This is a genomic window from Methylobacter tundripaludum SV96 (genome assembly GCF_000190755.2).
Taxonomy (GTDB): Bacteria; Pseudomonadota; Gammaproteobacteria; order Methylococcales; family Methylomonadaceae; genus Methylobacter_A; species Methylobacter_A tundripaludum.
This window is the reverse complement of the sequence record NZ_JH109153.1, coordinates 173,015-230,685: the sequence shown is the minus strand read 5'-3', so window position 1 is coordinate 230,685 and position 57,671 is coordinate 173,015. Positions and strand designations below refer to the sequence as shown.

The following is a 57,671-nucleotide window of genomic DNA, read 5'->3' as shown; positions in this document are numbered from 1 at the left end:
ATTGGCATTGTTTTACGGCGGCATGGTGCGCGCCAAGAACATGCTGTCCATGTTGATGCAAGTGTTTGTGATTTTCTCGATGATGGCCATATTGTGGGCGATTTACGGTTACAGTATCGCGTTTACCGAGGGTAACGCTTTCTTCGGCGGACTTAGCAAAATGTTCCTTAAAGGCATAACGCCTGACTCGCTTGCAGCCACTTTCAGTAAGGCTGTTTACGTGCCTGAGTATATTTACGTCGCATTCCAGTTGACTTTCGCGGCAATTACTCCGGCGCTGATTGTTGGAGCGTTCGCCGAGCGGGTTAAGTTTTCTGCGGTACTGTTGTTTATGTTCCTATGGTTCACATTCTCTTATTTGCCGATGGCGCACATGGTTTGGTATTGGACCGGTCCTGATGCTTATACTGATGCATCGGCGGCGGAAGCGGCTACTGCTACGGCTGGGTTTTTGTTCAAGAAAGGCGCGTTGGATTTCGCCGGCGGTACGGTCGTGCATATCAACGCCGGTATCGCGGGCTTAGTGGGCTGTTTGATGATAGGCAAGCGTATCGGTTACAAAAAGGAATCGCTTGCACCGCATAGCGTAACGATGACTATGATTGGCGCTTCCTTGTTATGGGTGGGCTGGTTTGGTTTTAACGTCGGTTCCAACCTGGAAGCCAATGGTCTTGCCGCTTTAGTCTTTGTCAATACGTTACTGGCCAGCGCGGCGGCTACTCTTGCATGGGTTGGTGCCGAATGGCTGTTGCGAGGTAAACCCAGCATGTTGGGCGGAGCTTCCGGCGCTGTTGCAGGTCTTGTTGCTATTACGCCTGCCTGTGGTTGGGCAGGACCTATGGGCGCTATTATGCTAGGTCTAGTCGCCGGTGCAGTTTGTTTCTGGGCGGTTACCATGCTGAAAGGTGCGCTGGGTTATGATGACTCTCTGGATGCTTTCGGTGTCCACGGTATTGGCGGAATTATCGGTGCGTTGGGTACCGGCATCGTTGCGAGTCCGTCGCTGGGCGGAACCGGCGTTTGGGATTATGTTGCCAACGGCGTAGCTGAATACAGCATGATCGGTCAAGTCACGAGTCAGGCATGGGGCGTGGGCGTCTGTATCATCTGGTCCAGTGTCGTATCCTTTATTGCTTACAAGATCGTGGATATGGTGATCGGACTTCGGGTTAGTGAAGAGGTCGAGCGTGAAGGGCTTGATGTTTCCGAGCATGGCGAAACGGCGTATCACAGTTGATTTAATGGTGAACTTTCCTTAAAGGTAAGTCTTTTCGGGAGAACGGGCGCGCAATGCGCCCGTTTTTGCGTTTTAAGAAAAGCAACAATGTAGAAAAAACACGTCAGTCCTTGTTTTTAAAAGGTCTATTAATTGTATGTTGATTAATAATTCACTATGATTGCTGCCGATGTTACCAACACTTTTGCTATCTAATTGAGAGAGAACATGAAATTAATAACAGCGATCATTAAACCATTCAAAATGGATGATGTCAGAGAAGCATTATCCGAAATTGGCGTTGCGGGCGTTACCGCAACAGAAGTAAAAGGCTTCGGCCGTCAGAAAGGTCACACCGAGTTATACAGGGGGGCCGAGTATGTAGTCGATTTTCTACCTAAAGTTAAACTGGAAATCGCTGTCGCTGATGATGTGCTGGACAAGGCCGTTGAAACTATCGTTAATGCGGCCAATACCGGAAAAATCGGCGATGGAAAAATATTTGTATCCAATTTGGAACAGGTTATTCGAATTAGAACGGGTGAGACCGGAGAGGATGCCATTTAGGCGCAAGGAAAAAAGATGTTGTTAAACATAATAAATAGAAGGCTGTTTTTAGGCCTCTTGCTGTTACCCGATCTTGCTTTTGCGGATCAATTAAACCAAGCCAATACGGCTTGGGTCTTAACATCGACGGCCCTGGTTTTGTTTATGACAATACCGGGATTGTCGTTATTTTATGCCGGATTGGTTAGAAGCAAAAACGTGCTGTCGGTATTAATGCAGTGCTTTGCGATTACCTGTCTGGTTTCGATTTTGTGGCTGGCCGGCGTTTACAGTTTTATATTCGCCGACGGCGGAGAGTTGCAAAAACTGATCGGCGGCGCTTCTAAAGTGTTCCTGCCGGGCATCGGCGTGGAGTCATTGAAAGGCGACATTCCCGAAACAGTCTTCTTCATGTTTCAGATGACCTTTGCCATTATTACCCCGGCGTTGATCGTCGGCGGTTTTGCCGAGCGGATGAAGTTTTCGGCGATGCTGTGGTTTAGCGGCTTATGGTTAATCGTGGTTTATCTGCCGATCTGTCACTGGATGTGGGGCGGCGGTTGGCTGGCCGATTTGGGCGCGATGGATTTTGCCGGCGGTATCGTCATCCACGTTAATGCCGGTGTTGCGGCGTTGGTTTCCGCGTTGGTATTGGGCAAAAGAAAAGGGTTTCCCAACACTGCGATGCCGCCGCACAACATGACCATGGTGGTGACCGGCGCAGGCATGTTGTGGGTCGGCTGGTTCGGGTTTAATGCAGGCAGCGCATTGACCGCAGACGGGCACGCAGGCATGGCGATGCTGGTAACCCACATCGGCGCGGCTTCCGGCGCTTTAACCTGGATGTTTATAGAATGGAAGCGCTTTAGCAAACCCAGCGTATTGGGTATCGTTACCGGTATGGTTGCAGGATTGGGCACCATCACTCCGGCTTCCGGCTTTGTCGGACCTTTCGGCGCGCTGGTGATTGGCGTTACCGCCGGTGTCGTCTGTTTTTATGCGACCCAGTATGTAAAACGTATCCTGAAAATAGATGATTCTTTGGACGTGTTTTCCGTTCATGGCGTAGGCGGCGTGACCGGCTCATTGTTGACCGGCGTTTTCGCGGCAAGCAGTTTGGGCGGCCTCGGTTTGGCAGAGGGCGTTTCAATCATGGAGCAAGTCAGCGTTCAGGCCTTGGCGATTGTCGTTACGGCGGCCTGGAGTGGATTATTCAGTTTCCTGATTTTGAAATGTTTGGATAAATGGATAGGCTTGCGGGTCACTTCCGATGAAGAAGTGCAAGGTCTGGATACTGTCCTGCACGAAGAGACTGGATACCTTGATTTATAGGTTTGGTCGATAGCATCCTGAAAGGCGGTTCCTCAGTAACCTGAGAGCCGCCTTTTCTGTTTATAATGGCGGTAAGTTAAAGCTGATTGGGTCGCCGGATTTTATGAAAGTTCCACACATACCATCAAAAATAAAAATAGCTATTTTTATAGCGGGCGGTCTTTTCGGTATCTATACCGCGCTGGGCTTTTACTTGTTGCCGATGTTGGTCAAGTCGAAGTTACCGGCACTCATTCAGCAGCAAACCGGCAGGAAAGCATCTGTTGCAACGGTTCGGTTCGATCCCTTTTCGCTACAGTTAAGCCTACAGGGATTTGCGCTACAAGAACCGGACGACCGGCTGTTTGTCGGCTTTGATGGTTTTTTTATCGACATCAATGCGCGGCAATCCATTAGTCAGGCGGCTCTGGTTATTGATAAAGTGTCGCTGAACAAGCCGGTCGTCCGCATCGCCAAAGGTAAAGACGGGACATTCAATTTTAAAGACCTGCTCAAGGATAGCAACGAAGCCGAACAGGATGACGGTAAGGTTTTTCCGATAAACATCGCCAAACTGTCGATGACCGAAGGGAAACTGGACTGGGAAGATGCGCATTTTAGCAGTCCCGAAAAGGAGACTGCTTATCCGATCAATCTCGTGATTGATAACTTAACGACTCAGGCGGATAAACCATCCAACTTAGGTCTATCCCTGGAATTAAATTCAGGCGGTAAGCTCGATTGGCAAGGCGCTATTAGCCTCAATCCGTTGTCTTCATCCGGGCATATTAAACTGGAAAAAGTACAACTGCCGAGAATCCGGGCGTTGGCCTTGCAGGATTTTGTACAGCTGGATTTACAGGGCTATGAACTGTTCGAGGCCGATTACAAGGCCGCTTATGTTAATAATCAATTTAACGTTAACCTCAATCAAGGCAAGTTCGAACTGCACGATTTTCAGGTTTCCCAAAACTCGCAAGATAAGCCGTTGGTTAAAATGGTCAGGTTTGCTGTGCAAGGCATCGGTTTCAATCTTGAAAAACACGAACTGACGGTCGAGTCGGTTGCTGCAAATGATGCTGATTTTAAGGCATGGCTGAATCCGGACGGTGTTTTCAGTTATCAGCCTCTATTGCCGATTGCAAAAGCTGAAGAGGCTCCCGGTGAGCCGGTGGAAAAAACGTCGTGGAGCATCAAGGTCAATAATATAGCGCTCAATAATTGCGGACTTACCTTTGAAGATCAGACGCTAAAAAAACCTATCACCATCACCGCCAAGCCGATCAATTTTCAGCTGACAAATTTCAATAACGAAGCGGGTGCGAGCCTGCCTTTTCAGCTCAGTGTCGGATTAAATGAAACCGGTTTGATAAAGCTTGACGGCAACACTGTTATCGAACCCTTATCCGCGCAGATAGCCGTTGATGTTAAAGATGTTGATCTGGAAAAATTTCAGGCGTACGTCGATAAATTCGCCAGACTGGATGTTATCAATGGGTCGTTGGCTATTGACGGCAAGCTCTTGGTCGCCAAATCCGCACAGGATAAACTGGATATTAAGTTCACCGGCAATACCAAAATCGCCGATTTAATCACCCGCGATCAGTTGAAGAACAAGGATTTTGTGAAATGGGAGAATTTAGCGCTGAACGGCATGGATGTTGATTTACCGGCAAATCAATACAGCGCTGAAACACTGATCATCAATAAACCTTATGCCAGAGTTATCATCAAACAGGACAAGACCGTTAATTTTGGCGACATTATGATAGCCGATAAAAACGTTGAGAAAGGTAAACAGGACGCTACCGTTAAAGCCGCTAAAAACACTCAGACAGACGCACAGAAACCTAAATTTAAATTGGGCAAGATTCAGGTTATTGACGGTTCTTCCGATTTTTCCGATCTTTCGCTGATTTTGCCGTTCGCTGCGCAAATCAAAAGCCTGGACGGCGGTGCAAGCAATATTTCCTCAGAGCAAAAATCTACCATCAAAGTCGATTTAAAGGGGACTGCTTATGACCTTGCGCCGGTCGACGTCAAGGGCGAAATCAGTCCTTATCTGGGCGATTACGATGTGACTGTGAATTTTACCGGTATGCCGATGCCGTTGATTTCATCGTATATGGTGCAATTTGCCGGGTATAAAGTTGAAAAAGGCAAAATGTCGCTGGAGCTGAATTACAAGGTTGCCAACAGGGAACTGACTGCATCCAACAATATATTGATCGACCAGTTCGAACTGGGCGAAAAGGTTGAAAATCCCAATGCTGTGTCATTGCCGCTGGAACTGGCGGTGGCTTTGATGAAGGATTCCGAAGGCAAAATTAAAATTCATGTGCCTATTTCCGGGAGTTTGGAAGATCCAAAATTCAGCGTGAGTCACATTCTTGTTGATGCGTTGGTTAATAGCATAAGTAAAGTGATCACTTCGCCTTTTCGTGCGTTAGCCTCGTTGATCGGTAGTGAAGAAGATTTAAGCACCATCGACTTTGCTGCGGGCGATGCCGTATTAACTAAGTCGCAAATCAGCAAGCTGGGCGATTTGGCCAAGGCGTTAAAATCACGTCCGGTTTTAAAGCTGGAAATTAAAGGCGCGGCTTATCAGGAGCAGGATTGGCCGGCGGTCAGCGACGATGCTTTATACGATCAGCTTAAAAGAATAAAAGCCGCCGAAGTTAATAAGCAGGGCGGCAGAAAAATACGCGCGGAACATGTTGTAATTTCCGATCAGGACTACCGGCGTTTGATGGAACAGTTGTTTGCTGAAAAATTTCCGCTGATGGTGGAAAAATCCTTGCTGGGTACGTTGCGTCTGGTCGGTAGTAAGGCGGATACCAGCACAGACGAGTTTTATGCAGTCGCCAAGCAGAAGCTGTCAGCTATTATCAAGCCGGAAGAGCAGAGGTTAAAAAACCTGGCCGCAGAAAGAGCGCAAGCGATTGCCAACTATATCGTGCAAAAAGGCGGCATCGCCAACGAGCGGGTATTTATATTGGATACGGCAATTGATCCTGCAAGGGAAGGCAACGGGATTGTCAGTTTGTTGTCTTTGAAAGCGGATTAACTACGCTGACTAATCAGGCGCTTTTTTAGCTCTAGCGCTCCATTGCTGAAGGCCATAGCTTTGTACAAGATACGGTTCCCAATCAAGTGATTAGGAACCGGAAAATCTTATATTATTTGCCTTTTGTATCGGTTGTGGTGGTAGAGGTCGATTCTTTAGTTGTAGTTGGTGCTTCAGGCGAGGCGGGTGTTGTAACGCTTTTGGTGGAGGTTGAGGTAGAGGAGGATTCCTTTTCTTTGCTACAGCCGGCCAATAATGCCAAAGCAACTAAACCAACAGCTATAATTTCTTTATTTTTCATAGTATTATCCTATTATTAAGTTTTATTAGAGGGTTTCTTTATCCGAAGATACTTCACTTAATGCCGTTTTTTCCACGATCCGTCGGAATTTGCCGACAGTTTCCAACGCCAAAGGGACTTTTACCATCGCCCCATCAAGGCTTTGCCATTCCCACGCAATACCTTCCATCTCATCGTATTCTAAAAGTACACGACCAGCAGATTTTCTAGACCTTGAACCACCTGGAACATCCCTTTGTTATCTGGCGATTGTTGCCCCGCCGGGTTCCCGATAATCAATAGCGCCAAGTCAGGGAACCGGATTTTCCAGGGAAAATGGGGCTGCACCGGTTGATAAAATACCGGAAAAACGCTCGTCTTTCTGTACGTTAACGTACAGACGAACGAGAAATGCAGCTGTAGATTAACTCCTGAGTAGATGTATGAAGCCTGACGGGCAGGGGCTTCAGCTTTGTTGCGCGGCAGTGTCGATGAGTACGATCAGAAAGCAATACGAGCGATGCCAAGTTGAAAACCGATGAATCAGAAGGCCATACCCTACTTTTTACCGGGTCTAACGATCCGAACCTTTATGTAAAAGTACCATCCGGTAATTATATGGTTATGGCATTCAGGGATGGGCATGTTATCAAAAAGGTCATGGTGAGTTCGGAACATGGAGCCAGTATGGTTGAAGGTGACTAGCCCAGACCTTGTCAGCAGGCCATTCAATGAAATGAGCGATTAAGCTCAATTAAATGTCTAATTTTTTTGGAGAACAGCTATGACTTTGGATCAAATCGCAGGCAAATCGGTAGAACTAAAAGGGAAGTTTGAGATGAAACGGAAGCACGTTCTGAAAAACACTTCCGACCGAACCGCAGGGCAGCGGCGAGTAACCGTCAGAACATTCTTGGCGCCTGGCGTGATGAGCCTCGCATTTGGCCTCAGTGGGTGCATGATCGTCGATTCACCGATTAAGGGGGTTTTGGGTACCGAGGTTATCTGGGGTGATATAGCGACTGGGAAAGCGGGTTCTGCTACCCCTGCATCGAAGGAGGGCAAAGCCTGTGCGGAGTCCATCCTGGGCTTGCTGGCCCGCGGCGATGCAAGTGTTCGCGCGGCTAAGGAAAACGGCGGCATCACCGAAGTCACTTCAGTGGATCACTCGGCGAGGAATTTCTTAAATATCGTCGGCGAGTGGTGCACGATAGTGAAGGGCCACTAGGCATCTTGCTCTCGATTCACAGATGTCAATGAAAAGGAAGGTGCGGCATATGGCCATTAGGTCGTACCTGTCTACGCGACGTGGGACTGGGGGTTCGCCGAGTTCCACTGAGTGTACAAAGACTCACATCGTCCGAGTGGTGATCGCCAAGTTCAAGACGATACCCATAGAGGGACAGGCCTGCCGACTGAAATTCATCCGTCGCGCGAACGATACGGTTCAGTTCACTTGCGAGACCCGCGGAGGACGTCCGCCGGCCTCGAGTCTCTTCGACATCGTAGCTCCATGAAACAGGCTTGGCTAGAATTGCCGGAACGGAGCAACCTGTTCTGGTTGAATACCATCAACTGGATCTCCCTGCGGGTCGGGCGATGGCTGTCCTGCCTCCTGCTTTACCCGATTACAGCTTATTTCGTGGTCTTCTCGTATCGCACCCGCACCGCCTCTCGCGACTTTCTGCGGCGGGTTTTAGGCCGTGATTGCGGTTGGGCCGAGGTGTTCAAGCATTACCACACCTTCGCCTGCACACTACTGGACCGGCTATACATCTTTGCCGGGCAGGACCAGCGACTGGATATTCGTATACAAGGCCTGGAGGTGCTGGATAGTTACGCCCGGTCTGGACGCGGATGCCTGCTGGTAGGTGCTCATCTCGGCAGCTTCGAGATCGTCCGGGCTGTGGGGCTGTTGCGGAGCGAATACCGTATCAAGGCTCTTGTTTACGGGGAGGCGACGCCCTGCATCACCGGCCTGTACCGGAAGCTGAATCCGTCGTTGTTTAAAGACATTATTTACATGGGCGGTGTCGGGTCTTTGGTTGGGCTCGACGAGCACGCGCACCAGGGCGGCATCATCGCGCTATTGGGGGACCGCAGCGTGCATGCCGGCAAGCGGGTTCGCTGCGAATTCTTCGGCGAACCGGCATGGTTCCCTGAGGCACCGGCCCTGCTGTCTCGAATTCTCGACATGCCTCTGGTTTTGTTCTTCTGCCTGCACCGGGGCGACGGGCGCTACGATGTGTGGTTTGAACACCTGGCCGACCCGCCGCGAGTCAGTCGGCACGAGCGGGAGGCTGCCGTCCATGACACCATGCAGAGTTATGCCAATCGTCTGGAACATTACTGCCGACTGGCACCTTATAACTGGTTCAATTTTTATGATTTCTGGCAGTCGGATGAATAGAATCTTGGCTAACCAAGGGCATGTAATCCTAAAAGCCGCAGTTGGAATGTGGCAGCCGGTCATGCGCTGTGCTCAGGAGAGCCATATCGAAGCATGGGCGGCTTCCACACACATTGGTGAGCAATCCATAGGAAGCCGTGTAGCAAGTGACCTTTTTGGTAACCGGCAGGATGTCGTATAGTGCCGGGCAATTTTTCGGAGTGAATGGGGGAGATAACATGAACGGAAGAGACGAATACATATTGGTAATCCCAGCCTACAACGAATCCGCCACCATCCGCGAGGTGGTGCAGGGTGCCCTACGGCATTTTGACACGGTGGTTGTGGTTGACGATGGTTCCAGTGACGACACTCTGGAAAAACTCTTGGATTTGCCGGTGACGCTACGGCAGCATCCCGAGAATCTGGGGAAGGCGGCGAGCCTGTGGAATGGCATGCAAGTGGCACTGAAGCTCGGCGCGAAAGGGATCGTAACCATGGACGGGGACGGCCAGCACGATCCGGCCGATCTTCCACAGCTCTTGATGGCAGCACAAATCCATCCAGACAGGCTGGTGATTGGCTCGCGCCTATGGAACCGTGACGCGATCCCAAAGGCTCGCTACCACGCCAACCGTTTTGCTAACTTCTGGATCGCCTGGGCCTCGGGACAGGCAATTGAAGATAGTCAGTCGGGTTTTCGGGTGTATCCTGCGCAACTTATCCGGCTCTGCCAGTTTAAGTTGAGCCGTGACCGGAGCTTTGTTTTCGAAAGCGAGATCATTATTGAAGCCGCCCGACACCAATTTCTATGCGCCTTTCAGCCGGTGCAGACGACTTACCCAAAAAATGCCAGACCCAGCCATTTCCGTCCAGTGAAAGACATTGTTCGCATCACCCGCATGGTGTTCTGGCGTCTGTTTATCCGCGGTTTTTTTCTGTCCGGATTGTGGCGAAGCCTGAGTGGGAATCAAAGCCTAAAACCGCGAAAAACTTTAGACGTCTGTTAATTCAATTAGTAGTGCTTCGTAGGGGGTGTGGTTTTTTGTAATCAATTCGTTCCAAAATATGTGTATAAAGCCTATTTTTCTGACGAGAGAATGGGCAATGGCACGTTTACCCGGCATTGTTAGTCAATTCATAAGTTTCCTATGCAAATACTTACCTGTAAAATCTGCTGTTTTATTATCATTGGAGCAACAGCAAAATGGGTAGAGCCTATCAAAACCGTAAAGTGTCTATGGCCAAAACGTCCGATGCCAAGGCAAAGGTTTACAGCAAATATGGCCGGGAAATCTATGTAAGCGCTAAATCGGGAGGCGTTGACCCGGCTGGAAACTTAGCTTTGCGGGGCTTGATTGAGCGCGCCAAGAAAGACCAGGTTCCTACCCATGTTATTGAGAAAGCCATCGACAAAGCGAAAGGCGGCGGCGGCGAGGATTTCGCGCCTGCGCGCTATGAAGGCTACGGCCCCGGCGGTTGCATGGTGATTGTCGACTGTCTGACCGATAACCCTAACCGTACTTTTGGCGATGTGCGTCAGTGTTTTACCAAAACAAAATGTAAAATCGGTACTCAAGGCACGGTCAGTCACATGTTTGACCATGCCGCCATCCTGGCATTTAAAAATACTGACGAGGACGCTGTTCTTGATGGGTTACTTTCGGCCGATGTCGACGTTACCGATATTGAAAGCGATGATGGAAAAGTCACCGTGTTCACGCCTCAGGCCGACTACTTCAAAGCCAAGCAAGCTTTATTGGATGCTTTCGGTGAGATTGATTTTGAGGTCGACGAGATTCAATTTCTGCCCAAAAGCGTTGCTCCGATCAGCGGTGATGATATTGCATTGTTTGAAAAGTTTTTAGATATGTTGAGCGATCTGGATGATGTGCAGAATGTTTATCATGATGCCGAGTTTTGATGGCCAAGCCTGCTTTATCAGCAGTACAGGTTGCTGAGCTTAAGGTTTATGCGGTTGCGCCGTTTCGAACCTAAAAACCGCAATTTTTCCACGAAAAGCACGAAAAAAATCAGTACATTGTGTTGATTTAACCATTCACCGTTCGGGTGACGGTCTACAGAGGGATCGCTTTGAAAATTTTTGTACTTTTCGTGGACGAAATGATGGAAGTAATCAGGAGCTGAATATCGGTAATCCCATTCGACAGAAAGGCAAGCATGACCTCAATTAACAGTATCTGTATCTATTGCGGTTCCAGTCCCGGGCGACTCGATGCCTACGCCTCGGCCGCGTTTGCACTGGCCGAGTCATTGGTCAGCCGAAACATCAGGCTGGTTTACGGAGGCGCGAGTATCGGCATCATGGGCATGGTGGCGGATCGAGTATTGAAGCTCGGCGGCCAAGCCGTCGGCGTCATACCGAAGGCCTTGGCGCATAAAGAAGTCGCGCACCATCATCTGACTGAACTGCATGTTACCCAATCCATGCATGAGCGGAAAATGCTGATGGCCGAGCTTTCGGATGGGTTTATAGCGCTACCCGGCGGCATAGGAACGCTTGAAGAATTATTTGAGATTTGGACTTGGGCGCAATTGGGCTTTCACCATAAGCCTTGCGGCCTGCTCAATGTCGAAGGTTATTACGATGCTTTGATCAATTTTTTAGATCACGTAAGGGCAGAGCAATTTGTTAAAAACCATCACCATGCCATGTTGATGGTGGAGACAAATCCGGACGCGCTATTGGACCGCTATGTCAATTATCAGCCTCCTGCTGTGAAACATTGGCTTGGCAAAGACGAAACCTGATGGGTTAAACAGCTCAACGGCACCCTGAGGGATGTTAATCAGAGGCTATCCTGTAGATCGGTTGACGTATCTACAGGACTTAAAGCCATCTAAGTGACGCAGAATTTATAGAATGCGCTTTCGGCCTCGGCGGATCCTATCGAAGGCTCAATCTTATAGGCCTGGGTTGAACATTGGCACCAAAAACCGACTTTCCCGCTTTGGCTGAGATGCGCTGGTATTTGGCGTAAGCGAGGCCGGCGGAACTGCGCAATTCGGCTTCACTCGCCTGGTTTGCAAAACCGCGAGCAACCGCTTCCAAGACATAGGCTTCCGGCGCCATGAAGCTAAAAGTGGTTACCACCGGCTTTGAACCTGCGGCAAGCAAATGCTCCGAGAAAAACTCATCGCTCAGGCAGGCCAGGACAACTGCCGGTTTATCGTGTCCGGCATGTTTGGGAAAGTGTTTTATGATGGGCTGGTTTTGTTCGTCCATCAAGCCGTCATGGCCGATGAACACCACCATTTCACGTTGTGTCGCATCGGGCGGAGTAGCGGCTTGTTGCATAAAATCAAGCATCGCCTGGTCAATCCGGCTGCCGCGATAAGCATCGGCGGTAACGGTGAGTTGGTCTTTCCAGGCAAACTGGCAGCGTTCCAGGATGGTGTCGTTAATATCTTTTTCGCATCCCAAGTTTTTCCAGCCATCCGCTTTGCTCAAAAAAGTTTTCACGCCATAAGCCGCGCCCCAATAGAGATTGTTGTGCGGATCATCGCCATTACCGATTTTCGCAGGAACAGGCACGATGCCTTGCGATACGTTGTCGACCAGGGACACAATCACAGAAATATGCGTGTTTGGCACGGCTGCGGCATAGGACGGCAGCACCGTAAAAAACAGCAAGCTGAATAAACAAATCGAGCGCTGGGTAATCATGTGTACGAACCCTCCAGAAGGCGAACCAAATTTCATTTAGGGATTATAGGATGTTGACAGGGGCTCTTCTGATAATGCACCCAGGCATTAAAACCGGAAAAAAGAGGAGTCCGGCAGAAATCATAACGCAGTGGGTTCAGGCATCGCAAAAATGTTTTCCATTTTTTACAGCCAGGGGCCGGATCATAACGTCATGCAGGGTATACCTTACGCTATTTCACTATCCGTCAGGTAGCAGCCCGGATCTTCAGCCCAGAAATTTCCGGTGGTTTGCGCGGCCCTGACGCGGGTGTTGCCGTTGCAGATTTCTTGATAATGGCACCTTGCACAGCGTCCTTCGAGCGGTCTCGGATGTTGCTTAAGACCCGCCATCAACGGATCGCTGGTATCCGGCCATATTTCCGAAAAAGGCCGCTCTTTGACATTGCCCAGTTCGTAGTGCCACCAGAACGTGTCGGGATGGACATTGCCCAGGTTATCGATATTGGCGACATTGACGCCGGAGGCATTGCCGCCCCATTGTTCCAGTTTGGCTTTGATGTGGCCGACTTTATCCGGGAAATGCCTGGCTACCCAGTGCAAAAAATAAACCGCATCGGCATCGTTATTGCCGGTCACGAATTCCCGGTCTTTGCCTGCTTTAAGCCACTGATAACTGGTTTCAAACAGCAAATCCATCGCGTCCCGGGTCATTGCAAAATGGGCGTCGTCTTTGCGGTTTTTATTGCCGCGGCCGCCGTAATTCAAATGCGACAAATAGAATTTGTCGATATTGTGGTCATCCATTAGCTGCAGCAAGGCCGGGAAATCATGGGCGTTATCCTGCGTCAACGTAAAACGCAGGCCGACTTTGATGCCTTTTTCCAGGCACAGGTGGATGCCGTGCAGGGCTTGGTCGAACGAGCCTTGTACCCGCCGGAACTGGTCGTGGGTGTCTTTGATGCCGTCCAGGCTGACGCCGATATATTGATAATTTATGCCGGCGATTTCGTCGATATTATCCGCGGAAATTTTGGTGCCGTTGGTGGATAGGGCGACATAAAAGCCCATGTCCTTGGCGCGGCGGGAAATGTTGAAGATGTCGGGATGCAGCAACGGTTCGCCGCCGGACAAGATCAGCACCGGCACTTTAAAGGCTTTCAGGTCATCCATAACGGTGTAAATTTCCGGCGTACTTAATTCGTTGGGGAAATTAATATCGGTGGATGTCGTGTAGCAATGCTTGCAGGTGAGGTTACAGCGGCGGATTAAATTCCAGATAACCACCGGTGCCGGCGGTTTGCGCGCCGGTTTTAACGGTGTCGGGTCTATCAGTTCCCGCATGTAGTGGCTTAGTCTAAACATAATCAGTTTCCTAGTCAGTAACGGGCTGGGTGCCCTTGGATTTTCCGCTGCTCGGCAACTGCTCCATGCTTTGCTCTACCTCCTGCATCCGTGCAGTCGTACGAAAGCCGGTTTTTTTCAGAATTTTTGTGCTGTATAACACATCGCAGCCAAGATTATAGTCGCCGAGCAGATCGGAAATCTGCTGAATCTGTTGATCGACGTCTTGCTGGCTTTTGCCATGCACCATCGCAAACAGGTTGTACATCCACTCGGTCGGATGTCTGGGGCGATGATAACAATGACTGACAAATTCCAGTTGACCGACTTTTTGCCCCAGTTCGTCAATGGTTTCATCGGGGACATTCCAAACGGTCATGCCGTTAAAACGATAGCCCAGTTTATAGTGGTTGGGGACTGCGCCGATGCGGCGAATGATGCCGCTGTTTTGCATGGCTGACATTCGCATCATCACATCATCCGTCGTAAGGCCAAGTTGTTCTGCAATGGCTTGATAAGGCTGAGGCGTTAACGGTAAACCGGCTTGGGTTGCCTGGATAATTTTACGGTCTGTTTCGTCAAGCATGATCAGGCTTCCAGCTTCAGGTTGACAAAATACTCTTTGTTTTTCGGCATGTTGTAGACGGTAAGTCCCGTTTGTTGTTCTATTACGCTGATGGTTTGCTGGATTTGTTCGGGCGTTTCGGTGGCAATCACAAACCACATATTCAACTCATGGCTGCGCGCGTAATTATGGGCGACTTCAGGAAAGCTGTTGATGATTTCTGTAATTTCATCAAAGCACTGTTTCGGCGCTTTAACGGCTGCCAGGGTCAAGGCTCCGCCCATTTGTTCGGCATTGTACAAGGGGCCGAAACGGGTGAGGGTGCCGTTATCCAATAGTGCTTTTAATCGGCCTATCAGTTCCTGTTCGGTCAGTCCCAATTGTGTGGCGACTTGTCGATAAGGTGCGTCGCAGATCGGAAAGCCGTCTTGCAGGGCATTGATAATTTGTTTGTCTATTTCATCCATCAGCTAAAGCGGGGGTGGGGTTTTGATAAATGGCGCCGCGTTGTTTAAAACAGCGGTTGCTGAACAGGATTTCCTTGTCGAAATCGCTTAAACCGCAAGCGTCAATGAGTTGGTCCAGTTGCTTTAATACGGTGGCCTTGTCTTTGCCGTGTATCATGCAATACAGGTTATACGGCCATTCCGGCTGCCGCGGGCGCTGATAACAGAGCGTCACAAACGAAAACCGGCTGATATGTCCGCCCAGTTGTTTAATAAGGTTGTCCGGTACATTCCAGACGATCATTGCATTGGCGCGGTAACCCAGCTGGCGGTGTTTGACGATAACGCCCATGCGTTTGATTAGGCCTTGTTGTTTAAGCCGGGTTAGGCGGTCGATCACTTCGACCTCGGGCATGTCGCAAAGCCGCCCGATTTCCAGGTAGGGCCTGGAACAAACCGGTAGCCCCAGTTGAATATGTTCGAGCAGTTGGCGGTCTTTGATATCAAGCATTATTCAGGTCCAGCTTAAAGCCCAAATCAATGAAAAAATCATCCAGCATCGGCAGCAGCATAGCAGGATAGGACGTTTCCCGTTCTATTGAGTCGATCACTGCGCGTAAGTGCTCGGCATCGGAAGCGATGATCACAAACCAAAGGTTAAGCCGGTGTTCGCGTTCGTAATTATGATTGACTTCGGGATACGCGCTGATTTTATCGGCAACAGCCTGTAGCTGCTGTTCAGGCACGGACATCGCGACCAGTGCGCTGACACCGATATGATTGGGCGGAATGACCGGGCCGATGCGGCTGATAAAATTATTGCCGTTCAGCTCGGTAAATGCCGATAAAACATCGGCCTCGGTCACGCCCAGCGCATCGGCGATGTCCTGATAAGGCCGCGCCGACAGCGGAAAGTCGCGCTGATAGTCGTTTAGCAGCTGTTTGTGTAAGGTCGTCAGCATGGGTTTATAAACCGATTTTATGGGCACGCGAGCTAAAGAATATGCCGTTGGGTTTGTTGGCGGGCAGGCGGGTTATTTCCTGCAAGGTTTCCGTGTCGTAAACCACCAGCTGGTTATCGTCTCTTACCGCAACCCAGACTTGCTCGCCGCGCGGGGTGAATTCCATGTGCAGGACGGCTTTTCCGGGCGACAAGGTTTTGCTAATGGACAGGTCTTTGACATCGATAATCTGTACTTGATTGTTATCAGGGAAAGCAAAGTTAACCCAGACTTGCCGCGCATCGGGCCGGGCCATCACAAAAACCGGTTGTCCGGCGACTGATATGGTGTCATGCAATTCCCAGGTGTTCTTGTCGATGACCAGAACCTTGTGTTGGCCTATTGCGGGAGCAAATACGTAATCACCGGCTACCGCCCAGCCTTCAAGATGCGGCATTTTATAAACGGGCAGTTTTTCATCGTCTTTGCCGTAGTCGGACAATATGTGTTTAACTCCGGCATCAAGATTCCATAAATCCAGCAACGCCAGTCCGGGCTCGCCAAACAAACCGGCGATATAATAGTGCCCGTCCGGCGACATTAACGCGTCGTAAGGCTGTTTGCCGATGTTCGGGAATTTTTTAATGGCTGGCGCTTTAGGGTTTTTAAAGTCGGCCATCCAGATTTCGCCGGCATCGAACAGGCTGAATACGAAGCGCTGTCCTGGGGCGTCAACCAGCCCGACCACTTTGGAGCGCAGCCCCTCGCCGTAATCGGACGGAATATCGGCAACCAGTTCCAGTGTGTCAGATGAAAAAACCTTAATGCCGCCCGGTGTGTAGTTGGATACGGCGATTAATTTACCGTCCTGGGAAATCGCCCCGCCGATGCTGTTGCCTGCCTGAATGATCCGCTTGTCGATTGCATCCTTGAGCATATCGATTTTGGTCAAGCCGCCGTCCCGGCCGAAAACATAGGCGTAACGTTGATCGCGGGAGAAAACCACGGAAGCATGGGACAAATCGCCCAGCTTTTCGATCTTGGCTAAGCGTTTGTGCTCGGTGGTGTTGATGATCAGCGCATTGCCGTCTTCCCGTTCGATGACGATGCCCAGATCGCCGGTGGCGCGCAGTTCTGCGATGGCATTGAAGGAGAATAGCAAGGCTAGAAGGGGGAGTAGTTTGATCATGGTTTTGTAGGTTCGAGCGGCTAGGACTAAAGTCTACTTGAGCGTAGAGACGAAAGAGCAAAAATAATTAGTGCAAAGTGGTGTGTTTAGGCGGTGGTGGGGTGTAACGATTATCCAAATCCTTGTCGATTTTGTCGGCAATACTCTCAACACCTTTAAGCGTTAGTTTTTCATCGCCGCCTTTGGTTTCCGAGATGTAGTTGCCAATTAATTGGCCATCTTTAGCCCTGATTAAGTGCCCCATAATATAGGCGAATAAAAAACTGGGCTTATGGAGTCTTCCAATCAATACATAATCGGCGCCTGCGGTTCTGCCAAGTTCCGCAGCGACATCGTTATGGTCAAACAGATAGCCGAAACCGCTGTTGGCTTTCTGTTGCATGGCTAAATCAATTGAAATAATCCGATAACCGGCGTTTTTCAGTTCTTTTTCCAGTAAGGGTTTTATGCTTGCTGTTCTATTAATTTCAGCGGCCGTCCTGGGCTTCAGAGTTAAGTCATTGAGTTCAAAATCCAAAATGGCAATGCTTGTTTCAGCATTGACTTGGGTTATTGAAAGAGCGATCAAAAATAAAAAACAATAAGTTTTCATTTGACTGCTTCTCCTAAGGTTTTGTTTCGGACTTGCGTAATATTTCAACCAGCCAAGCTGCCTCATTCCTGTTCATAAATGGCTGCCAAGGCGGCATGGCGGTTCCTTCGCGTCCATTAAGAATGGTTGAAATCAAAAAATCATCGGGCTTACCGGCTAATGCTTCGGGTAACAGAGCAGGGCCAAGGCCGCCTTTTAATGTCAGCCCATGACACGCTCCGCAATCATGATTGAGCATGTTGCGGAGCGCGCTTTGCCTTTCAGGTGATGGTTCGCCGGCCAGACTGGTTTTAGCTAAAACAGCTGTAATAACCAACATTAAAAGCGGTAGTTTTTTCATCAATGTTACGGTTTTAGCCTGCCATAGTACATCGCAACATTATTAATATCGTCATCGCTTAAGGAACCGGCGATAGCATTCATAATGTCGGATTTGCGGGTTTTATCCCGGTACTGTTTGAGCGCTGTTTTTAAGTAATCCGCATCGCGTCCTGCCAACGGCGGAAAAGGCGCATCGGCAGACGGCGTTCTAATACCGTGACATTGCGAACAAACCGCCGCCGCTTTTGCCTCGCCCGCATAAATACTGGCTGCATTGACGCTTTGGGCGGATACCAAGCCCAATAGTAGCGATCCTGTAAGAGCTGTTAATCGCATTATTTTGCCCCTTTCATTTCGTCAGGAGAAAGACCGCGAGTCATGTATCTGACGCGACCGTGAGAAAATATACCGGCCGGGCTTTCCATCTGTACGGAAGCCACTTTTTCCAAGGATTTCGAATCATAAACAACGACTTCGTCACCGCTGTAACCGGCGCTGACATACAGGAACTTACCGTCGGCGCTGTATTCAGGGAAGTAAGCGTGTCCGCCAACATCCAGGGTTTTAACCACTTCCAGGGTTTTTTTGTCGATCAGCTGAATGGTGCGGGCGCGACGGTCTTTAGAGATGATGTCCACCGCGACATAAGGCGCATTGGCATGAGCTGCGGGCGATTCTGTGCCGCCGGAAACAGGAACCTGTTTAACCACTTCCATTTTGTCCAGATCCCAGACGCTGACCACCATTTTGTCGCAGTCGCCGAAGTTGGTTCCAAAACCCAGTGTGCGGCCGTCAACTTCAACCACAGAGCCGCCGCCTACATGAGGTACGCAACCGGCTTCCAGTTTCTTGATGATTTTGCGGTCTTTTAGGTCAATTGCAGTAACGATGCTGTCATCATAGGAAGCAACCATGAGTTTGCTGCCGCCATGGGACAGGAAGGCGTCATGCAAATGGCGTCCGACGTTTTCGATTTTGGTGACCGGGAAACCTTCTTTCAAATCAACCACCCAAACTTGACCGGCGTTTTCCAGCGCGATCGCAAAAATGTCGGCAAACGGTGTGCCGATGATCATGCCGGAATCGGAAGAGACCATTTTGCCGTCAGGATCGACGCCTTCCAGTTCAAAGGTTTTCAAGGGTTCCAAGGTGTCGGCATCAAGAATGACGGCGTTGTGCGGTACATAAGACCCCGCCATGATGTATTTACCGTCGCGGGAAACGCCCAAGCCGGGACCGTTGAATCCGGTTTTAACGCTACGCACGGCTTGCATGGAATATAAATCGACTTTAAAAATTTCCGCCGTATCGGTTTTTACATAAGCCCAGCGAGGGTTCGCGGGGTTGTAGTCGATAATATGCGCAGCGGTGCCTGTAGGAATTTCGCCGATTTGTTTATGGGTAACGCTGTTGATGAATACCGCTTTTGAACCTGAACCGCGCCCGTATTTGCCGCGAGCCGCCACACCGATAACATCATCCATACTGTTGATGGCATAAGTAGGCTTTGCAGGCAGCGTGCTTTCATCTTTAACATACACTTTGATCGATGCTTTGATGTCGTCTATGGTCCAAGCCGGATTAGCCTGCTTTGGCGTGGTTTGTAAATACTTGACCAAGCCGCGGATGTCGTCATCGGATAAACGACCGAAGAACGGAGGCATCAAAGTGTCGAAGCTTCCGGTCATGATCAGGCTGCGTAAAGCTGTAGGGCTGCGGCCTTTCAGACTATCGGCATTCAACCCGGGAGCAATAAACCCGCCGTAGTCCGAGCCGTGGCAGCTGGCGCAATTGTCCTCGTATAATTGGTGCGTGTTTTTGGATGTATCGGAGGTTGCCTGTGCTCCAAAGGGCAAGAGGATAGCGGCTAAGCCGATAAGGACTGACTTGGGTAGGTGTTTTTTTATTGTATTCATTCTGTTGGGCTCCAATGTAGTATTGAATCAATATTATCGTGGATGATTGAAAAGCTCAAGTTTGATTTTGGTGTTTGTCTTTTTCCAGGCATTATTGAAACGATAAGAAAATGCGCTGTGAGCTGATTTTGACAGGTAATCATTGTTGTTAACGCGAGAAAAAACTCATTGTTTCTGCAATTTGTTGTTTTGCATCGTGTAATATTTGTAGAGACATTTGCGGCGTTAAAGGCTGTTTTTCCAGTTTTTGAAAGGCCGGCAGAGTGATGATTAATGGGAGTTCGGTTTTTCCGGGGGATGCCAGAATGTTATGGTATTTTGCTAATAATACGATGTCATTCAGGTTAAGGTCTTCAGTGGTGCTTGTGAACCAGTTTGTAGACTGTAAGGGAATTTGTCTTAAACTATTCGGAAACCCCCATTTTTCTAAAATAATGGAACCTATTTGTCCGTGTATTTCGCTTATGCAAAGGTCAATATCGGTTGGTTGATAAGTGCCTTCCGGTAGGCTGTCGGCAAAAGTTAAAATGGGAAGCGCGCCGATATTATGTAGAAGTCCTGCGAGTAGTGCTTCGTCAGGATCTACTTTTTGAGTCAGTTGGGCCAGGGTGTAGCTGATACTGGAAACCTTGATGCTTTGTAGCCAGTTATATTGAGTTAGTTTTTTTGTTGATGGTTTTTTGCTTTGGGTCAGGTTGTTCATGCTGAAAGCGGTCACCAGATTGCGTGTAGTCGTAAGTCCCAGTCGATTGATCGCGTCAAGGCAATTACTGATCGGGTTCACCGGTCTGTAAATGGGGCTGTTGACGACCTGAATCAGTTTGGCGGAAATAACCGGATCCATATTAACAATTTTGACAATGTCAGCAATTTCGCAATCTTGCTGAATAGCTTTACGCAGTTTTAGTGCTATATCAGGGAAAGTGGGGATTTTAAGTTCGCCCTGAGTGAAATGCTGATAAAAAAGATTAAAAAACGGATTGTCTTGAAGGTGCTGCGAAACTTTTAGTTCATTATCCAGAAGGGGGATAGTAGGTTGGCTTGACTGAAGTATAGTCTTGGAAATATTGATCACCGTCACTTCTGATCCGGCAATTGCGGTAAAATAATGCAGTTTGCCTGCGGACAGCGGATACAGTGCTTTAAAGGTGTGGGCGCTTATTTCAAGCCCGGAACCATTATCGGCCTCCATGAAGATATCGCCTTTAACTATATATGTTAAAGAGTCTACTTCAGTTCCTCTGTTAAAAACGATAGCTCCGGGTGTAAAGCTGGCGGCGGTAATATGTAATTGCTGTATTTCTTTTTCGGTTAGCAGTTGAGCAACCGGCATCAGTCTTTTTAAAAAAGAGATTGGAATGTTAAGGTTCTTTATTGAGGTGGATTTCTTATCACGGCTAAGTGGAAAATTCGATTTATCATTGTTTGATGTCTGTTGGGGTGTTTTTTTCTTGAAAATGTTCCAGAACATAATGATGGAAAATTCCTATATTATAAAGTCAGATTGGTTTCGTTCGTAATCAAGCAATATACAATGAATTTACGAGGAAAGAAGCAGATTGGCGGATTTCCGGATTGTTGAAATCCAAGTGATTGTGGTCTATGTAAAGATAATTAAGGTCATGTTGATTAGTAAGAGCGAGTTATCGTTGTATGGCTAATAATTCTCGACATGCCGTGAAAAACGGTAAATGCCTTTTCGCGTTATTCAATATAGCTTAGTGCGCTGCTGATGATTTACAAGTTCATAAAATAACTTCTTGACGCAGGCTGAAAAGGCTGTAGAATGCGCAGTTCTTTCAGGGCAGGCGCCTTGGCAGAGACAGCAACAAGAAATAAAGTTGGCAAGGATGTTGACAAGCGGACTGAGTAGGTTATAATGGTCGGCTTCATCGGGGTTCGGTAAATGGCTTCGGTGGTTCGGGATGAAAAATAAAGTTAACAGGATGTTGACAAACTGAATTGGATCTGTATAATTGTCCAGCTCAACCGGGGTTTAACTCCACGCTCTTTAAAAACCTGATCAAAATAATTTGTGTGGGTGCTTGTGATGAACGATTTATGCTTGTAATAAATAGTCGACACAAGAACTACACGTAAAAAGTAATTTATACGTTTAATTCTGTAGTCGAGCCAAGATTGGCTACTCATCTTATTGAGTGGCAAAATGATATAAACTGAAGAGTTTGATCATGGCTCAGATTGAACGCTGGCGGTATGCTTAACACATGCAAGTCGAACGGTAACAGGCCTTCGGGCGCTGACGAGTGGCGGACGGGTGAGTAACGCGTAGGAATCTGCCTCATAGTGGGGGACAACGTGGGGAAACTCACGCTAATACCGCATACGCCCTACGGGGGAAAGCGGGGGATCTTCGGACCTCGCGCTATGAGATGAGCCTGCGTTAGATTAGCTAGTTGGTAGGGTAAAGGCCTACCAAGGCGACGATCTATAGCTGGTCTGAGAGGACGATCAGCCACACTGGGACTGAGACACGGCCCAGACTCCTACGGGAGGCAGCAGTGGGGAATATTGGACAATGGGCGAAAGCCTGATCCAGCAATACCGCGTGTGTGAAGAAGGCCTTAGGGTTGTAAAGCACTTTCAATTGGGAGGAAAACCTACCGGTCAATACCCGGTAGCTTGACATTACCTTTAGAAGAAGCACCGGCTAACTCCGTGCCAGCAGCCGCGGTAATACGGAGGGTGCGAGCGTTAATCGGAATTACTGGGCGTAAAGCGTGCGTAGGCGGTTCGTTAAGTCAGATGTGAAAGCCCTGGGCTCAACCTGGGAACTGCATTTGAAACTGGCGGACTAGAGTTTAGTAGAGGGGAGTGGAATTTCAGGTGTAGCGGTGAAATGCGTAGATATCTGAAGGAACACCAGTGGCGAAGGCGACTCCCTGGACTAGAACTGACGCTGAGGTACGAAAGCGTGGGTAGCAAACAGGATTAGATACCCTGGTAGTCCACGCCGTAAACGATGTCGACTAGCCGTTGGTCCTATTTACAGGATTAGTGGCGCAGCTAACGCATTAAGTCGACCGCCTGGGGAGTACGGCCGCAAGGTTAAAACTCAAATGAATTGACGGGGGCCCGCACAAGCGGTGGAGCATGTGGTTTAATTCGATGCAACGCGAAGAACCTTACCTACCCTTGACATCCAGAGAATCTGTTAGAGATAGTAGAGTGCCTTCGGGAGCTCTGAGACAGGTGCTGCATGGCTGTCGTCAGCTCGTGTCGTGAGATGTTGGGTTAAGTCCCGTAACGAGCGCAACCCTTATCCTTAGTTGCCAGCGGGTAATGCCGGGAACTCTAGGGAGACTGCCGGTGATAAACCGGAGGAAGGTGGGGACGACGTCAAGTCATCATGGCCCTTATGGGTAGGGCTACACACGTGCTACAATGGCCGGTACAGAGGGCTGCGAACTTGCGAAAGTAAGCAAATCCCAGAAAGCCGGTCCTAGTCCGGATTGGAGTCTGCAACTCGACTCCATGAAGTCGGAATCGCTAGTAATCGCGAATCAGAATGTCGCGGTGAATACGTTCCCGGGCCTTGTACACACCGCCCGTCACACCATGGGAGTGGGTTGCAAAAGAAGTGGGTAGTCTAACCTTCGGGAGGGCGCTCACCACTTTGTGATTCATGACTGGGGTGAAGTCGTAACAAGGTAGCCCTAGGGGAACCTGGGGCTGGATCACCTCCTTACAAATTGCAGCTAAACGCTGTCATGAGTGCCCACAACAAATTATTTTGATCAAACGCAGTATGAGCCTAGGGCCTGTAGCTCAGTTGGTTAGAGCGCACCCCTGATAAGGGTGAGGTCGGTGGTTCGAGTCCACCCAGGCCCACCACCTTGCCGTGATGGTAAACGTGATGTGGCCTAGGGGACTTAAGCAAGAAACACTGGGGCTATAGCTCAGCTGGGAGAGCACCTGCCTTGCACGCAGGGGGTCAGCGGTTCGATCCCGCTTAGCTCCACCAATTCTATAACGTCTCGATTCTGAACGAAGAATCGTCAGAGACCTTATAGAATTGGTGCATTACATGCATTAATAGCTCTTTAACAATTTGGAAATCTGTAACAAAGTAACTTCATGGAATAAAACCATGAGCTTACTAAACGAGTTCAAGTGAACCGACACCGAGAAGGTCAAGCGAAACCGGCGTAAGCGGGTCTAGCCTAACACTCAACGTCAAGGTAAACAAGAATGAGTTCTCAAAAGCAGAAAAAAGCGATTAAGAAAGCTGATCGATATAACACAAAACAGCTCTTTATTAACTATTGTAACCAATAGCGAAAAAGCAGACTTATTGGGGTTATATGGTCAAGTGAATAAGCGCATACGGTGGATGCCTAGGCAGTGAGAGGCGATGAAGGACGTTGTAGCATGCGATAAGTCTCGGGGAGTTTGCAAACTAACTTTGATCCGAGAATTTCCGAATGGGGAAACCCGGCCCGCATCAGCGGGTCACAGTACAGTGAATACATAGCTGTATTGAGCGAACCTGGGGAACTGAAACATCTAAGTACCCAGAGGAAAAGAAATCAACCGAGATTCCCTTAGTAGCGGCGAGCGAACGGGGATTAGCCCTTAAGTTGTACAGTTGTTAGTGGAACAGTCTGGAAAGTCTGGCGATACAGGGTGATAGCCCCGTACACGAAAACGCTGTGCAGTGAAATCGAGTAGGTCGGAGCACGTGAAACTTTGACTGAACATGGGGGGACCATCCTCCAAGGCTAAATACTCCTTACTGACCGATAGTGAACCAGTACCGTGAGGGAAAGGCGAAAAGAACCCCGGAGAGGGGAGTGAAATAGATCCTGAAACCGTATGCGTACAAGCAGTAGGAGCGGACTTGTTCCGTGACTGCGTACCTTTTGTATAATGGGTCAGCGACTTAATCTCAGTGGCAAGCTTAACCGAATAGGGGAGGCGTAGCGAAAGCGAGTCTTAATAGGGCGTTTAGTCGCTGGGATTAGACCCGAAACCGGGCGATCTATCCATGGCCAGGCTGAAGGTGGGGTAATACTTACTGGAGGGCCGAACCCACGTATGTTGAAAAATGCGGGGATGAGCTGTGGATCGGAGTGAAAGGCTAATCAAGCTCGGAGATAGCTGGTTCTCCTCGAAAGCTATTTAGGTAGCGCCTCGTGTATAACTGTTGGGGGTAGAGCACTGTTTCGGCTAGGGGGTCATCTCGACTTACCAACCCGATGCAAACTCCGAATACCAACAAGTTTGAGCACGGGAGACACACGGCGGGTGATAAGGTCCGCCGTGGAAAGGGAAACAGCCCAGACCGTCAGCTAAGGTCCCAAAATCTATGCTCAGTGGGAAACGATGTGGGAAGGCACAGACAGCCAGGAGGTTGGCTTAGAAGCAGCCATCCTTTAAAGAAAGCGTAATAGCTCACTGGTCGAGTCGGCCTGCGCGGAAGATTTACCGGGGCTAAGCATAGTACCGAAGCTACGGGTCACACTTTTAGTGTGGCGGTAGAGGAGCGTTCTGTACGCCTGCGAAGGTGAACTGAGAAGTTTGCTGGAGGTATCAGAAGTGCGAATGCTGACATGAGTAACGATAATGGGGGTGAAAAACCCCCACGCCGAAAATCCAAGGTTTCCTGCGCAACGCTAATCGACGCAGGGCTAGTCGGTACCTAAGGCGAGGCCGAAAGGCGTAGTCGATGGAAAGCAGGCTAATATTCCTGCACCAGTTGTAACTGCGATGGGGTGACGGAGAAGGCTAGGTCAGCTGTCTGTTGGAATAGGCAGTTTAAGCGAGTAGGGAGGGTTCTTAGGCAAATCCGGGAACCTATATTCTGAGGCGTGATGACGAGTTGCTCTTCGGAGCGACGAAGTGATTGATGCCATGCTTCCAAGAAAAACCTCTAAGCTTCAGGTTACAAGTGGCCGTACCCCAAACCGACACAGGTGGATGGGATGAGAATTCTAAGGCGCTTGAGAGAACTCGGCTGAAGGAACTAGGCAAAATGGTACCGTAACTTCGGGAGAAGGTACACCCCGAGTAGGTGAAGGCACTTGCTGCTGGAGTTGAAAGGGGTTGCAATAAATTGGTGGCTGCGACTGTTTAGCAAAAACATAGCACTCTGCAAACTCGAAAGAGGAAGTATAGGGTGTGACGCCTGCCCGGTGCTGGAAGGTTAATTGATGGGGTTATCTTCGGAGAAGCTCTTGATCGAAGCCCCAGTAAACGGCGGCCGTAACTATAACGGTCCTAAGGTAGCGAAATTCCTTGTCGGGTAAGTTCCGACCTGCACGAATGGCGTAACGATGGCCACACTGTCTCCAGCCGAGACTCAGTGAAATTGAAATTGCGGTGAAGATGCCGTATACCCGCGGCTAGACGGAAAGACCCCGTGAACCTTTACTATAGCTTTGCACTGGACTTTGAACCTATTTGTGTAGGATAGGTGGGAGGCTTCGAAGCAGGAACGCCAGTTCTTGTGGAGCCAACCTTGAAATACCACCCTGGTATGTTCGAAGTTCTAACCTAGGTCCGTTATCCGGATTGGGGACAGTGTATGGTGGGTAGTTTGACTGGGGCGGTCTCCTCCTAAAGAGTAACGGAGGAGCACGAAGGTACCCTCAGCCTGGTCGGAAATCAGGCGATGAGTGCAATGGCATAAGGGTGCTTGACTGCGAGACGGACAAGTCGAGCAGGTACGAAAGTAGGTCATAGTGATCCGGTGGTTCTGTATGGAAGGGCCATCGCTCAACGGATAAAAGGTACTCCGGGGATAACAGGCTGATACCGCCCAAGAGTTCATATCGACGGCGGTGTTTGGCACCTCGATGTCGGCTCATCACATCCTGGGGCTGAAGCAGGTCCCAAGGGTATGGCTGTTCGCCATTTAAAGTGGTACGCGAGCTGGGTTCAGAACGTCGTGAGACAGTTCGGTCCCTATCTGCCGTGGGCGTTTGAGATTTGAGGGAAGCTGCTCCTAGTACGAGAGGACCGGAGTGGACGAACCTCTGGTGTTCCGGTTGTCACGCCAGTGGCATTGCCGGGTAGCTATGTTCGGACAGGATAACCGCTGAAAGCATCTAAGCGGGAAGCCCCTCCCAAGATGAGATCTCACTGGGACTATAAGTCCCCTGAAGGGCCGTCGGAGACTACGACGTTGATAGGCACGGTGTGGAAGCGCAGTAATGTGTGAAGCTAACGTGTACTAATTGCCCGTGAGGCTTGACCATATAACACCCAATCAGTTTGAGGATGTGTTATAGCTAAGCGTAAAACTTAGTCACAGCTGAATAATCGCAAATGAACCGTAAAGATTAAAGAGAGACGTTACAGATTTCCAACACTCGGCAGCAAGCTGCCCAGTGAAGACGGTCGATTAAGCAACCCCAGCCAAACGCTGAAGAAGCCAACCGACCACACCAGTTTGCTTGGTGACCATAGCGAACGTGAACCACCCGATCCCATCCCGAACTCGGAAGTGAAACCGTTTAGCGCCGATGATAGTGTGGCAGTTTGCCATGCGAAAGTAGGGAATTGCCAAGCTCTTAAATTAAAAACCCAAGCCTAAACGCTTGGGTTTTTTTTTGCCTGAATTTAGGCCAATGCCGGGTATAACGGCGACATTAGTTTTACAGCGGTGTGGCAATCAGCAGGAATCATGACCCAACTACCCCGTTGATCGATTGGGTTATCGGAAAAGACCGGTTGAATAATGCCACTTTGCTTTCTGAAGATTGGGTGGGATTTGAACAGCATGTTGCCGGAAGAATACACATGATTGGATTATCGGGCTGTGTAGGTGCAGCAGGGCATGCAAAAAACAGTGATATAAGCATTCATGCCCTTGAAAGTTTAAAAAATGGGCGCATTATTAATATTTATGACTATAGAGTTTAAGCATCAGGTATTTTTTATGTGATTGACAAATGTTATTTATTTTTGACCAGTTCGCGTAAAATCAAGCGATAAAATCCCATTAACACTACCGAGAAACACCATGAAAAAGATTCTTTTCTTAACTGTTTTATTGTCGGCAGCAACAGCTTTTGCTGATGACGCTAAAAATGAATGGCATAACACTACTTTGTCTGATGCCACAATTAAGAAAATTCAGGATGCCAAATATCAATATAAAAAGTGTGTCTCGGATGAAATGCAAAAAACCGCTCATCAGGAACAGGAGAGTCGCCAAGCAACAGAAGAGATTATGAAGCAATGTGAGTCAGTTTTATCCCAAATGCGTGAAGTTTATCTTGCTGAAAAAGTGCCTGGTATCATTGCTGACCGACATTTAAAACAGATGCGCATGCAAACTACTCGTAATGTTTTGCAAGGTATGATGTTTGGTGAAGCCGCCCGCAAATCCGGTCAACAATAATAACTAAAAGAGCCTCGTATAATGAATACTTATGCAATCGATTTATCCTTGAAACCCACCACATTCGATTTATGGCATGTTTGCTTGGCGGGCACTGTCGCCCTGTTATCGCTGATTCTAATCGTGTTGTTGCTGTCGGTGGTGATCAGCCGGATTCGTTGCAAAAAAAAATCGACTATTCAACAAACTGCGCCAACGCCTGAACCGGTAGTAAAAATTGTCGAGAAAATCGTTGAGGTTGAAAAGCTTGTCCATGCGCCCGCACCGGAACCCGTTGTATTAAAAGAGGCAACCCCCGATGCTGCTTTGCAATTACTGGGTTTGCTGCAAAAAGAAGCGCGCTTTATCGATTTTATTAAAGAAGATATTGCAGCTTTCAGCGATGCCGATATTGGTGTTGCTGCCCGTGTCGTACATGAAGGATGCAATAAGGCAATTAATGAGCACTTTACTTTAGCCGCCGTCCGCAACGAGCAGGAAGGCAGTAAAATCACTTTGCCGCAGGGGTTTGACGCCGCGGCTGTGCGTTTAACCGGCAATATTGTCGGTGCTGCGCCGTTTACCGGCACACTGGTTCATAAGGGCTGGCAAGTTACCGGTATCAGACTGCCCAAACTGACGGCAGGGCATAATGCGGCTATTGTTGCGCCGGCAGAGGTTGAGTTATGAGTGATTTGTCCGATCAGATACAACCGGAAAAGGTTACAGAAGACGCGGCTGTGATGGAGGCAGAAAATCCAACCGATCAACGAATTACAGCTGAATATCCGCAGAATGGAACACGGTTTTCTGTCGGTATTGATTTGGGGACGACACATTGCGTTTTGTCTTATGCCGATCTTGATAATATCGACGATGAGGCGTTTTCGCCTCAAGTCATGGCTATACCGCAACTGATATCCCCTGGTTCGGTTGAGGAAAAGCAGCAGTTGCCGTCATTTTTATATCTGGCTCACGAAGCAGAGCTTGCAGAAGACTCGACCTCGTTACCTTGGGCTGCAAAACCGGATTATCTGGTCGGCGAAATAGCCCGTAATCTGGGCAGCAAAACTCCGATACGGTTGGTATCAAGCGCTAAAAGCTGGTTGTGTCATGCCGGCGTGGATTGTAAAGCAGCCGTGTTGCCTGCTGAAGCTCCCGACGAGGTTAAACGCGTCTCGCCATTTCTGGCAACTACCGCTTATCTGCAACATCTGCGTGATGCTTGGCAAAGCCTGCATCCACATGCGCCGCTGGATCAACAGGATGTTGTTATTACCGTGCCGGCCTCATTCGATCCGGCTGCACGGGAATTGACGGTTGAAGCAGCGCGCGCCGTGGGTCTCGGTCAGGCAATTCTTCTGGAAGAACCGCAGGCCGCGTTATACAGCTGGATAGAGAAAAGTCACGGCGACTGGCGCAAACATGCCGAGGTGGGCGACATCATTTTGGTGATAGATATTGGCGGCGGCACTACCGACTTATCATTGATAGCGGTCACTGAAAAAGACGGCAATCTCGAACTGACCCGGGTGGCGGTTGGTGATCATATTCTGTTGGGTGGCGATAATATGGATTTGGCTTTGGCCTATACGGTTAAAGCCAAGCTTGAGAAAGACGGAAAACGCTTGGAGCCTTGGCAGGTTCAGGCTTTGACTCACAGTTGCCGTGATGCCAAGGAAAAAATCTTCAATAATTTCGAAATTGATAATATTCCGCTAGTGGTTGCAAGCCGAGGTTCTTCCCTGATCGCCGGCACACTGCGCACCGAATTAACCCGTGAAGAAGTCAATCGTGTATTGGTCGAAGGTTTTCTGCCTCAAGTGGCAGTTGGTGACAGACCGGTAAGTCGTCCCCGCACCGGTTTAAGAACCGCAGGTTTGCCTTATGCTCAGGATGCGGCCATTACTCGCCATCTGGCGGCGTTCCTGGCCAAACAACAAGGTGCTACGGATGAGCTTAAAGACATTAATCTGCCGGAACACGCAAGTTTCCTGCATCCCACTGCAGTGTTATTTAACGGCGGCGTGTTAAAAGCCGGTGTCTTGGCTGAGCGTTTAATGGATGTTTTAAATTCATGGTTGAGAGCGGAGCAAGCCCCCGGAGCTCGATTATTGACTGGCGCCGATCTTGACCTGGCAGTTGCCCGTGGCGCTGCTTACTATGGCTATGTTCGCAAAGGCAAGGGTGTACGTATCAAAGGCGGCACGGCAGCCTCTTATTATGTCGGCATAGAAAGCGCTATGCCCGCAGTGCCCGGTATGACGCCGGAAATTCAGGCTTTGTGCATTGCCCCGTTTGGCATGGAAGAGGGTACCCAACAAGAATTGCCGGATGATGAGTTCGGTTTGGTGATCGGGGAGCCGGTACGGTTTCGCTTTTTCGCCTCCCATACCCGGCGCGAAGATAAAGTCGGAGCCCGTCTGGATTACTGGACTGACGAAGAGCTTGACGAACTGGATGAGATTGAGATTACCTTGTCGGAGGAAGGCCGCAGGCCCGGTGAAGTCGTGCCGGTGCATCTGTGCGCCGCCGTAACTGAAGTGGGTACGCTGGAACTGCAAGCTGTTTCACAAAAAGACCATGGTCGCTGGAAAATCGAGTTTGATGTCAGGGCTGGGAATTAGCGCTGCTCAGTTAGAGGATAGAACGCAGATGACGCGGATGATTATGATTAAGTAACTGCCCACCTCTAGCCCTGCGGTTCACAAAACATGCAGTATATTGATTGCACTTTAAAATTCGTTTTTTGAATCTCCTCACCTCAATTATCTCGGCAACCGCTCCTGCGTTTACCTCCTGCATCCATGCAGTCGTTCAGCAGGAGAGGGGGCAAAGGTGCCGAATTTTGACGTGTGATGAGAAAATCATAAGGTTCAAAGCTAGCTTTGAACTCATCAAAGTTGGCTTTACCTACATTGGTGTAGGTAAATAGTGTGGGCTATTACGATTTTTTTGAATTATCTGCGTTCATCATATTTATCAGCGGTATCTGCGTTCCATTATTATTTTCAATATAAAATCAGCATCTTAAATATAAATGAATCAAAAAAAACGATTAATCATAGCCATGACCGGTGCGACCGGCGCGGTTTATGGCGTAAGGATGCTGCAAGTTTTGCAGGCGCAGGAACAATGGGAAACACATTTGGTTATTTCTTCGGCCGGTTTGGTGAATTTAAAGCACGAAATGGGCATGAAGCGCGCTGAACTGTTCGAGCTGGCCGATGTGACTCACGGTATCGATGATATTGCCGCCAGTATTTCCAGTGGCGGCTTTAAAACAGAAGGGATGATTATTGCGCCGTGTTCTATGAAAACCTTATCGGCGGTTGCGCACGGTTTTGGCGACAACCTGATTTCGCGGTCGGCTGACGTGGTGTTAAAAGAGCGGCGGCGCTTGGTGGTTATGCCCCGCGAAACACCGTTAAACCTGGTGCATATCCGTAACATGGCGAGTGTGACGGAAATGGGCGGCATCATTTTTCCGCCGATGCCTGCTTTTTACAGTAAATCGGATTCGCTGGCGGCAATGGTCGATGAAACCGTTGGCCGGGTTTTGGATATGTTTGGGGTTAATGTCGAAGGCTTGTACACGCCTTGGGAGGGGTTGTAGCGGCTTAAGAGGATAAATTATTTACCACGAAGGCGCGAAGTTCATTTTTTTCTTCGTGTCTTCGCGGTAAAAAAATCGTGTTCTTTACTCGATGCCGCCTTAAGACAACCGTCGCGAGTTTTTGCTGTTACGGAAAATCAGCGGTTTTTCATTGTCAGCTAAGGCGCTTGCTTTCGCTGAATCTATCGCTTCCTGAATAACAGAGTGATTAGGCGATTTGCTGCACACCGGATCGGCAGCATACATGTCGCCGCTTAATAAATAAGCTTGGCAACGGCAGCCGCCGAAATCTTTTTCTTTCTCATCGCAGCTGCTGCACGGCTCTTTCATCCATTCAAATCCGCGGAAAAAGTTGAAAGCTTTCGACTCGTTCCAGATTTGCTCAATGCTGTAGTCTTTTACATTGGGGCAATCCAGTCCCGGCAGTTCGCGGGCGGAATGGCACGGCAGGGCTACTCCGTCCGGCGCGATGGTTAAGAATGTTGTTCCCCAGCCGTTCATGCAGGCTTTGGGCCTGTCTTCATAAAAGTCAGGCACTACATAATAAATTTTCATTTTACCGGCGACTTTTTCTTTAAAAGCCTGGGCGATTTGCTCCGCCTGTTCGAATTGTTCTTTGGTAGGCAGCAATAAATCGCGGTTGGCATGTGCCCAGCCGTAATATTGGGTGTTCGCCAGTTCCAGGTAATCAGCGCCGAGCTCTTCAGCCATTGCCAGTATTTCCGGCATCTGGTGGATGTTTTCCCGGTGTATGACCACGCACAGCACCATCGGATAGCCGTGTTTTTTGACCAGATGTGCGACTTCTTTTTTGTGCTGGAATGATGCAGTACCGGCGATATGGTCGTTCAGTTCCTGGCTGCTGGCTTGAATACTGACTTGAATATGATCCAGTCCCGCTTCCTTGAGTTGGACGATTTTTTCTTCAGTCAGTCCATAACCGGAGGTGATCAGGTTGGAGTAGTACCCCAGATCTCTGGCATGTTTAACCAGTTCAGGCAGATCCTTGCGGGTTAACGGTTCACCGCCGGAAAAACCCAATTGCACTGCGCCCATTTTGCGGGCTTGCGTGAGTACGCGCTTCCAGTCCTCGGTGTCCAGCTCGGATTGATATGTCGCATAGTCAATCGGGTTGGAGCAGTAAGGGCACTGTAGCGGGCAGGCGTAAGTCAGTTCCGCCAGCAGCCAGCGCGGCGGGGTGATGTTAGTTTTGTTGGATCCAGCCATTTTTTAAAGCGTCCTCCAAGAAAGCGGTAATGTCATTAACGAGACCGGTTGTTGCAAATTTCTGTTCCAGATCGCTGACGATTTGGGCAAGGTTGCGGGTGCCGTCGCACATCTTCAGGATTTCCGCAGAGCTTTGGTTAAGCTCTACCATGCCTTCTGGATAGAGAATAACATCTTTCTGTTGTACTTCTTCCCACTGCAAACGGTGCATAGGGGAAAATTTGATGGTTTGATCTGGATTAATGCTCATTTTTCAATATTAAAATAAGGCGGCATTTCGTGAATATAAGCCATGTACATCGCATCCGCCATTGTCCACAGCACATCCAGTTTGAATTTCAGGATTTGAATCATGCGCTCTTGTTGTTCGCGGGTTTTATACCAATCCAATGTAATCGCCAAGCCGTGTTCGACATCGCGTCGCGCTTCGGTCAGGCGTTTGCGGAAATAGATATAGCCTTCCTGGTCCACCCAAGGGTAGTGTTCCGGCCAGTTGTCCAGACGCTGCTGATGAATTTTCGGGGCGAACAGTTCTGTTAACGAGGAGCTTGCCGCTTCGTGCCATTCCGCCCGGCGGGCAAAATTAACATAAGCATCGACTGCGAAACGCACGCCCGGCAACACATATTTCAATGAGGTAATGTCTTCGCGCGTCAAGCCGACTGCGATGCCTAGCTGTATCCAAGCCTCAATGCCGCCCGGATCGCCGGGGTGACCGTCGTGATCCATGATCCGCTGTATCCATTTTGCGCGAGTTTCGCGATCCGGGCAGTTGGCCAGGATGTTGGCGTCTTTAATGGGGATGCAGACCTGATAATAAAAGCGGTTGGCGACCCAGCCCTGCAACTGGGCTTTGGTCAGTTTACCTTCGTTCATCAGGGTATGGTAAGGATGATGAATGTGGTAATGGCTTTCCATGCCGCGTAGTTCGGCTTCAAACTGTTCTTTGGTCCAGGCTTTATTATCGCTGCTCATGGTGTATCCTTTATAAGTCGATTTCCAAACCGTCGTAGGAGACTTCAATGCCGGCGGCGTCGAGTATTTTACGCTGTTCGGAATCGTCATCTAAAATCGGATTGGTGTTGTTGATATGGATCAATATCTTGCGGGCTTTGGCAACGCCGCTTAAAACTTCTATCATGCCGCCTTCGCCGGATTGAGGCAAATGGCCGATTTCGCGGGCTTTTTTATGGCTGATATTTTGCGTACACATTTCGTCATTGGTCCAGAAAGTGCCGTCTACCAGCAAACAATCAACGGTTTGCATGGCCGCCATGACATGCGGTTCTATTTCGCCCAGACCGGGGGAATAAAACACCTTTTTGCCGGTAGAAATTTGTTCGATGATGACGCCGATATTGTCGCCGTCATGCGGATCATGCCGATGCGGAGAATAAGGCGGCGCCTTGCTTTTTAAGGCTTGGGTATAAAAACGTAAATCATCAATGCCGGGAATGGTAAAACTGCTGCCATCGAAAGGAATCGGGTGATGATTGACGGTGCAGTAATCTGCCAGCATGTTGAATAAAGGGAAGCCGGTGGTCAGGTCTTGCTTGACCATTTCCGTGCAGTAAACGTCCAGCGGTTTGCCTTCCCGCAGCATCAGCAAGCCCGTGGTATGGTCGATCTGGCTGTCGATCAGCATGATCGCTTTAATGCCGGTATCGCGAACGCCTTCTTTAGGCTGGATAGCGGGAAAGGCTTCCAGTTGCGCGCGAATATCGGGGGAGGTGTTAAACAGCAACCAGTTTTTATTGTCGGTACTTACCGCAATGGATGACTGGGTACGGGCTTTGCCGTTCATTTCCTTGTGCCGCAAGCGGTGGCAATTATGGCAGTTGCAGTTCCATTGAGGAAAACCGCCGCCTGCACCTGAACCGAGAACTCTGATCTTCATAGTTTGGGAGGTAACTTAAATGGGGAATAAGGATTAAATGATACGGGAATAAAAGGTATCAGGCAAAAAAAAGGGGCTCTTGACGAGCCCCTTTTTGATCCAAATCGAATTAACGATTGTAGATATACATTGTTACTTCAAAACCGAAACGCAGGTCTGTGTAGCTTGGTGTTTCCCATTTCATCGTAAACCTCCAGAAGTGTTTAAATTATTATGCTAGCTTGATCAAGTAAGCTGTTTTGAAGTATACGACGAACAATTTTTTTACGCAACTTTTGACATCGCCGCAAGCCGACAACCCTTGTTTTCCATACGGTTACTAGGTGGTTTAGCGACAAGGCCGGGATAAGAAAATCGATGATAACCGGTTAAATTACAAGATGTTTAGATAGGTTGCGAAAGATGTTTTTTTGGGCTGGAAGGGAGTATTATCTTATTTCACCTTAAAAATAATAATACACATATATAAATATGAGGAGGGGTCATGGGTGGAGTTACTGAGTTGTTTTTTATTATGATACTTATTGCTGCGTTTGCGTTTGCACCATTAGGTTATTTTATTTACAGATTTACCAAAGAAAGCGGCAAACCCTTCGGTGAAATTGAACCGCATGGCGATAGTCCGTCGGCGGTGAATGATTTTGCAGAAAAAGCGATTAAATTCGTTCAGGATAAGTTCGCTAAAAAGTAACAATGTGTTTGTTGATGAGTTTCCAGGCGATTTTATTCGCCTGGAAACTTCTCATGCCAGCCGGTCTATAAACCGCCGCAGGTCGGGCAGTTAGCGTTTTTTCGCAGTTTCATCGTATTCCATTCCATTGTTAATCCGTCCAACAGCAGTAACCGTCCGGTTAACGCTTCCCCGATATTTATGATCAGTTTCATCGTTTCCAGTGCCTGAATACTGCCGACTATGCCGGTAATAGGCGCTATGACGCCGTTTGTAGCGCAATTTTGCAATTCTTCGCCATCGCTGTTGTATAGGCAGTTGTAGCACGGGCTGTTATTTTTGCCGGGTGTAAACACAGTCACCTGGCCTTCAAAGCGAATCGCCGCCCCTGAAACCAGCGGCGTTTGCTGTTTGACGCAGGCGCTATTGATCGCAAAGCGCGTTGAGAAATTATCGCTACAGTCCAAAACCACGTCCGCCAGTCTCACTTCGTAATCAAGCTGTTCACCTTCCAGCCTTTGTTTGACCGCTCTGATCTTGACCTCGGGATTTAGCCGGTTAAGCGTTTGACGGGTTGAAATAACTTTATCAGTCCCAATATCGGGGGTGTGATGAGCAATCTGCCTTTGCAAATTGGATAAGTCCACGACGTCATTATCGTAAATGGCGATATTGCCGACACCGGCCGCAGCAAGATAAATAGCGGCCGGGGAGCCAAGTCCCCCGGCGCCGACAATCAGTACGCTGGCAGCGAGAAGTTTTTGTTGTCCCTCAATATCGACCTGAGGGAGCATGATTTGGCGGCTATAGCGTAGTAGTTGGTTGTCATTCATAAGTCATGTTGTTGCTGTATTGTGATGAGGGATAATGCCAAAGAACGGGGGAGACTGCAAAAACTGATTATTGTTGGCACTCTCTACTAGTGAGTGCTAAAATCTAAAACTGAATTTAACCTGTAATTTTAATGTTTAGGAGATATTGATGAAAATACGTCCGTTACACGACAGAGTGATAGTCAAACGTGTTGAAGAAGAAACGACAACTGCCGGTGGTATTTTACTGCCAGGTTCCGCTGCTGAAAAACCAAGCCAAGGTGTGATTTTGGCGGTAGGTAGTGGCAAACAACTGGACAATGGCACAGTACGCGCACTGGAAGTTAAAGTTGGCGATAAAGTGCTGTTTGGCAAATATTCCGGCAACGAAGTTAAAGTTGACGGCGACGACCTCATCGTTATGCGTGAAGAAGACATCATGGGTGTTTTAGGTTAAGCCTAACACGTCAATCACATTCACATACAAGTTAGAAAGGAATAAAAATGGCAGCAAAAGACGTATTATTTGGTGATGACGCTCGTGTCCGTATGGCGCGCGGTGTAAATATTTTAGCAAACGCGGTAAAGGTGACTTTAGGTCCTAAAGGCCGTAATGCGATTCTGGACAAAAGCTTCGGCGCTCCAACCATCACTAAAGACGGTGTATCGGTTGCTAAAGAAATCGAATTAAAAGACAAATTCGAAAACATGGGCGCACAGATGGTTAAAGAAGTGGCTTCGCATACTTCTGACGTGGCCGGTGACGGTACTACGACTGCAACCGTATTGGCGCAATCTATCGTCAACGAAGGCTTGAAAGCTGTTGCTGCTGGCATGAACCCAATGGACTTAAAACGCGGTATTGATTTAGCCGTTATTAAAGCCGTTGAAGCCATTGTTGCCTCTGCAACCCCTTGTACCGATAACAAAGCGATTGCTCAAGTTGGTACTATCTCTGCAAACTCTGATGAGTCTGTCGGCCAAATCATTGCAGAAGCCATGGAAAAAGTCGGTAAAGAAGGCGTTATTACTGTTGAAGAAGGCACAGGCTTAGATAACTCATTGGACGTGGTTGAAGGTATGCAGTTTGACCGCGGCTACTTGTCACCTTACTTCATCAACAAACAAGAAAACATGAGCGTCGAATTAGACGATCCATTGATTCTGATTTACGACAAAAAAATCTCCAATATTCGCGACATGCTGCCAACATTGGAAGGTGTTGCTAAAGCCGGTCGTCCTTTATTGATCGTTGCTGAAGATGTCGAAGGCGAAGCATTGGCAACTTTGGTTGTTAACACCATTCGCGGCATTGTTAAAGTTGCAGCTGTTAAAGCGCCTGGTTTCGGCGATCGTCGTAAAGCCATGTTGGAAGACATCGCGGTACTGACAGGCGGCGTGGTTATTTCCGAAGAAGTTGGTTTGAGTCTGGAAAAAGCTGAATTGTCACAACTGGGTACAGCTAAAAAAGTACAAATTACTAAAGAAAACACCACCATCATTGATGGCGCGGGTTCTGAAGAGCAAATCAAAAACCGTGTTGCACAAATTCGCGCACAAGCGGACGAAGCAACTTCCGACTATGACAAAGAAAAACTGCAAGAGCGTCTGGCTAAATTAGCGGGCGGTGTTGCTGTCATTAAAGTGGGCGCTGCAACTGAAATCGAGATGAAAGAAAAGAAAGCTCGCGTTGAAGATGCATTGCATTCAACACGCGCAGCGGTTGAAGAAGGCGTTGTTGCAGGCGGCGGTTCTGCTCTGGTTCGCGCTATTTCTGCTCTTGATAAACTGGAAGGCATTAACCACGACCAAACAGTCGGTATCAACATTCTGCGTCGTGCAATGGAAGAGCCTCTACGTCAAATCGTTTCCAACGCTGGCGACGAGCCTTCAGTGGTTTTCAACGAAGTGCAAAAAGGCAAAGGTAACTTTGGTTACAACGCGGCAACCGGCCAATACGGCGACATGATCGAAATGGGGATTTTAGACCCTGCGAAAGTGACCCGTACTGCACTGCAAAATGCAGCCTCTGTTGCCGGCTTGATGCTGACTACCGAAGTGATGATTGCCGATGCGCCTAGCGAAGATAAAGGCGGTCATGGCGGCCATGATATGGGCGGCATGGGCGGTATGGGTGGCATGGGCGGCATGATGTAATCTTGCTGTCTTAAAGCCCCGTCGCTTTAAGTAAAATGAAAGCCCCGGTTGTTCTTTGAAACAGCCGGGGCTTTTTTTATTGCAGCAGCTGATGCTCATGGGGGTATTAATTGACCAAGCCATCAGGAGTCAGCCTTTTTGCACTTCGATCTGGAAGTTATCGGTATTTATTTTAGACTGTGCTAAATTAAAACAACCAAAACCGTAAAGCGGTCGGTAAAACCTGAGCAACCGTCCCGGAAATGATTTTTAGAGCAAATAGCCAGACTAAGCGCATTTGACTCGACTTAACAGCTGACTATAGTAACTAATAACTACTCCATGGATATTACCAGAAAAATTCGTATCGGCGACCTGCTGGTTCAAAACCAGATTATCACTCAGGAACAACTCGTATCGGCACTCGCCGAACAAAAGAAAACCGGGAGACAGCTGGGGCGCACCCTGATCAATTTAAACTTTGTTAATGAAACAGAGCTGCTTAATTTCCTGTCACAGCAATTAAAAATCCCGTTTTTGGATATTTCACAATATCCCCGCAAGCCTGAAATCATCAAACGATTGTCTGAGGCATTAGCGCGACGTTTCCGTGTCTTGCTGCTGGAATATAATGAATTCGATGTCCTGTTGGCGATGGCGGACCCTACCGACTTGATGGGACTGGATGAATTAACGCGTGTTTTGAAAAAAACCATCCGCCCTGTCGTAGTCAGAGAGTCGGATTTGTTATTGGCGATTGATCAGTCCTATCGCCGTACTGATGAAATCGATAATCTGGCTGAGCAATTGCGTAGCGATATGTCGGAAGATGACAATATCGATCTCAATTTACTATTGACTTCAGCCGATGCAGCCGATGCCCCCGTTGTAAAACTGCTGAAATCAGTATTCGAAGATGCGGTAAAAGTGCGGGTTTCAGATATTCATATAGAACCGCAAGAACATAAACTGTATATCCGTTTTCGCGTTGACGGCGTACTGCATCAGCTAACTGAAGCCGACTTGAAAATTGCCACGGCGCTGGTATTGCGACTCAAGCTTATGTCCGGCCTGGACATCTCCGAAAAACGTTTACCGCAGGATGGTCGCTTTCAGATTAAAGTGCGGCAACAGTCGGTCGATGTGCGTATATCGACCATGCCGACTATCTACGGCGAATCCGTGGTCATGCGTTTACTGATCCAAAATGGCGAAGGATTTTCTCTGGAAAAACTGGGGATGCCGCCCGAGATGCTGGCGCGTTTTCGCAAGCTGTTGCATCGTCCTGATGGCATGATATTGGTTACCGGTCCAACAGGCAGCGGAAAAACCACCACTCTTTATGCCGCCCTCAGCGAACTCAACTCCACCGCCAACAAAATTATTACCGTGGAAGACCCGGTCGAATACCGTCTGCCCGGTATTAACCAGGTGCAAGTCAACGAAAAGATCGATCTCGACTTCGCCAGGGTGTTGCGCTCCGCCCTGCGTCAGGACCCGGACATCGTTCTGGTCGGCGAAATGCGCGATCATGAAACCGCGCAGATCGGCCTGCGTGCCGCTATGACCGGCCATTTAGTGTTATCAACGCTGCATACTAACGATGCCGCCAGTTCGCCAATTCGCCTGATTGATATGGGAGTCCCCCGGTTTATGGTCGCCATGTCCTTGTTGGCAGTCATTGCCCAGCGGCTGGTGCGGGTGGTCTGCGCGAGTTGCATCCAACCGGCCATACCGGAACCCTTCGAACAGACCTGGCTCAAACTTGAATTGGGTGATACCCTGGATCAGCACAGCTTTGTCCGGGGCAGGGGCTGTACCCAATGTAACGGCACCGGCTATCAAGGCCGTGTCGGTATTTACGAGCTGCTGGAAATGAATACCAAACTTACCGATGCGGCCAATAATCATGACACCCATGTTTTTATCAAACTGGCACGCCAACAAATGGCAGGAAAGACCCTGCGCAGTAATGCGGTAGCGATGGTCGTTGCCAAGCGCACTACAGTTGCAGAAGCCATGCGCATCAGCAATCAGTTTGAAGAATAGTTGCTATCAACCAATCACTTAAAAGTACAAATGCCATTTTTCTCATACAAAGGCCGAAACAACAAGGGCGAGCTGGTAAAAGGGGTCTTGGAGAGCCTTGATCGTAGCGCACTGGCAAAGCACCTGCTTGGTATCGATATTACCCCGGTCGAAATTCTCCCCGCTTCGGCGCCTTCTTCCGCGAACAACCTGTCCATTAATCTGTTTGAAGAACGTATAGAGCCGATTGATGTCATGATGTTCAGTCGGCAGATGTACACCCTGCTCAAGGCGGGTATTCCTATCATGAGTGCTCTGAGTGGGCTGCTGTCCTCGACCAAAAACAAGGCATTGGTCAAAGTAATTTCCGAGATTTGCTCAAGTCTTGATAGCGGTCGTGAATTGTCCGCCGCGCTCAACCTGCACCCGAAAGTGTTTAACGGTTTTTATGTCAGTATGATACGCGTCGGCGAAACCACCGGTATGCTGGACAAAGTATTTATGCGTCTGTTTGATCACATTGAATTTGAAAAGTTTATGGGTGAGCAGATCAAAGCAGCTTTACGCTACCCTACATTTGTCATGATTGCGATGATCGTGGCGGTTGTCGTCATTAACATATTCGTTATCCCGGCATTCGCTAAAGTCTTTCAAGGTTTGGGAGCAGAGCTACCTTTAATGACACGCATTTTATTGACGTGTTCTGATTTTATGGTGACCTCGTGGCCTTATTTGTTGTCCGGTCTCGTTGGGAGTGCGTTTATGTTTCACTCATATATCGCATCAGACAAAGGCAGGTATCAATGGGATAGCTTCAAATTAAGAAGCCCTATTGCCGGGCCCATTATTCATAAAGCAACTTTGGCACGTTTTGCCAGGAGTTTTGCCCTATCCAGTAAAAGCGGCGTACCCATCATGAGCACGTTAAATCTGGTGGCGCAAACCGTTGATAATGATTTTATTGCGCAAAAAGTGGAACAAATGCGTGCCGGTGTTGAACGTGGCGAATCCATTTTGCGCACAGCAACCAATACCGGTGTTTTTAACCCCTTGGTACTACAAATGATTGCTGTTGGCGAAGAATCTGGTGCATTAGATGACTTGATGGAAGAAATTGCCGATATGTATCAGCGCGATGTTGAATACGAAATTAAAACCTTGGGCGCCAAAATCGAGCCGATTATGATTGTGTTTCTGGGCATACTTGTGCTTATTCTGGCCTTGGGTATTTTCTTGCCAATTTGGGATCTTGGTAAAGCGTCGATGCATAAAAACTGACCATGAAGCTAAATGTTTTTCATTTTGCAGTCGCAAACTTATTCAACTTTGCAATCTCCAACGCCATTATCGCCATACTGGTATTCACGGTGCTGTCGAACATTAACCATGCACAAGACCAAGTTGAAGTGTCAATGATGGAAACCGACGTGGCTAACATACGTTGGGAGTTACGGGAGCTGTGGGCTCACCGTAATGCGACCGGGCAATCGATTGCCGGTAGCGAGATAGATGATGCCAATCCGTTGAGACTAGTGAATGAAAGGCCGAAAAACTATAGCGGCGAGTATGCAGAAGCGCCGCCGGAGGCTGAATCCGTCTGGTATTTTGATACTAAAGCCAGGCGTCTGGTTTACGTTTTTAGCGATGGTCACCAGGCTCGCTATCGATTGACCGGCACCACTAAACTTAACAGGGCGTCATTGGGAGCGATGGGCGGCATAGATTTGGTGCTTGAGTAAGTTGAAGTGGCGCGAACGTAACCCAATATTGAGCTAATATAAAGAATCTTAATATCACCGCTTAGCGAATGCGTAAACTAGTGCTAGAATTAAAACTGTGACCCCGTTCAGCAAATATTAAAATCTTTAATGACACCAAACTGTGCGAACGCAATTAAAAAATGAATAAATCAAAAGGCTTCACCCTGATTGAGTTGATCGTCGTCATCGTCATTCTGGCCATCTTGGCGGCAGTGGCATTACCGCGTTTGACCAATTTGCAGCTTGATGCCCGTATTGCCAAACTTAATGCGGCGCGCGGCAGTGTTGCAGCAAGCTCGGCGATGGTTCATGCCACCTTGTTTGCGCGCAATGGCAGGGCTGATACGGCCGTGTGCCCTGGCGGCGGCGGCACGGCTGATAATAAATCCTCCGGTGCAGGTACCCTGTGTAGCGAGGCGGGTATTATTAACCTGGTTAACGGCTATCCCGCGGCTACCTCAATCGGCACAACGGGTATATTGACCGCCGCAGGACTGACCACCGTATTTAATCCAAACCAGACCGAATTGCAGGCAGAGGGGTATGACTATATCTCGTCAGGGTCGGTAGCAACTTTTCAAGTGCGTGGCGGCAGTTCCTCCAGCGCTTGCTCATTTACCTATACCGAACCCGTCGCCAATGCCGCGCCCATTATCAGCATTATTACTACGACAGGCTGTTAGCTTCACTCCCTATCGGCAATTGTCGATAGGGTTGGGGGGTAAACCGAATTTATACTTAATACCATGAACATATTGAATCAAATTCTGCTGCAGTCTGCGCTGATGTTTTTTTGGAGCGGCAGTATTGTGGGTATTTTGGTGGGGGCGGCAATGCTGCTCAAGCCTGAACAGTTGATGCGCTTGAATCAACAGATTTCCCGCTGGATTTGCACTGAAAAAATCGCCGTGCAGTTTGATTGTCGGCGACGGGTAGAGCCTTTTATCTACCGGCATCATCGGTTGATGGGAGCGGCTGTACTGATCGGGGCTGTGTTTGTGTTGCACACTTTTCTGTTTCGCTACAACCTCAGATTTATTTCAACCTTGATACCGAAGAACTACTGGTGGTTGTCGGACGCCCTGGTCACAATGCTACTGATCGGTAGTGTACTGGCGGCGCTGATTGGCGGCATCGTGCTGACCAAACCCAGCCTGCTACGCGATATTGAGACATCGGCCAATCGCTGGATTTGCACTGAACATGTGTCGTTCTGGATCAACAGCAAACATCATTTTATCGAACAGTTCTTCTTCCGCTATCACCGGTTTTTTGGTGCATTGATCCTGACCGCCAGTCTATATGTCCTTGTCGTGCTCAGGTATTATTTATTTTGTGGGGAAGGGGAGTGGGGGAATTTGTAAATTTTCATTTATTACGCTATGCTAACACAAGGGCTGAGGTCCTAAAAAGTATGGGCTGCGGCCTTAGGTTATTAATAATAAAGAGATAATTATGAACACACAATTTAGACAGGCTCAATCCGGTTTTACCTTAATCGAACTGGTTGTTGTTATCGTGATTTTGGGTATTCTGGCAGCGACTGCATTACCGAAATTGCAAGGACTTGATGTAGACGCTAAGCAGGCAGTGGTAGCCGGAGGGATTGCCGCATTTCAATCAGCGGCTGCAATTAGCTATGCAAAAAACCGAAGCTCTTCTACAAAGGCAGCTATAGACACCACTACCGCATTGACGTCGCCTGATGTAACCTTTTCAGGCACATGCCCGAGTCTCACAGCTACATATGCTGGTTCTAACGCTCCCACTGGAACTCCGTTTAGTGTTGACACCGCTCTTTGTAGTGGCTAATTTTTTTGAAATTCGTTTCAATTTTAAAAAGGGCGTTCGCGCCCTTTTTTGTCATTAGCGCATTGCTTTGCTTATTGCAGGCATCTCGCTACATCGATTTTTTTTTCTGGTGGTTAGGGCTATGCTTATTGGTGGTATTGGCCAGGCAGCAACAAGAACGGCTTTCGCTGACATGGATTAACGCCGCATTAGTCGGGTTTTGTCTGCTGCTGCTCATTAATGCGTTGTACCTCAATCCCGCCTACTACGCCGGCGGTATCTATTTTCCCGCTACACTGTTGATTGCTTTTATTGCCGCTTCGTGCCGCTCTGTCTGGTTGACGCAAACAGGCTTTAAGATATTTTGTGCGGTTATTGGGCTGATTGCTGTTTGGGCGCTGGTGCAATGGCTGACCGGCTGGGGATTTTTGGGTAGAAAAAGTGCGCGCGCGCAGGCGCTGTTTGCAACCCCTAATATTCTGGCGACGGCGCTTAATCTCGGTTTGATGCCGGTTCTTAGCTATTATCTGTTGGGCCGTGGCGGGCGCGGTGTGTACGGGCTGACGCTGTTGCTGTTTGCAGGACTGCTCACAACGCAAAGTCGTGGTGGTTATGTAGGTTTGCTGTCCGGTGTTTTGTTTTTGGTAACTTTAGTTGGAAAAGCCGAAGTAGTGGCGCATTGGCGACGCTACCGCAGAGTAGCTGTTGGATTTCTCTCTGTTTTGGGTTTTTTTAAACTTTATGCCTGGTTAGGGCTGGCCAGTTGGAGCACGGATGCTGTTTTTGCCACACTCATGTATGGCGATACCTCAGATCGTTGGGAAATATATCAGGTTGCCTGGAAGGGACTAGCCGAACATTTGTGGTTGGGGATCGGTTATTATAACTTCGGTTATTATTTTGAAGCCCATAAAGTACCGCCCTTTCTCGATAGGCGCATAATTTTCGTTCACAATGACTATCTGGAGTTTGCACTGGAAACCGGCCTATTAGGCTTGGGTTTGTTTTTGTTACTGATTGTTGCGGTGTACGGACAATTGTTCAAATTCCGTCAGCAGGCAATGGCCGGGCAGCGCTTGCCGCTTATCCTGTCTGCGGCAGCCATTACTTCCATGTTGGCTCATGCGTTGGTGGACTACCCTTTTTATATTCCGGTGTTGATGGCTGTTTTTGGCGCTTATCTGGGTATTATCAATCAACAACTCATCGACATGGGCGCAACTCATTGGCAGTTGCCGAAAATGTCGATGCAATATTTTTTAGGTTTGCGTTCCGGATTTATCGGCAACGCGCTGGTGATGGGTTTGCTGGCATGGTTGGGCTTACCCGCTTTTGCCTTGGTTGCAGCCAATTACAGTTCGTACCGATTACTGGCTGGAGACGCACAGCAAGCCTTGCTTTGGAGTGGCGTTGCACGGACTTTGCAGCCGCGAACTGCCGGCTACTACTGGAAAGAGGGCGTCATTTGGCGGGATCAAGGCGTTGCCCAGAATAGGCCCGATCTGTTGGAAAAAAGCAATGTTATTTTTAGCAAAGGACTTGAAGTTAACCCTTTTGAAGTCAATAATTTGCTGGAGAAAACAGCCCTGCATCGCCAATACGGAACCATGCTTAAACAACCGGCTTCACATCAGGACATCATGACTTTGATTAATCAAGCCAAAAGTCTGCAACCGCATCCGGATGTTGTTCAAATGGAATACGTGCGTTGCCTGGACTTTGTAGGCGAGCACGCTAAAGCCATTGAGCAAGCCAAGGTGCTTGCGCTTAAACGGCCACAATTCAAAGCGGCACAACGATTGTTTGAATCGGTGTCGCATGAGTAGGCGGTGCAACGGATTTTCGCTGATAGAATTGATCGTGATAATAGTTATCATGGGTATACTGACAGCCTACGCCGCGCCCCGACTTAACTTTGCCGGCCATGCGGCCAGCGACTATGCAGAGATCGTCAAATCTTCAATTAGACTGGCGCAGAAACTGGCTATTGCTCATCGGACGACGCACACAATAACTTTTCCGGTTAATCCTTGTAACGGCTCTTCTGTAAATGGACTGCGAGTAGCCGGTGAACAATGCGACCCTTTGCCGAATGGCGTCTCCGTAAGCGGCCTTGGCACTGTGACATTCAATGGTCTTGGCCGGCCTAACGTGGCTACCGTGACAACCATTACCGTGTCCGGCGGGGATGTAATCAAGGTAATATGCCTCGAACCCGAGACAGGATATGTCCATGAAGAAACAGCCTGCTAATTTTCCTGAGGCTGCCCGGCAAAGAGGCGTAACGCTGATAGAGTTGATTATATTCATGGTCATCGTTGGCGTGGCGATGACGGGGATTATTTCTTCGATCAATTTCAACGTACGGCATTCCGCCGATCCGGTGGTCAAAAAGCAGGCACTGGCGATTGCTGAAGCGTTGCTGGAAGAAATCGAGCTGATGCCGTTTACCATTTGTGATCCCGACGACCCCAATGTCACGACAGCAACCACGGCGGCAGGTTGCACAGGGGGGGGCTGACGGTGCGAATGACGAAAGTCGCTTGGTGCTCGGTCAGCTTGGTCCTGAGGCTGGCGAAACGCGCTACGCAGCCCCTTTTTTTGATAATGTCAGCGACTATAACGGATTCAGCATGGCGTCAGGGGCTATCATGAATATTGCCGGTAACAATCTTGGCTTCAACGGCTATACCGCCGCCGTGGCCGTTGTTAATAAGGCAATAAACGGTATTACTGCTGCCAACTCGCTGTCGATCACCGTTACTGTCACCGGTCCGCTCAACACGACCGTGGTGCTCGAAGGTTACCGCACCCGCTATACGCCACGGGAGCCCTGATGATGCTATCCTGCAACCGCAGCCAATCCGGATTTACCCTGATTGAAGCCGTCATGGTGATAGTCATCACCGGAATACTTGCCGTCTTGGCGTCCAGCTTCGCCGCTCCCTTGAACGGCTATTTCGAGGCACTCGACCGCGCCGAACTTTCCGATGCGGCGGATACCGCTTTGCGCCGTATGGCGCGTGAACTTCGTACTGCTTTGCCTAACAGCGTACGGGTTAGCGACAGTTTTATCGAGTTTTTGCCGACTACTACCGGCGGGCGCTATCGCAAGGAACAGGATTGCAGTGCGGCCTGCGCAGGCGATATTCTGGATTTTGTGGCTGCTGATACCAGCTTCGATGTGATCGGCGCGCTGCCATCCGCTCCTGTAGCGGGACAAGAACTCGTGGTCTACAACACTACCCCCGCCTCTGCTTATGCCGGGGCTAATGTGGTGGCGCTGACTTCAACTGTCGGTGCCACCTGTACTCTGTCTACAACTAGAATATGCTTTAGCGGTGGTATGCAGTTTCTATTTGAGTCGCCCGGCAATCGTTTCCAGATCATTTCAGGACCGGTAACATTTGCCTGTATCGGAAACACCTTATGGCGTTATTCCGGTTATGCCAAACAGGCCGCACAGCCAACCGATATCACTATTGTTCCGCTCAGTGCCGCAACCAGCATTGCCCGGTTAGCAACTGGCGTTAACTGCGCCACCAGCAGTTTTGTCTATAATGCCGGGGTCACCCAACGCGCCGATCTTGTGGTGATGCGCCTCACCCTGTCCAACAACAGCGACAGCGTAACGTTGCTGCATCAGGTTCATGTCCAGAATGTGCCGTAACATGAAACAGCGCGGATTCAGCCTCATCATGGCTATTTTCCTGATCGTGGTATTGGGTGGTATCGCCGTGTTTATCGGCCGGGTGTCTATCATGCAGCACCAAAGCAGCGCACTGGATGAAGAGGGTGCAATGGCTTATCAGGCGGCGCGATCGGGGATTGAGTGGGGAGTTTATCAAGCTGTTAGGGGGGTTAACTATTGTGTACCATCGCCGGCTTCCTCTCAATTTGTCCTTCCGTTGGCAGTACCAACGACGCCTTTAAGTACTGTCAACTACACCGTGACAGTGACATGCGCCCGGACGCCAGCAACTGAAGGCTCAACTGTAATCAATATGTACCAAATTACCGCCACCGCGATAAATGCCAGTGTCGGGAGATTTTTTGTTGAACGCCAATTAACCGCAACCGTAACGCAATGATTTTAATCAATTGTGTCGTGGAGTTGCCGGGTAGGGCAGCGGTTTAACAAATTAGAACAATGACCGATGATGAATTAAAATCGTCGGCAACCGCAAGGCGATAAGTCTCCGCATAATAAGAACCCATGAGAATTGCACCTTCTGCAGCACAAGTCATCAAAGAAACTGCAAGCACTGTATTTGGCAAGCGAGTTGCCGTATGGTTATTTGGATCGCGTTCGGATGATGTCTTAAAGGGTGTGGACATTGATCTGTGTATCGAAATTCCCCCGGAAGACTATGCCTACGCCAAGAAGTTGCGTTTTGGGGGCGAGCTGGTAAAACGATTCGGTGGTCAAAAAATAGATATTGTTATGAATAAAATAGATGCACTCCCGCGATTGCCTATTTATGATGCTTTAAGCGCTAAAGAAATCAGGCTGGGAATGAATTTTTCGAAAAAGTGAAGTCGGCTGTTTCCGAGCAGGAAAAAAACATCCCTATTTGCCACGCGCTGGAAAAGCTCAAGCTTTATCTACCCGTCGGTTGGGAACATTGGGATGATAAGGATGTTGTTGAATATATTGATCAGATAGTTTTTCGTTTCATGAAGATACAGGAGGGCATTGGGCGGCGATCGATTCCACTAATTGTCGAGACGATAGATGCCGAGACGTCGGAGATGACTTTTATCGACAAACTTAACAAGCAGGAAAAATCCGGATTAATGGATTCCGGGCGAATGGCATACCTGCCGAAAAATACGTAACGATTTGACGCATACTTATCCTGAAGAAAAAGCGGCATTGGTTTGGTTGCGGCTATCAAGGAAACCGTTGCGATTATTCCACGAATTTAAGAAACTTATCATAAAGTGCGGCGTTTTTGCTAAGAAAAATCGAGTAATGAATAGCTGTCGACCAGCGCAACTCGAAACAACAAAGTGCAACTGACAAATACAGAATAGCCAAGAGAGTAAAAATGCATAACATAATGGTTTGGAAAAATAGGATCTGTTTCAGTTTGTTTTGTTTGCGCCAACGACCTCTGTTTGCAATGTGTGTCATGAGTATTGGTAAATGTTTGGTATGGAGTTTAAACCCCGTCCCGCTTAGCGCTGTAGGGCGGTTTCGCGACAACAAACCGCCGCACATGCACAGCACCGATGACAGCCTGTCGCAGATGAGGTGGATTGCCTGTCGGCGAATCCACCTTACAGTTTTGCTGACGACTGTTGGTTTCGCGTCGCTCCTAGTTCCGTATATTGCCATTGCCGACACGCCCATCACGCTGCTGGAAAGCTACGCGGGCAACGTAAGTTATGTCGGCACACAGAAAACAATACGAACTCGGTCTAATACGTCTAACGCCTGTTCGGTTGTCTCAACTGGTACATCTACAAGTGCGACACTCGCCGGTATTCCTGCTTCAGCGACTGTCCAGAAGGCTTATCTTTATTGGGCGGGGTCGGGTGGTACACCTGATTATACGGTAACTTTTGAAGGAACCTCTGTTACCGCCAGCAGGCAATATACCTCGGCTTCGACAGGCTACGATTACTTCAACGGGGTGGTAGATGTCACTAGTGCGGTGACAACGAAAAGAAACGGCACCTATACTTTTTCCGGATTGACTGTTGATAACACCGACAATACCCAAGCCTATTGCAGTACAGAAGCAGTAGTTGGCGGTTGGGCACTACTGGTAATCTATTCCGACTCATCCGAGACGTTTCGCGTGCTTAACCTTTATGAAGGGTTTCAGTATTACCAGTACAGCAGCATTACGCTGAATGTCGGCAATTTCGAAATTCCCACGCCTATCGGTTCGTCCACCGGCAAGCACGGGCACATCACTTGGGAAGGTGACCCCACACTTTCGGGCGGCGGCGAGGATCTCACGTTCAATAGTACAGCACTCACTGATGCGAGCAATCCCATCGGCAATCAGTTCAATTCGGTGAGTAATATCAACAGCGATAGTAATTCTTATGGGGTCGATTTCGATGCCTATACGCTGTCTTCTCCCATCATTCAGGCCGGGCAGACTACGGCCAGTACTGTATATAGCTCCGGACAAGATTTGGTGCTGTTGTCGGCTGAAATCATCGCCGTACCGAATACCCCGGTGGCAGATCGCGCGGTCACGATGGCCTTCAATGGCGCCATGGCGCGTGGACAAACGGTGACCTATACCATCAATGTCGTCAACAACGGACCTAATGCCGAGACCGGGCCGATCACGGTGACCAATACGCCGCCTACCGGACTTACTTATACCGGTGCGTCCGGCACTGGCTGGGTTTGCAGCTCCCCCTACACCACCTGTACCCGTACCGGCAGTCTGGCTAGTGGCGCGTCGGCTGGCGCGATTACGCTGACCGCCACTGTCGCTGCCAATGCGACCGGAACGCTCACCAATACTGCAACCGTAGCGGGAATTCTGTTCGACAATCAGGCGAGCAACAACACGGCTGCCAATTCTCAGGCCGTGCAGGCTGCCGATCTTGCGACCACGATGGCTTTCAGTGGCAGCATGGTACGCGGACAGACGGTGACCTACACCCTCAACGTCATTAACAACGGACCCATTGCCGAGACCGGGCCGATCACGGTGACTAATACGCCGCCAGCCGGACTTACATATACCGGTGCGTCCGGTATCGGTTGGGTGTGCAATGCCCCTTATACCACCTGCACACGTAGCGGTAGTCTGGCTAGTGGCGCGTCGGCCGGTATGATTACGCTGACCGCCACTGTCGCTGCCAATGCGACCGGAACGCTGATCAACACTGCACTCGTCGCGGGAACTCAGCTCGATAATGTGGCGAGCAACAACACAGCTACCAATTCTCAGGCCGTGCAGACCACCGATTTGTCCTTGGCTATTGTTCGGGGTGGGGGGTTATTGCAGGGGAGCAACGCTACTTATACTCTGACCGTGAGTAATGCCGGTCCGTTAAGCGAGTCTGCCGGGGCGGTTACTGTCACCGATACCTTGCCTACTGGGTTGACCTTTGTTTCGGCTACCGGCACCAATTGGACTTGCACGGCAGTGGTGGTTTGTACCTATAACAGCAGTCTTGCCGGAGGCGCATCGGCACCGACGATTACGCTGACTGTGGCGGTGGCCGTCAATGCGTCCGGCACCATTACCAACAGTGCTACGGTAGCCGGGGGACAGTATGACAGTAATCTTGCTAACAACACTGCCAGCGACAGTTATGCGCTGTCGCCGGGCGCCTATGCCTACTACAAAATGGACGAGGCGAGCTGGAACGGAACGTCTGGAGAGGTCAAGGACAGCAGCGGCAACAATCGCAACGGTACTGCACTTAATAGCATTACAACGGAAGCTACTCCAGCTGGGGGGGGTAAAGGCGATACCTGCCGCGGCGCCACTATTCCTCAGAACTCAAGCGCAACAACGCAAAAGGCAGTGGATACCGGAATTGATGTTAATAGCCTGGGTAATCAGGGCACTATTGCCTTTTGGTATAAGAGCAATACGGCTTGGAACTCCGGAGCGACTTCCGATGATCGTACTTTGGCCGATGCGAGTAATACTAACTCGACTCAATTCTTCATTCGACTGATGAAGACTGGTCGGATCAGATTTCAACTTGATAACTCCGGCGGCAGCTCTCGAAGTATCGATTCGAATCAATATGCAACAGCGGCCGGAACCTGGGTGCATATTGCGGTGACTTGGAGTTTAACCGGGGGCAGTGGTAATCAATTCATGCGATCCTATATTAACGGCGTACTAGAGCAAGAGTCTATAAACACCAATATCACCTCTAATTCGGGTTGGCAAAGCCTGCTGATTGGCGATACCAGAAACGGTAATTCGACCAACTATTCGGCGAACGGTGTAATCGATGAAGTGTCCCTTTATAATGGTGTACTGACGGCAGCTCAGATTACGACCATCAAGAATGCGACGCACAGCTGCTTTGCTTTTGATCACTTGCAGATCGAACACGATGGCGAAGGCTCGAATTGTGCTGCCGAGAGCATCACGGTAAAGGCGTGCGCCGACGTTACATGCAGTTCGGCGATTACGACCGGCGGAATCACTGCGAGCTTGCAGCCATATGGTACTGCCGTCAGCATAGGGACGAGTGGGTCGGCGCTTTTGTCGGCGACCCCATCCACTACTGGTACTAACACGCTCAGCTTAACATCAATTTCTCCTACTCCTGCGAATGCGACAGTAACCTGTTTGAATACGGCGGCCAATATTGCCAGCTGCAGTATGGTCGTTTCGGCTTGTCCGGGAGGCTCTAATTTCAATTGCCTCGAAACCACGATTACACCCTACAGCAGTGGAACTGCGAGGCTTTATACCAAGCTGGCAGGAACCCCGTTCAGTTTTGATGTGGTTGCATTGAACTCCTCGGGTGCAGTCGAAAGCAATTATGTGGTTTCCGGGGGTACCGCCAAGAATGTTACCGTGGAACTGTTCGATGACAATACACCGGCCGCCTCTTGTTCCGCTTATGCAAATCCGGTTGCAACCCAGACGCTGAGTATTGGCAGTGCCAATTTGGGGCGTAAAACTACGGCCAATTTCAGTGTGGCAAATGCTTACAAGACATTGCGCTGCCGGGTGAGTGATGCCAATGTAGTATCCACCGTTTACGGCTGTTCTTCCGATGATTTCTCGGTGCGTCCACAACAGTTCACACTTTCCACAACGACTGCGCTGAATCCATCAACCAACAAGCTTGCGGCAGGGGAGGACTTCAACTTGACGGTTCATCCTGGCGTGACAGTTGGTTATACCGGAACACCGGTAGTTAATACCGCGAGCGTCGTCGATCATGTTTCGAATGCCGTTAGCACTGCGGAGTTAACCTGGAGCAATTCGGGTTCTACAGCAGCTTCAGGTTTTCCGCAGGCGGCTGGTAGCAGCGTTAGCAATAACTTCCAATATCTCGACGTTGGCACGATCACATTCAATGCCGACGCTGTGACCGATGCAGCCTATACCGGGGTTGATCAAAGTAATGATTGCGTCACTGGATCAACCTCGAACACCGGCAACAGCAACGGCAAGTATGGTTGCACTATCGGCAGTTCGGCACTGGGGCCGCTTGGACGTTTCTATCCCCATCATTTTGCAGTAAATGCAAGCTTCACTCCCGGTTGTGCAGGCGGCTTTACTTATATGGATAACGACGCGTTGGGCATTGTTCTGGATGTCACAGCACAGAGCAAGACTGACACCACTGCAACACGGTATGTGAGTTCATCAAGTGCTTATGTTCCAGTTTCCACTCTCGGTATAAAACTTCTTAATGGCGCTAGTACGACCGATTTGCTATCCCGGCTCTCGCAACCGGCAGTACCTGCACGCAGTTGGACACTAGGCGTTTACACGGCAGACGATACCTACCGCTTCGATGCCCGGAACGCAACAACCCCGGTCATAGATGGTGCCTATGATAGTGTAAAGATACGGACGACAATTACCGATGCCACGGACAGTGTTCAGATCACAAAACTCAACGGTACGGCTGTCTCTCCAGGGGTTTCAAGCGTTGATTCGTTAACCACTATAGTGCGTTTCGGCCGTCTCAGCCTGCAAAATGCTTATGGTTCTGAGTTACTGGATTTGGCTATGCCGTTAACGGCTGAATATTGGAATGGTAATGGCTGGGTAAAGAATGCCGTTGACCAATGCACAACTGGTATTTCCCTGACAGCAACAGATCCGATTGCAGATGATGGGCTAGTGCCAGCAGAATTATTTGTTTGGGATACCGGTGTTGGTAGTGGTAATAGTGGTCTGGGTTACTCTGTGGCTGGCACAAGTGCTAATCAGTTTCATGAACCACCGCTATCTACTGATGGTGGGAATTTTAATTTAAATTTTAGAGCTCCCGGCATTGGTAATGCCGGCGCACTGGATATTACGGCGACGGTACCTGTCTGGATGCGGTTCAACTGGGATGGTGTGGATCAGGGCGGTGACGGCAATTTGTTCGATGACAATCCCACCGCCCGCGCCACCTTCGGCATCTACAAAGGCAACAGTAAATTTATTTACATCCGTGAGCTTTATTAATGCGAGGTACGAGCTTAAAACATCGCCATTGCTATTGGTTTGTTACGATCCATTCAGCTTGGAAATTCAAATTTGCCGTTGACTAAAAGCTCAATTAAACTGGCCGAAACGGAGAATAATAATTAAACAAAAGGCGTGGGCCGGTAATTCCGGCACAAAGAACACGCGGCTTTTACTGGGCTTCGTATCCAGTCTACTTGGTCCGCGTATCTGACATTTTTCATAAGGTGTGCTTTAAGCACTATCCATAAGGAGAATACCATGGCACAAAAAAAAGATTATTTAAAAGGCCAGTTTGACAACGCTGTTTCCTCCATTATTAAAGGCATCGATCGCGATGTGGAGCGGGGCGAAGATGCCCTGATGTTGGGGCTTGGTATCGTTATGTTGTCTTCCACTTTCGCACCTGTCGCGCCGCCGAGCATTCTGCTGCCTCTGGTGGCGCTTACTTTCGCTATTTCGGCGGGCTTTGCCCGGATCAATTATCACAACATGGAGCGGAAACTCCTGGAATCCATGGCTCAGCTTGAGGGGCATGAAAAGATCATCCTGTATCCGATTGCTGCTGTTTTTGCCGACTATCCGATGCATTCTTTGGCGGAGTCGTTTAATCCTTTAAAAAACCTGAAACGAACATGGAAAAGTGCGTTGGGCGGAATCCTGATTAATCCGCTATGGATGCCCATTTTTTATGTGATGGGTATGCAAATCATTGAAGAAAAAAATCTGGGTATTTTGAATCGGGCTATTATCGGCGTTGAGCAAAAAATCTCTTCTTTGTCTTCTCTGGTTTAGCTGTGGCTGGGTTGATCCGCATCAATTTAATCCAGCGCAAAATGGGCTTTATAATATGCAGGATATCAGCGGGTTTAAAAAATTGTTAATGACCGAAGCAGTATAATCTCGTAAAATTACCTCAGTTTTGTTTTTTTACAACGGGATGAGTCCGTAAGGGTTCATCCCGTTTTGCACATTTGAGGTGACGTGTTTGACTAGGTCTGCTTTATTGGTTTTGGAAGATGGGACGGTTTTTAACGGTGTAGCCATAGGTGCAGATGGGTGTTCCGTGGGTGAGGTTGTTTTTAATACGGCTATGACCGGGTATCAGGAAATTCTCAGTGATCCTTCTTATGCCCGACAAATTGTGACATTAACCTATCCTCACATTGGTAATGTCGGTACGACGGACGAAGATGATGAGTCTGTCGGCGTTTTTGCCAGTGGCTTGGTGATCAGGGATTTGCCGTTGTTGGCCAGTAACTGGCGCAGCACTAAAACCTTGCAGCAATATTTGCTTGATAATAACGTCGTCGCTATTGCCGATATTGATACCCGACAATTAACTCGTCTTTTGCGTGACAAGGGCGCACAGCGCGGCTGCATTATGGCGGGTGAGTCGGTTGATGTGGACGCGGCAAAGAAAGCGATTGAAGGCTTTCCAGGGTTAAAGGGGATGGATCTGGCTAAGGAAGTCACGGTCGATCGGCCTTATGAATGGACTGAAAATATCTGGCATTTGCAAAATGGACATACGCAAGCTGAAAATTTGACCAAGCACGTTGTGGCTTATGATTTTGGCGTTAAACGCAACATTCTTAGGTTACTGGCTAATCGCGGTTGCCGTGTCACGGTTGTTCCTGCAACAACACCGGCTGAAACAGTACTGGCAATGAATCCTGACGGGGTTTTCCTGTCCAATGGCCCCGGCGATCCTGAGCCGTGTACTTATGCCATTGAGGCCATTAAAACCATTCTGGAAAAGAAAATCCCGGTATTCGGTATTTGCTTGGGACATCAGTTATTGGCTTTGGCCAGCGGCGCGAAAACTGAAAAAATGAAATTCGGCCATCATGGCGCCAATCATCCGGTTCAGGAAATAGCTACGGGCCGGGTTATGATCAGCAGCCAGAATCACGGGTTTGCGGCTAATGAAGCTAGTCTGCCTGACAATGTCGTAGCGACTTATCGTTCATTATTCGACGGCAGCTTGCAGGGCATCAAGCGGACGGATTGTCCTGCGATGAGTTTTCAGGGGCACCCGGAAGCAAGTCCCGGTCCTCATGATGTGGAGGCTTTATTCGATGATTTCATCGAGATGATGGAACAAGTAAACAAATAAGTAGGTCGGGTTACGACTGCATGGATGCAGGAGGTAGAGTAATGCAGGAGCAATTACCGAGCGTAGCGTAACCCGACAATCGTGGGTTACGCTACCCAGCCTACATAACTAACAGCAATATAAATGGTAACGCATACAACATGCCAAAAAGAACCGACATAAAATCGATTTTATTACTGGGGGCGGGCCCCATTGTTATTGGTCAAGCCTGTGAGTTTGATTATTCCGGCACGCAAGCCTGTAAAGCACTGCGGGAAGAGGGCTATCGCGTTATTCTGGTAAATTCCAATCCGGCAACGATTATGACCGATCCGGATATGGCCGATGCGACCTATATCGAGCCTATCGACTGGCAAACCGTAGAAAAAATCATCGCTAAAGAACGCCCCGATGCCATATTACCGACGATGGGCGGACAAACTGCGTTGAATTGCGCGCTTGACCTTGACGCCAACGGTGTTTTGGAAAAGTACGGCGTTGAGATGATCGGCGCTACCAAAGAGGCGATTAACAAGGCCGAAGACCGTGAGCTGTTCAATCAGGCGATGCGCAAAATCGGTTATGAAGTGGCAAAGTCGAAAACCGCACATTCCATGGAAGAGGCTTTGGCTGCGCAGCAGGAAGTGGGTTATCCGACCGTTATCCGTCCTTCATTTACGATGGGCGGCAGCGGCGGCGGCATCGCGTATAACAAAGAAGAGTTTGTTGAAATCTGCGAGCGCGGCCTGTATTTGTCGCCAACCAACGAGTTATTGATTGAAGAATCGGTGCTGGGCTGGAAAGAATACGAAATGGAAGTGGTGCGAGATTCCAAGGACAACTGCATCATCGTCTGTTCGATTGAAAACTTCGACCCGATGGGCGTGCATACCGGCGATTCGATCACCGTAGCGCCCGCGCAAACCTTGACCGATAAGGAGTATCAGATCCTGCGTAACGTCTCTCTGGCGGTGTTGCGCGAGATCGGCGTCGATACCGGCGGTTCCAACGTGCAGGTCGCCATTAACCCGAAAGACGGACGGATGATCGTTATCGAGATGAATCCGCGCGTATCGCGTTCGTCTGCGTTGGCGTCCAAGGCAACCGGTTTCCCGATTGCTAAAGTGGCGGCAAAACTGGCAGTAGGTTACACGCTGGATGAATTGAAAAACGAGATTACCGGCGGCGCAACACCGGCATCGTTTGAGCCGACTATTGATTACGTAGTCACCAAGGTACCGCGTTTTACCTTTGAAAAATTCCCGCAAGCGGATGACCGTTTGACCACGCAGATGAAGTCTGTGGGTGAAGTCATGGCTATCGGCCGTACTTTTCAGGAATCACTGCAAAAAGCCCT

General features: G+C 49.1%; 54 protein-coding genes, 2 tRNA genes, 3 rRNA genes and 1 pseudogene (2 of these 60 running past the window's edge). 40 read left to right on the top strand and 20 right to left on the bottom strand.

Going from position 1 to position 57,671, the window contains the following annotated elements:
* The 4 genes from METTU_RS14085 to METTU_RS14070 form a co-directional block, all read left to right on the top strand.
* Positions 1 to 1,237, top strand: partial view of an ammonium transporter gene (locus METTU_RS14085; RefSeq protein WP_006892405.1) — the 3' portion only. 161 nt of this gene lie to the left of the window's left edge; 1,237 of the gene's 1,398 nt are visible here — the last part of the coding sequence; the start codon falls outside the window, past its left edge; the stop codon is at positions 1,235 to 1,237.
* 207 nt (positions 1,238 to 1,444) lie between these two features.
* Positions 1,445 to 1,783 carry a P-II family nitrogen regulator gene (glnK, locus tag METTU_RS14080; RefSeq protein ID WP_006892404.1) on the top strand — a complete coding sequence of 113 codons (339 nt, stop codon included), beginning with the start codon at positions 1,445 to 1,447 and terminating at the stop codon, positions 1,781 to 1,783.
* Between the two features lie 15 nt (positions 1,784 to 1,798).
* Complete coding sequence (locus tag METTU_RS14075) at positions 1,799 to 3,094, top strand: ammonium transporter (RefSeq protein WP_006892403.1); 1,296 nt, start codon at positions 1,799 to 1,801, stop codon at positions 3,092 to 3,094.
* A 103-nt stretch (positions 3,095 to 3,197) separates the two neighbouring features.
* The gene (locus tag METTU_RS14070; RefSeq protein ID WP_006892402.1) at positions 3,198 to 6,140 is read left to right on the top strand and encodes a DUF748 domain-containing protein; all 2,943 of its coding nucleotides are present in this window, start codon (positions 3,198 to 3,200) and stop codon (positions 6,138 to 6,140) included.
* A gap of 112 nt (positions 6,141 to 6,252) precedes the next feature.
* On the opposite strand, the gene METTU_RS14065 is transcribed toward METTU_RS14070, so the two are convergent.
* Entirely contained in the window at positions 6,253 to 6,441 is a 189-nt protein-coding gene (locus METTU_RS14065; RefSeq protein WP_006892401.1) for a hypothetical protein, read from the bottom strand.
* A gap of 56 nt (positions 6,442 to 6,497) precedes the next feature.
* Positions 6,498 to 6,628, bottom strand: a pseudogene (locus METTU_RS23265) (IS5/IS1182 family transposase); the annotation flags it as partial.
* A gap of 630 nt (positions 6,629 to 7,258) precedes the next feature.
* On the opposite strand from METTU_RS23265, the gene METTU_RS22895 reads away from it, so the two are divergent.
* The 5 genes from METTU_RS22895 (at position 7,259) to METTU_RS14035 (ending at position 11,581) form a co-directional block, all read left to right on the top strand.
* Positions 7,259 to 7,648 (top strand): TRL-like family protein, encoded by a 390-nt coding sequence (locus METTU_RS22895; RefSeq protein WP_254257970.1) that lies wholly within the window; start codon positions 7,259 to 7,261, stop codon positions 7,646 to 7,648.
* A gap of 285 nt (positions 7,649 to 7,933) precedes the next feature.
* Entirely contained in the window at positions 7,934 to 8,830 is an 897-nt protein-coding gene (locus METTU_RS14055; RefSeq protein WP_006892394.1) for a lysophospholipid acyltransferase family protein, read from the top strand.
* 218 nt (positions 8,831 to 9,048) lie between these two features.
* Positions 9,049 to 9,819: a glycosyltransferase family 2 protein gene (locus METTU_RS14045; RefSeq protein ID WP_006892392.1), complete on the top strand. Its 771-nt coding sequence runs from the start codon at positions 9,049 to 9,051 to the stop codon at positions 9,817 to 9,819.
* Positions 9,820 to 10,016: 197 nt separating this feature from the next.
* Complete coding sequence (locus METTU_RS14040; RefSeq protein ID WP_006892390.1) at positions 10,017 to 10,733, top strand: YebC/PmpR family DNA-binding transcriptional regulator; 717 nt, start codon at positions 10,017 to 10,019, stop codon at positions 10,731 to 10,733.
* 257 nt (positions 10,734 to 10,990) lie between these two features.
* Positions 10,991 to 11,581 carry an LOG family protein gene (locus METTU_RS14035; protein WP_006892389.1) on the top strand — a complete coding sequence of 197 codons (591 nt, stop codon included), beginning with the start codon at positions 10,991 to 10,993 and terminating at the stop codon, positions 11,579 to 11,581.
* A gap of 136 nt (positions 11,582 to 11,717) precedes the next feature.
* Here the strand turns inward: METTU_RS14035 and METTU_RS14030 are convergent, their stop codons facing one another.
* The 12 genes from METTU_RS14030 to METTU_RS13975 all read right to left on the bottom strand — a co-directional run bounded on the left by METTU_RS14030 (position 11,718) and on the right by METTU_RS13975 (position 21,261).
* A complete protein-coding gene (locus tag METTU_RS14030; RefSeq protein ID WP_006892387.1) occupies positions 11,718 to 12,497 on the bottom strand; it encodes a hypothetical protein in 780 nt (259 codons plus the stop codon).
* Positions 12,498 to 12,704: 207 nt separating this feature from the next.
* On the bottom strand, positions 12,705 to 13,841 hold the full coding sequence (gene nirJ / locus METTU_RS14025) for a heme d1 biosynthesis radical SAM protein NirJ (RefSeq protein WP_006892386.1): 1,137 nt from the start codon (positions 13,839 to 13,841) through the stop codon (positions 12,705 to 12,707).
* Between the two features lie 10 nt (positions 13,842 to 13,851).
* Positions 13,852 to 14,406: a siroheme decarboxylase subunit beta gene (ahbB, locus tag METTU_RS14020; RefSeq protein WP_006892385.1), complete on the bottom strand. Its 555-nt coding sequence runs from the start codon at positions 14,404 to 14,406 to the stop codon at positions 13,852 to 13,854.
* 2 nt (positions 14,407 to 14,408) lie between these two features.
* The gene (locus tag METTU_RS14015; protein WP_006892383.1) at positions 14,409 to 14,852 is read right to left on the bottom strand and encodes an Lrp/AsnC family transcriptional regulator; all 444 of its coding nucleotides are present in this window, start codon (positions 14,850 to 14,852) and stop codon (positions 14,409 to 14,411) included.
* On the bottom strand, positions 14,845 to 15,342 hold the full coding sequence (gene ahbB / locus METTU_RS14010; protein WP_006892382.1) for a siroheme decarboxylase subunit beta: 498 nt from the start codon (positions 15,340 to 15,342) through the stop codon (positions 14,845 to 14,847). Before ahbB (METTU_RS14010) ends, METTU_RS14015 begins: the two co-directional genes overlap by 8 nt.
* Positions 15,335 to 15,793, bottom strand: coding sequence for an Lrp/AsnC family transcriptional regulator (locus METTU_RS14005; RefSeq protein ID WP_006892381.1), 459 nt, complete (start codon positions 15,791 to 15,793; stop codon positions 15,335 to 15,337). Before METTU_RS14005 ends, ahbB (METTU_RS14010) begins: the two co-directional genes overlap by 8 nt.
* Positions 15,794 to 15,797: 4 nt before the next feature.
* Positions 15,798 to 16,961, bottom strand: coding sequence for a cytochrome D1 domain-containing protein (locus METTU_RS14000; RefSeq protein ID WP_006892380.1), 1,164 nt, complete (start codon positions 16,959 to 16,961; stop codon positions 15,798 to 15,800).
* 67 nt (positions 16,962 to 17,028) lie between these two features.
* The gene (locus METTU_RS13995; protein WP_006892379.1) at positions 17,029 to 17,553 is read right to left on the bottom strand and encodes a DUF2380 domain-containing protein; all 525 of its coding nucleotides are present in this window, start codon (positions 17,551 to 17,553) and stop codon (positions 17,029 to 17,031) included.
* 13 nt (positions 17,554 to 17,566) lie between these two features.
* Complete coding sequence (locus tag METTU_RS13990) at positions 17,567 to 17,872, bottom strand: c-type cytochrome (protein WP_006892378.1); 306 nt, start codon at positions 17,870 to 17,872, stop codon at positions 17,567 to 17,569.
* 26 nt (positions 17,873 to 17,898) lie between these two features.
* A complete protein-coding gene (locus METTU_RS13985) occupies positions 17,899 to 18,210 on the bottom strand; it encodes a c-type cytochrome (protein WP_040580790.1) in 312 nt (103 codons plus the stop codon).
* The gene (locus METTU_RS13980) at positions 18,210 to 19,790 is read right to left on the bottom strand and encodes a cytochrome D1 domain-containing protein (RefSeq protein WP_006892374.1); all 1,581 of its coding nucleotides are present in this window, start codon (positions 19,788 to 19,790) and stop codon (positions 18,210 to 18,212) included. Before METTU_RS13980 ends, METTU_RS13985 begins: the two co-directional genes overlap by 1 nt.
* A gap of 148 nt (positions 19,791 to 19,938) precedes the next feature.
* Positions 19,939 to 21,261, bottom strand: coding sequence for an HDOD domain-containing protein (locus METTU_RS13975; protein WP_006892372.1), 1,323 nt, complete (start codon positions 21,259 to 21,261; stop codon positions 19,939 to 19,941).
* A 703-nt stretch (positions 21,262 to 21,964) separates the two neighbouring features.
* Here METTU_RS13975 and METTU_RS13970 point away from each other — a divergent pair.
* From METTU_RS13970 to METTU_RS13925, 10 genes are all read left to right on the top strand, one after another.
* Positions 21,965 to 23,499 (top strand): 16S ribosomal RNA (locus METTU_RS13970).
* Between the two features lie 69 nt (positions 23,500 to 23,568).
* Positions 23,569 to 23,645 (top strand) — tRNA-Ile (locus tag METTU_RS13965).
* A 54-nt stretch (positions 23,646 to 23,699) separates the two neighbouring features.
* Positions 23,700 to 23,775 (top strand) — tRNA-Ala (locus tag METTU_RS13960).
* Positions 23,776 to 24,117: 342 nt separating this feature from the next.
* Positions 24,118 to 27,010 (top strand): 23S ribosomal RNA (locus tag METTU_RS13955).
* Positions 27,011 to 27,207: 197 nt separating this feature from the next.
* Positions 27,208 to 27,323: ribosomal RNA gene (gene rrf / locus METTU_RS13950) — 5S ribosomal RNA — on the top strand.
* The 16S, 23S and 5S rRNA genes sit together here with 2 tRNA genes alongside, the layout of an rRNA operon.
* A 162-nt stretch (positions 27,324 to 27,485) precedes the next feature.
* Complete coding sequence (locus METTU_RS13945) at positions 27,486 to 27,677, top strand: hypothetical protein (RefSeq protein WP_150107856.1); 192 nt, start codon at positions 27,486 to 27,488, stop codon at positions 27,675 to 27,677.
* A 100-nt stretch (positions 27,678 to 27,777) separates the two neighbouring features.
* A complete protein-coding gene (locus METTU_RS13940; protein ID WP_006892371.1) occupies positions 27,778 to 28,158 on the top strand; it encodes a hypothetical protein in 381 nt (126 codons plus the stop codon).
* 21 nt (positions 28,159 to 28,179) lie between these two features.
* Complete coding sequence (locus tag METTU_RS13935; protein ID WP_006892370.1) at positions 28,180 to 28,827, top strand: DUF2760 domain-containing protein; 648 nt, start codon at positions 28,180 to 28,182, stop codon at positions 28,825 to 28,827.
* A gap of 53 nt (positions 28,828 to 28,880) precedes the next feature.
* The gene (locus METTU_RS13930) at positions 28,881 to 30,764 is read left to right on the top strand and encodes an Hsp70 family protein (protein WP_050897808.1); all 1,884 of its coding nucleotides are present in this window, start codon (positions 28,881 to 28,883) and stop codon (positions 30,762 to 30,764) included.
* Positions 30,765 to 31,177: 413 nt separating this feature from the next.
* Positions 31,178 to 31,753, top strand: coding sequence for a UbiX family flavin prenyltransferase (locus METTU_RS13925; RefSeq protein ID WP_006892368.1), 576 nt, complete (start codon positions 31,178 to 31,180; stop codon positions 31,751 to 31,753).
* 99 nt (positions 31,754 to 31,852) lie between these two features.
* Here METTU_RS13925 and pqqE read toward each other — a convergent pair whose 3' ends face one another.
* The 5 genes from pqqE to pqqA form a co-directional block, all read right to left on the bottom strand.
* Positions 31,853 to 32,980: a pyrroloquinoline quinone biosynthesis protein PqqE gene (pqqE, locus tag METTU_RS13920; RefSeq protein ID WP_006892367.1), complete on the bottom strand. Its 1,128-nt coding sequence runs from the start codon at positions 32,978 to 32,980 to the stop codon at positions 31,853 to 31,855.
* Entirely contained in the window at positions 32,958 to 33,230 is a 273-nt protein-coding gene (gene pqqD / locus METTU_RS13915; RefSeq protein ID WP_006892366.1) for a pyrroloquinoline quinone biosynthesis peptide chaperone PqqD, read from the bottom strand. The genes pqqE and pqqD overlap by 23 nt, the downstream gene beginning before the upstream one ends.
* A complete protein-coding gene (gene pqqC / locus METTU_RS13910; RefSeq protein WP_006892365.1) occupies positions 33,227 to 33,955 on the bottom strand; it encodes a pyrroloquinoline-quinone synthase PqqC in 729 nt (242 codons plus the stop codon). The genes pqqD and pqqC overlap by 4 nt, the downstream gene beginning before the upstream one ends.
* 10 nt (positions 33,956 to 33,965) lie before the next feature.
* Positions 33,966 to 34,877 carry a pyrroloquinoline quinone biosynthesis protein PqqB gene (gene pqqB / locus METTU_RS13905; RefSeq protein ID WP_006892364.1) on the bottom strand — a complete coding sequence of 304 codons (912 nt, stop codon included), beginning with the start codon at positions 34,875 to 34,877 and terminating at the stop codon, positions 33,966 to 33,968.
* Positions 34,878 to 34,986: 109 nt separating this feature from the next.
* Positions 34,987 to 35,061, bottom strand: coding sequence for a pyrroloquinoline quinone precursor peptide PqqA (pqqA, locus tag METTU_RS22565; protein ID WP_006892363.1), 75 nt, complete (start codon positions 35,059 to 35,061; stop codon positions 34,987 to 34,989).
* Between the two features lie 300 nt (positions 35,062 to 35,361).
* Between pqqA and METTU_RS13900 the strand changes: the two genes are divergently transcribed.
* Positions 35,362 to 35,568, top strand: coding sequence for a hypothetical protein (locus tag METTU_RS13900; protein WP_006892362.1), 207 nt, complete (start codon positions 35,362 to 35,364; stop codon positions 35,566 to 35,568).
* A gap of 65 nt (positions 35,569 to 35,633) precedes the next feature.
* On the opposite strand, the gene METTU_RS13895 is transcribed toward METTU_RS13900, so the two are convergent.
* Positions 35,634 to 36,380 (bottom strand): HesA/MoeB/ThiF family protein, encoded by a 747-nt coding sequence (locus METTU_RS13895; RefSeq protein WP_006892361.1) that lies wholly within the window; start codon positions 36,378 to 36,380, stop codon positions 35,634 to 35,636.
* Between the two features lie 148 nt (positions 36,381 to 36,528).
* Here METTU_RS13895 and METTU_RS13890 point away from each other — a divergent pair, with 148 nt between their 5' ends.
* The 20 genes from METTU_RS13890 to carB form a co-directional block, all read left to right on the top strand.
* Complete coding sequence (locus METTU_RS13890; RefSeq protein WP_006892360.1) at positions 36,529 to 36,816, top strand: co-chaperone GroES; 288 nt, start codon at positions 36,529 to 36,531, stop codon at positions 36,814 to 36,816.
* A gap of 47 nt (positions 36,817 to 36,863) precedes the next feature.
* Positions 36,864 to 38,516, top strand: coding sequence for a chaperonin GroEL (groL, locus tag METTU_RS13885; protein WP_006892359.1), 1,653 nt, complete (start codon positions 36,864 to 36,866; stop codon positions 38,514 to 38,516).
* A gap of 321 nt (positions 38,517 to 38,837) precedes the next feature.
* Positions 38,838 to 40,544: a GspE/PulE family protein gene (locus tag METTU_RS13880; RefSeq protein ID WP_006892358.1), complete on the top strand. Its 1,707-nt coding sequence runs from the start codon at positions 38,838 to 38,840 to the stop codon at positions 40,542 to 40,544.
* A 30-nt stretch (positions 40,545 to 40,574) separates the two neighbouring features.
* Positions 40,575 to 41,801: a type II secretion system F family protein gene (locus tag METTU_RS13875; protein ID WP_006892357.1), complete on the top strand. Its 1,227-nt coding sequence runs from the start codon at positions 40,575 to 40,577 to the stop codon at positions 41,799 to 41,801.
* Positions 41,802 to 41,803: 2 nt separating this feature from the next.
* Positions 41,804 to 42,262 (top strand): hypothetical protein, encoded by a 459-nt coding sequence (locus METTU_RS13870; protein WP_006892356.1) that lies wholly within the window; start codon positions 41,804 to 41,806, stop codon positions 42,260 to 42,262.
* 161 nt (positions 42,263 to 42,423) lie between these two features.
* Positions 42,424 to 42,966 carry a prepilin-type N-terminal cleavage/methylation domain-containing protein gene (locus tag METTU_RS24845; RefSeq protein ID WP_006892355.1) on the top strand — a complete coding sequence of 181 codons (543 nt, stop codon included), beginning with the start codon at positions 42,424 to 42,426 and terminating at the stop codon, positions 42,964 to 42,966.
* A 63-nt stretch (positions 42,967 to 43,029) separates the two neighbouring features.
* Complete coding sequence (locus METTU_RS13860) at positions 43,030 to 43,647, top strand: hypothetical protein (protein ID WP_006892354.1); 618 nt, start codon at positions 43,030 to 43,032, stop codon at positions 43,645 to 43,647.
* A gap of 91 nt (positions 43,648 to 43,738) precedes the next feature.
* Complete coding sequence (locus tag METTU_RS24840; RefSeq protein WP_006892353.1) at positions 43,739 to 44,095, top strand: type II secretion system protein; 357 nt, start codon at positions 43,739 to 43,741, stop codon at positions 44,093 to 44,095.
* Positions 44,096 to 44,100: 5 nt separating this feature from the next.
* Positions 44,101 to 45,900, top strand: a complete 1,800-nt coding sequence (locus tag METTU_RS13850; RefSeq protein WP_006892352.1) for an O-antigen ligase family protein — start codon at positions 44,101 to 44,103, stop codon at positions 45,898 to 45,900.
* On the top strand, positions 45,893 to 46,327 hold the full coding sequence (locus tag METTU_RS24980; RefSeq protein WP_006892351.1) for a prepilin-type N-terminal cleavage/methylation domain-containing protein: 435 nt from the start codon (positions 45,893 to 45,895) through the stop codon (positions 46,325 to 46,327). The genes METTU_RS13850 and METTU_RS24980 overlap by 8 nt, the downstream gene beginning before the upstream one ends.
* Complete coding sequence (locus METTU_RS24060) at positions 46,308 to 46,595, top strand: type IV pilus modification PilV family protein (protein ID WP_050897791.1); 288 nt, start codon at positions 46,308 to 46,310, stop codon at positions 46,593 to 46,595. The genes METTU_RS24980 and METTU_RS24060 overlap by 20 nt, the downstream gene beginning before the upstream one ends.
* Positions 46,596 to 46,725: 130 nt before the next feature.
* The gene (locus METTU_RS24055; RefSeq protein WP_217182907.1) at positions 46,726 to 46,911 is read left to right on the top strand and encodes a hypothetical protein; all 186 of its coding nucleotides are present in this window, start codon (positions 46,726 to 46,728) and stop codon (positions 46,909 to 46,911) included.
* On the top strand, positions 46,911 to 47,744 hold the full coding sequence (locus METTU_RS13835) for a prepilin-type N-terminal cleavage/methylation domain-containing protein (protein ID WP_006892348.1): 834 nt from the start codon (positions 46,911 to 46,913) through the stop codon (positions 47,742 to 47,744). The genes METTU_RS24055 and METTU_RS13835 overlap by 1 nt, the downstream gene beginning before the upstream one ends.
* Before the next feature lies 1 nt (position 47,745).
* Positions 47,746 to 48,165, top strand: a complete 420-nt coding sequence (locus tag METTU_RS13830; RefSeq protein ID WP_050897789.1) for a hypothetical protein — start codon at positions 47,746 to 47,748, stop codon at positions 48,163 to 48,165.
* 125 nt (positions 48,166 to 48,290) lie between these two features.
* Positions 48,291 to 48,611, top strand: a complete 321-nt coding sequence (locus METTU_RS13825; protein ID WP_006892344.1) for a nucleotidyltransferase domain-containing protein — start codon at positions 48,291 to 48,293, stop codon at positions 48,609 to 48,611.
* The gene (locus METTU_RS13820; RefSeq protein ID WP_006892343.1) at positions 48,608 to 48,913 is read left to right on the top strand and encodes a hypothetical protein; all 306 of its coding nucleotides are present in this window, start codon (positions 48,608 to 48,610) and stop codon (positions 48,911 to 48,913) included. Before METTU_RS13825 ends, METTU_RS13820 begins: the two co-directional genes overlap by 4 nt.
* An 821-nt stretch (positions 48,914 to 49,734) precedes the next feature.
* On the top strand, positions 49,735 to 54,216 hold the full coding sequence (locus METTU_RS21835) for a LamG-like jellyroll fold domain-containing protein (RefSeq protein ID WP_050897787.1): 4,482 nt from the start codon (positions 49,735 to 49,737) through the stop codon (positions 54,214 to 54,216).
* Positions 54,217 to 54,477: 261 nt separating this feature from the next.
* Positions 54,478 to 55,011, top strand: a complete 534-nt coding sequence (locus tag METTU_RS13805; protein ID WP_006892338.1) for a hypothetical protein — start codon at positions 54,478 to 54,480, stop codon at positions 55,009 to 55,011.
* Positions 55,012 to 55,204: 193 nt separating this feature from the next.
* Complete coding sequence (carA, locus tag METTU_RS13800) at positions 55,205 to 56,335, top strand: glutamine-hydrolyzing carbamoyl-phosphate synthase small subunit (protein ID WP_006892336.1); 1,131 nt, start codon at positions 55,205 to 55,207, stop codon at positions 56,333 to 56,335.
* A 140-nt stretch (positions 56,336 to 56,475) separates the two neighbouring features.
* Positions 56,476 to 57,671 carry the 5' end (the start) of a carbamoyl-phosphate synthase large subunit gene (carB, locus tag METTU_RS13795; RefSeq protein ID WP_006892335.1) on the top strand. 2,023 nt of this gene lie beyond the right edge of the window, so only the first 1,196 of its 3,219 coding nucleotides appear in the window; its start codon is at positions 56,476 to 56,478; its stop codon lies off the right edge, out of view.

Excerpts from the sequence above, each read along its gene's own strand:
- glnK (WP_006892404.1), top strand. The coding sequence starts at position 1,445 with ATGAAATTAATAACAGCGATCATTAAACCATTCAAAATGGATGATGTC.
- METTU_RS14075 (WP_006892403.1), top strand. The coding sequence starts at position 1,799 with ATGTTGTTAAACATAATAAATAGAAGGCTGTTTTTAGGCCTCTTGCTG.
- METTU_RS14070 (WP_006892402.1), top strand. The coding sequence starts at position 3,198 with ATGAAAGTTCCACACATACCATCAAAAATAAAAATAGCTATTTTTATA.
- METTU_RS14065 (WP_006892401.1), bottom strand. The coding sequence starts at position 6,441 with ATGAAAAATAAAGAAATTATAGCTGTTGGTTTAGTTGCTTTGGCATTA.
- METTU_RS22895 (WP_254257970.1), top strand. The coding sequence starts at position 7,259 with ATGAAACGGAAGCACGTTCTGAAAAACACTTCCGACCGAACCGCAGGG.
- METTU_RS14055 (WP_006892394.1), top strand. The coding sequence starts at position 7,934 with ATGAAACAGGCTTGGCTAGAATTGCCGGAACGGAGCAACCTGTTCTGG.
- METTU_RS14045 (WP_006892392.1), top strand. The coding sequence starts at position 9,049 with ATGAACGGAAGAGACGAATACATATTGGTAATCCCAGCCTACAACGAA.
- METTU_RS14040 (WP_006892390.1), top strand. The coding sequence starts at position 10,017 with ATGGGTAGAGCCTATCAAAACCGTAAAGTGTCTATGGCCAAAACGTCC.
- METTU_RS14035 (WP_006892389.1), top strand. The coding sequence starts at position 10,991 with ATGACCTCAATTAACAGTATCTGTATCTATTGCGGTTCCAGTCCCGGG.
- METTU_RS14030 (WP_006892387.1), bottom strand. The coding sequence starts at position 12,497 with ATGATTACCCAGCGCTCGATTTGTTTATTCAGCTTGCTGTTTTTTACG.
- nirJ (WP_006892386.1), bottom strand. The coding sequence starts at position 13,841 with ATGTTTAGACTAAGCCACTACATGCGGGAACTGATAGACCCGACACCG.
- ahbB (WP_006892385.1), bottom strand. The coding sequence starts at position 14,406 with ATGCTTGACGAAACAGACCGTAAAATTATCCAGGCAACCCAAGCCGGT.
- METTU_RS14015 (WP_006892383.1), bottom strand. The coding sequence starts at position 14,852 with ATGGATGAAATAGACAAACAAATTATCAATGCCCTGCAAGACGGCTTT.
- ahbB (WP_006892382.1), bottom strand. The coding sequence starts at position 15,342 with ATGCTTGATATCAAAGACCGCCAACTGCTCGAACATATTCAACTGGGG.
- METTU_RS14005 (WP_006892381.1), bottom strand. The coding sequence starts at position 15,793 with ATGCTGACGACCTTACACAAACAGCTGCTAAACGACTATCAGCGCGAC.
- METTU_RS14000 (WP_006892380.1), bottom strand. The coding sequence starts at position 16,961 with ATGATCAAACTACTCCCCCTTCTAGCCTTGCTATTCTCCTTCAATGCC.
- METTU_RS13995 (WP_006892379.1), bottom strand. The coding sequence starts at position 17,553 with ATGAAAACTTATTGTTTTTTATTTTTGATCGCTCTTTCAATAACCCAA.
- METTU_RS13990 (WP_006892378.1), bottom strand. The coding sequence starts at position 17,872 with ATGTTGGTTATTACAGCTGTTTTAGCTAAAACCAGTCTGGCCGGCGAA.
- METTU_RS13985 (WP_040580790.1), bottom strand. The coding sequence starts at position 18,210 with ATGCGATTAACAGCTCTTACAGGATCGCTACTATTGGGCTTGGTATCC.
- METTU_RS13980 (WP_006892374.1), bottom strand. The coding sequence starts at position 19,790 with ATGAATACAATAAAAAAACACCTACCCAAGTCAGTCCTTATCGGCTTA.
- METTU_RS13975 (WP_006892372.1), bottom strand. The coding sequence starts at position 21,261 with ATGTTCTGGAACATTTTCAAGAAAAAAACACCCCAACAGACATCAAAC.
- METTU_RS13940 (WP_006892371.1), top strand. The coding sequence starts at position 27,778 with ATGAAAAAGATTCTTTTCTTAACTGTTTTATTGTCGGCAGCAACAGCT.
- METTU_RS13935 (WP_006892370.1), top strand. The coding sequence starts at position 28,180 with ATGAATACTTATGCAATCGATTTATCCTTGAAACCCACCACATTCGAT.
- METTU_RS13930 (WP_050897808.1), top strand. The coding sequence starts at position 28,881 with ATGGAGGCAGAAAATCCAACCGATCAACGAATTACAGCTGAATATCCG.
- METTU_RS13925 (WP_006892368.1), top strand. The coding sequence starts at position 31,178 with ATGAATCAAAAAAAACGATTAATCATAGCCATGACCGGTGCGACCGGC.
- pqqE (WP_006892367.1), bottom strand. The coding sequence starts at position 32,980 with ATGGCTGGATCCAACAAAACTAACATCACCCCGCCGCGCTGGCTGCTG.
- pqqD (WP_006892366.1), bottom strand. The coding sequence starts at position 33,230 with ATGAGCATTAATCCAGATCAAACCATCAAATTTTCCCCTATGCACCGT.
- pqqC (WP_006892365.1), bottom strand. The coding sequence starts at position 33,955 with ATGAGCAGCGATAATAAAGCCTGGACCAAAGAACAGTTTGAAGCCGAA.
- pqqB (WP_006892364.1), bottom strand. The coding sequence starts at position 34,877 with ATGAAGATCAGAGTTCTCGGTTCAGGTGCAGGCGGCGGTTTTCCTCAA.
- METTU_RS13900 (WP_006892362.1), top strand. The coding sequence starts at position 35,362 with ATGGGTGGAGTTACTGAGTTGTTTTTTATTATGATACTTATTGCTGCG.
- METTU_RS13895 (WP_006892361.1), bottom strand. The coding sequence starts at position 36,380 with ATGAATGACAACCAACTACTACGCTATAGCCGCCAAATCATGCTCCCT.
- METTU_RS13890 (WP_006892360.1), top strand. The coding sequence starts at position 36,529 with ATGAAAATACGTCCGTTACACGACAGAGTGATAGTCAAACGTGTTGAA.
- groL (WP_006892359.1), top strand. The coding sequence starts at position 36,864 with ATGGCAGCAAAAGACGTATTATTTGGTGATGACGCTCGTGTCCGTATG.
- METTU_RS13880 (WP_006892358.1), top strand. The coding sequence starts at position 38,838 with ATGGATATTACCAGAAAAATTCGTATCGGCGACCTGCTGGTTCAAAAC.
- METTU_RS13875 (WP_006892357.1), top strand. The coding sequence starts at position 40,575 with ATGCCATTTTTCTCATACAAAGGCCGAAACAACAAGGGCGAGCTGGTA.
- METTU_RS13870 (WP_006892356.1), top strand. The coding sequence starts at position 41,804 with ATGAAGCTAAATGTTTTTCATTTTGCAGTCGCAAACTTATTCAACTTT.
- METTU_RS24845 (WP_006892355.1), top strand. The coding sequence starts at position 42,424 with ATGAATAAATCAAAAGGCTTCACCCTGATTGAGTTGATCGTCGTCATC.
- METTU_RS13860 (WP_006892354.1), top strand. The coding sequence starts at position 43,030 with ATGAACATATTGAATCAAATTCTGCTGCAGTCTGCGCTGATGTTTTTT.
- METTU_RS24840 (WP_006892353.1), top strand. The coding sequence starts at position 43,739 with ATGAACACACAATTTAGACAGGCTCAATCCGGTTTTACCTTAATCGAA.
- METTU_RS24980 (WP_006892351.1), top strand. The coding sequence starts at position 45,893 with ATGAGTAGGCGGTGCAACGGATTTTCGCTGATAGAATTGATCGTGATA.
- METTU_RS24060 (WP_050897791.1), top strand. The coding sequence starts at position 46,308 with ATGAAGAAACAGCCTGCTAATTTTCCTGAGGCTGCCCGGCAAAGAGGC.
- METTU_RS24055 (WP_217182907.1), top strand. The coding sequence starts at position 46,726 with ATGAATATTGCCGGTAACAATCTTGGCTTCAACGGCTATACCGCCGCC.
- METTU_RS13835 (WP_006892348.1), top strand. The coding sequence starts at position 46,911 with ATGATGCTATCCTGCAACCGCAGCCAATCCGGATTTACCCTGATTGAA.
- METTU_RS13830 (WP_050897789.1), top strand. The coding sequence starts at position 47,746 with ATGAAACAGCGCGGATTCAGCCTCATCATGGCTATTTTCCTGATCGTG.
- METTU_RS13825 (WP_006892344.1), top strand. The coding sequence starts at position 48,291 with ATGAGAATTGCACCTTCTGCAGCACAAGTCATCAAAGAAACTGCAAGC.
- METTU_RS13805 (WP_006892338.1), top strand. The coding sequence starts at position 54,478 with ATGGCACAAAAAAAAGATTATTTAAAAGGCCAGTTTGACAACGCTGTT.